Origin of the sequence: Brevibacillus sp. HB1.2 (assembly GCF_013332495.1) — a bacterium.
In the GTDB taxonomy this organism is placed as follows: domain Bacteria; phylum Bacillota; class Bacilli; order Brevibacillales; family Brevibacillaceae; genus Brevibacillus; species Brevibacillus porteri.
This window is the reverse complement of the sequence record NZ_JABMIU010000013.1, coordinates 1-57,671: the sequence shown is the minus strand read 5'-3', so window position 1 is coordinate 57,671 and position 57,671 is coordinate 1. Positions and strand designations below refer to the sequence as shown.

Sequence of the window (57,671 nt, the reverse complement as noted above, 5' to 3'; positions counted from 1 at the left end):
TTTCACAAGGTGAGCCTCCCGTCATTTGCTACTCTTGTTCATACCCAGCTCCTCCTTCCTTCAAACACTTTGATGTGCAAACAAAAAACCGCCAGATACCATCCTGACGGTTCAAACAGACTATGCACGAAACTCCCTGCTACATACTAGACACCGAGCTTCGCGAGCAGTTTATCCTCTATTATATAGTTGTTTTCTTGCAACATGTTTTCAGGTGGATGGTCAAGCCCCCATGCAATCGTACGTCGCATAGACTCCTCTGCGGTGGCTTGTTCCGTATACCCTAGCTCTCGCCTGATTTTTGCTGAATCCAGCTGAACATGCTGCTTCGATTCGATCTGCGGAACCCACTCATTTGGCAACTCAGTAGAAGGCGCTGTAATCACTTTGCCATTCCAACCGTAAACGCTGCCGATTCGTTCAATCCACGCTCGCATCGATAAGCATTGCTCTTCTGCTACATGGTAAATCTGATTTTTTGCTCGATCGTCGGTAGCCACCAGACAAATGGCATGCGCGATGTCTTCTACGTAGCTGCGTGCCCAACGCCAAGAAGCAAAGCTTTCTTCGAGCAAAATAAACGGACGTCCATCACGCATCTGCTGAAGGTACGGATAGACGCGATGCTGGTAATCATGCGGGCCATACACCATCGGCAGGCGCAAAATCGTGCCCGGTAGACTCTGTTGCCCCATCACGGCTCCCTCCACGAGTACCTTGTCATAGTATTCGCGATCTGGTCTGGCCCCTCGGAACGGATAGCGCTTCTCGCAAAGTGGAGACTGCTCCGTAAGCGGCTCAGTCGTAATCGGACCGGACTCGATCTTATTCACCCGTCCGAACGCCTGATACACGTCACAGCTGCTGATCGCTACGACACGACCTGCTATATCCTGAAACGTTTCTATCAGCAGGCGGGCATCTGCTTCTGTGTACGGAAATAGATCAATAACGACATCAGGTGCAAAGGAGCGAAAAGTCTCCCGGTATTCACCCAGGCGGGCACGATCTCCCGTAATAGAGACGACACCTTGTGGTAGAGAGGCTGCGCCGAGGGAAAGCCCCCTATTACATACAGCAACCTCATGACCTGCTTCTGCCAAGCGCTTCACTGCATGTGGACCGATAAAACGCGTTCCCCCCAAAAATAGGATCTTCACCCCGGCACCTCCAGCTCTACAATTTTTCGATCACTTTATCAATCAATCCGTATTCGAGCGCCTCTGCGGCGGTAAGGAAATAGTCGCGGTCTGCATCTTTTTCGATTTGCTCGACTGTCTTTCCCGTGCGCTCCGCGATGATCGTATACAGCATGTTGCGATGTCGCATGATACGGTCTGCTGCGATCTTGATATCGCTCGCCTGTCCTTGACTGCCTCCCCACGGCTGGTGGAGCATGACTTCTGCATTAGGCAGCGCATACCGTTTGCCCGGCGCTCCTGCTACGAGAAGCATCGCGCCCATAGACGCTGCCATCCCCGTGCAGATCGTGGACACCTCAGGTGCTACGAATTTCATGGTATCGATAATCGCCATCCCTGCTGTGACAGAGCCTCCTGGTGAATTGATATAAAGGTGAATGTCTTTTTTCGGGTCTTCTGCTGCCAGGAACAGCAGCTGAGCTACCACTGCATTGGCTACCTGATCATCGATGGCACTGCCGAGAAAAATGATGCGATCCTTTAACAACCGGGAGTAAATGTCATAAGACCTCTCTCCATAACTCGTTTGCTCGACTACTACCGGAATGAGATTCATGAAAAACCCTCCTTCGCTTGTTTACGCTTGAGTTTTTACGCGGCCATACGCATGCTGGTTGCTTGTGGCATTGCCACTGATTTTTTGTTAAATCCAGATGAAACCTGCGTCACCACTGCGGGATTACTCACCGGACCTACTGACCATGTCTGAACAGCTGCTTCTCTTTCGACCGCAACCCCATTTCCGCTTCGGGCTGGCATGACAATAACCTGATCAGCTTGTGGCTGGATACGATTTTCCCAAATGACTACGGGTTTGGACTTGTTAGACTCTGTCACTTGTGCCTTCATGCCTCGTCTCCTCCTTGTTTTGGATAAACCGCGAGAACGACCTGATACGTCTCTTGTCCCTTTTCTTTTGGCTGATACTTTGCCACAAGCTGATTCACCAGCTGGACGTACTCCTCTACAAAAGCACTGCGCTGTTCCGCACTGGCAAGTTGAATACTCGCGTTCAGTGAGGCACTTGGAACCTCCACCTCTTGATCGGAACGCTCCAGCAAGAGCATGGCATCCCGCTTGATCCGTTCTGCTGTCTGGACCAGATGAGACAACGATCCTTGATCCTTCATTTGCTGAATGGTATCGTTGCCCCAGTTCAGTCCTTCCGAGAGCACATACGTCCGCGCAATCGCCAAATAAAGTACCTCGACAAGATTGCGAACTTGTCGACTTCCTACCCGTCTGACCAATCCGACCTTTTCCAAGGCCTTCAAGTGATAATTGACACGCTGCGGGATTTCATTGATACCACGTGCGACTTCTGCTGCTGAAGCAGGCTCTGCCAAACGGCTTAATATCTCGGCACGGAGCGGGTTCAATAAGGCCATCGCCTGTTCCGGCTTCTCGACTACATATGTTTCCAGTTGTTCGTGCGCCACAACAACACCTCATGACATTAATCATTTACGTAAAAATAGTTTATTACGTTCGTTTTTGTTTGTCAAATGATGGATAAGCCTTTTTTTCGACAACGTCAAAAGCCCCGCTATGACCTGCGGAGCTTTTGGTTTTCATCTATATTCAGTTCGCTCATTGAAAAGAGATGGTTTCGCCATCCTGCGGAACATGTACGCGACCAGATAGCTGTTTTTCCTGCAAACATTCATTCAATTCCTGACGGCTGAGCAAGCAATGGTTCCATGTCTCCATGTGGGCAACAAGAATACGGCTGTCAGGCGCAGTATCTGCGACATGGACGATATCCTCCTTCGTCATCGTGATCGGATCTCCCGTCAAAAAACGGGCCGCACCTGCGAAAACGACGATCACGTCAGGACGATACGCTGCAACAGCCTGCTCCACTTCCTCACACCAAATCGTATCACCCGCCACATACAGCGTCGGCTCACCAGCTCGCTCCAGAACGAAGCCAGATACTGGCCCCATCTGCTGCCCAATTTCCCCTGTTCCGTGTTGACCACTTGTCCGATGCAGGTGAACTCCTTGCCATGTATATTCCTCTTCGATGGCAATGACTTGTTCGAAGCCATGCTGCACCAGCTTGTCTCGATCAGGTGGCTGGCAAAATACAGGTAAATGCTTCGGGAGAAGGCGTATGGCCGCTTCATCGAGATGATCGAAATGGGTATGCGTCACCAAGAGGGCGTCCACGCCAGCGAGTATTTCCTCCACGGATATGGGCAATTCTACTCCTGGATTCGGGCGCTGATTCGGCGTATTCGGTACTGCTGGCATTTCGCCTTTAGAGCTAAACATTGGATCGATCAAAAATGTCAGCCCTGTATATTTCACGCGCAAGGTAGCATGTCTTACAAGCTGAATCTCCATGTCATTTCTTCCTTTCCTCGTTATCGATATAATGGATGTACGTTTATTGTATAAGGCCGTGAACGGTTGCCGCGAAACGATTGCTGGCTACCAACTTTCGCCGTGAAAGGAGATACACATGCTCGATCAAACCGATCTCTCCATCCTTGCCTTACTACGCAAAAACAGCCGATTGCAGTGGAAGGACATCGGCGAACAGGTCCATCTAAGTGGTCAAGCCGTCGGAAACCGCATTAGACGAATGGAGGAGCAGGGCATTATTCAAGGCTATACAGCGCTCATTGATGAAGCCAAAATCGCCCCAGTCCTCACTGCTCTGGTCACCATGTTCATGACCACTACCGATCATTCACTCTTCACTCGTTTTATCAAAAGCCGCAGCGAGATCGTCGAAGCCCATCGCACTAGCGGAGAAGGCTGCTATACCATGATGGTACATGTGCCAGATCAAGAGGCCCTCAATCATTTTTTAGATGCCCTGCTTCCTTTTGGGAACTACCGTGTCAACCTATCGATTAACAAATTGAAATAGTTGGCAGTTTGGCAATGTATCCGCTCTCATGAATTTTCGGGGTTGCTCGATATTGTGAACAAGAGTAGAATGATGAATACGAAAGGAGGAGAATCGCCATGGAAGATATGCTATTGCTGCTGTTTTCGCTGGAAGATTTCTTCGCCTTGGTCGCGCTTTTTGTAGGATGCTTCACTTCTGCTTATTGTCTCAGACAGTGCTACCTGCAAAACCGGGCTCTACATCAGAACGTCACGGATACGTACCGACCTTCCATTAACACGTTGTTGGTGGAGACTTATCCAATGGCGGCAAGGCAACCGCAGCGCCTTCGCTTATTCAGGCGCATACAGCATACAGACGGCGAAATGGATACATATGGTTCCTTCGTTTTGGATCGCGTAGCGTAACAAACATCCAAAAGGAGGTTGATCATATGATCGCCAAATATATCGGAGAAGTTTTGTTGTTTGTTGTGGGTCTGCCTATTTTCGCTTATCAAACATTCGAAGGAATGCACGCATTGGCAGATATCTTCGCACAAATGTCCGATTTCACCAATTTCAAATAAGCTTAACGCATATAAAAGCCTGACCGCTTCTTTTGACGGTCAGGCTTTCTTTAATCTGTCTGGATGCGGTCTCCTCTTGTTGTCGGCTGCGAGATCACAAGAAACTCTACATCCTCTGCTCCCTCGTTTTTCATCTGGTGTTTGACTCCCGGTGGCACTTCTACGCCTTCCTGCCTGCCCAACACATGACGCACGCCATCCACTTCCAGCATAGCCTGTCCTGACAGTACGAAGAAAAACTGACGCGACCGCTCGTGATAATGGCGCACTTCTGCGGTATTTCCGGGCATCCGCTCATGAATGACGCTGAGCTCTTGGCCTTTGACCAGATGCCAGCCATCGCATTGATCGCCCCAATGATAATGCTCTGCATTCTCTTTGCTGATTTTCGCCATGCCTGCTCCTCCTCCGGTTTTTTGCTCTATCTTCACACGCTGAGGAGCATTTGTCACCAAGTGTTTACTTTTTCGGCCCAGTATGTTAAAATATTTGTGTATTGTAAGTGAATATTTGATTCGTTACTGGAGGAGCCTGTCATCATAGGGTTCTTTTTGTCTTTTTTAGCCGACAAAAAGAAAGCTGTGATCGCGGGCTCTTTTTTATTTCGTAAAAAGGGGGAAACCACATGCTTATTTTTCAGCTGGCTGTCATTTTGATCGCCTCCAAAATCGCTGGTGACATCAGCGTGCGGCTGGGACAGCCATCCGTTTTGGGGAAACTGCTCATCGGTATCGTTTTAGGTCCTACGGTTCTCGGGCTGGTCACAGACACAGAAATCCTCAAGGAAATTAGCCAAATCGGGGTTATCCTGCTCATGTTTATCGCGGGCTTAGAGACTGATATTGATGAGTTCAAACGCACCGCCAAGTCTTCAACCAGCGTAGGCGTCGCAGGGATTGTCATGCCGCTTGCACTCGGTTATGGTGCCGGGATTGCGATTGGTCTCTCCAACATCGAAGCGATCTTCCTGGGCCTATTGCTCTCTGCTACCAGCGTGAGTATTTCCGTACAAACGTTGAAGGAATTGGGCAAGCTAAAATCAAGAGAAGGTGCAACGATCATGGGAGCCGCTGTTATTGATGACGTTTTGGTTATCTTGGCACTCGCTTTCTTGATGAGCTTTGCTGGCGGCGACGTAAATCTCGGCATGGTGGTTTTGAAAAAGGTCGCGTTTTTTGCCATCGTTATCGTTCTCTCTTGGAAGGTTGTCCCTTGGATTTTGAAAAAATTTGCTCCGTTGCAGGTCACAGAATCAGTCATTTCCGCAGCGCTTATCATCTGTTTCCTGTTCGCATATTTTGCTGAATATACAGGGGTTGCCGCCATCATCGGTTCCTACATCGCCGGTGTTGCCATCAGCTTGACCAATTACAAGCAAGAAGTGACGCACAAGGTTGAGACCATCAGCTACGCGGTTTTCGTGCCAGTATTCTTCACCTCGATCGGGGTAACGGCACAGTTCTCTGGTATCTGGGACAATCTCGGACTGATTGTGCTCCTGAGCGTCATCGCGATTGTTTCCAAGCTCATCGGTGGTGCTTTTGGTGCAAAAATCACAGGCTTCCCGTGGAAAAACTCGATGGCCATTGGTGCAGCGATGGTATCCCGTGGGGAAGTGGCACTCATTATCGCCGCAATTGGTCTGGAGAGCAATTTGCTCACACAAGACATGTTTGCCGTCCTGATTGTCGTCGTACTCTTGACGACCATCGTCACTCCACCGATGATGAAATGGTTCTTCTCGAAAACGGCACAGCCAGAAGAAATAGCATTGAAAAAGAACGCCTAACACAATCAAGACTGTTTCTCGCCTAGACGCGGGGGACAGTCTTTTTTATGATGGAAAAAATACCCTCTTTACTGATAGGAGGAACACTGGCATGAAAATTGTAATCGCTCCGGACTCCTTTAAAGGTAGCCTGACTGCCAAACAAGTAGGCGAAGCCATTCGCTCAGGTATTCGACGCGTACTCCCGCAAAGTGAACTCCTCGTGAAACCGATGGCTGACGGCGGCGAAGGTACCATGCAATGCCTGGTCGATGCCACAGACGGAAGAATACTGACCGCCACCGTAAACAACCCGCTCGGACAGGACATTTCTGCTGAATTCGGCATTTTGGGTGACGGTGTAACCTGTGTGATCGAAATGGCTGCTGCCTCTGGTCTTTACTTAATTTCTGCCGCAGATCGCAACCCGCTTGTCACGACGACCTATGGCTTTGGTCAATTGATTACGGCCGGACTGGATCAAGGCTGCCGCAAGTTCATCCTGGGACTGGGTGGCAGCTCTACCAATGACGGAGGCGCTGGCATGCTCCAAGCTCTCGGATTTTTGCTACTCGATCAAGACGATCAGCCCCTCTCTTTTGGAGGTGGTGAATTATCACGACTGAGCCGTATTGATACGAGTCAGGTTGATATGCGGCTGACTGACTGTCAGTTCGTCATTGCGTGTGATGTCACCAATCCTTTTGTTGGACCCAATGGCGCTTCTCACGTTTTCGGCCCGCAAAAAGGAGCCACACCGGAAATGGTCCTGCAATTAGATGATCATTTGCGCCATTTCGCTGACTTGATCGAAGAGACCCGCGGCATCGCCATTCACGATTTGCCTGGGACAGGTGCTGCGGGCGGTGTCGCTGGTGCCCTTCTTGCTTTTCTGAATGGCCAGCTGCGTTCTGGGATTGAGATTGTGATCGAGACGACCGGACTCGCGGAAGCCATGGACAAAGCCACTCTGGTGATCACAGGTGAGGGACAAGTCGACTTCCAGACGGCCCAAGGAAAGACGCCATGTGGAGTTGCCCAAGTCGCAAAACGATACGGCATTCCCGTCATCGTCCTCGCTGGTTCCATTGGAACTGGCATCGACGCCCTTTATGAAAAAGGCGTTTCTGCCGTTGTCAGCATCACCAACAAACCGATGACGCTGGATCAATCAATGCGCGAAGCTGCCTCGCTCTTGGAGCAGACAGCCGAACAGGTTATGCGGATTTATAGCCTGAAATCCTGATCTGCCACTTCCTTTATTATTGTGCTACTACTCCTCATCAGCATTTTGTTGACCGTATATGAGTGCATCGACAAGCCTTTGATATCCAATATCGGAGAAGAATTCGAAAGTGACTTCGGCGGGATCGTCACTCCCATCGGACTCGTCATCATTTTCGGTACGCAGATCGGCAAGATTTTGGAAATCTCGGGTGCTAAAACAGCTCAACCCAGATCGACTGCCGCTCTCTTCATTACCTTCCCCATTGTCAGGCCCCTCTTGCCGTCGCTCGGGTTGAACGCCAGGCTGGGTACCGTGCTGATCTGGCAAATCTTGATGGCCAGGGCTATCGGCAACGTTGCAATGGTCGTCAGTCATGTTAACGCCACGTATTTCGGGGTTGTATCCCACTTCTCCACCATGAACTTGACTACCGCGTATCGTGTCCAGAAATTGGTCAAACTTGTGGAAGGTATTGTTGTGGTTGCCTTTTTGGAGCTCATCCTGTTGTAAAGCTTTTTCAGACTCGTAAATCTGGTTAAGTCTAGCAGCTGTGGCACTCCAACTAAACTTTTCCAAGGCAATTTGACGAGCTTCTTGCTTCATTTTCAAATACAGGGGCTTATTCATGATCAGCAAACAAATCGCATCGGCGAAGGCTTGCGGATTTTTATATTGTTTGATCAGCAATCCAGAACGGCCATGCTCAATGATTTCTTTTATGCCCCCGTTTTTCGAGGCTACGACTGGCAATCCGGAGGACATCGCTTCGACGTTAACAAGGCCGAACGATTCATGTTTTTGCGAAGGACAAATAAACAGATCGGCTTTTCTAAAAACGCGGTGGATACTACGATGGGGGACCGTACCTAGAAATTCGGCATGTACGCCAAATTTACGAGAGAGCGACTGCAATTGCCTTGCATATTTGCTTGTTGGTGATCCTCCTGCAATCATTACTTTGACAGGCTGGGCTATCTGCCTTTTCACAAGCTTAGCTGCTTGAAGCAATACGGGAATGCCTTTACGTGGAATAAGCCTGCCCGCGAACAATAAGGTGAAGGCACGGGGATGAGAGGTTTTTTGAATAGGGGAAAAGCGAGATGTATCGACTCCAAGCCATGCAACCCGGATTTTTCTCGACATGCTAGGAAAACGAGCAGAAAGCCGACTTTCAAGCGATGAACTGTTGGTGATAATCAAGTCCGCTTTTCGTAATCCGGCCAAGGTCTCTGCCCGGCTGGTATGGGGAGAATTGACAAAAGTCAGCGAGTGAAGATACAAGGACACAGTCGCATTCGGAAACATCGATTTAATCTGCCTGACGAACTCCGGACGGTTATCAATTTGCAAAACGTCAAATCGGCGTTTTATTAGGATTTTTTTCACATGGGTCAAATATTTCGCAGGACTGCCGGTAGGAACGCGATAAATGTGCACCCCATCTATAAAAGAATACTTCGGATAACGAGGATGCGCTCTACTGATAATCGAGACCGAATGCCATTTACTCAATTCCTTGGCAATCGCCAGAATTGTAATCTCGACGGACCCCCCAAGAATGGGGGGGACGGGGATTTGCTCGGGGGCGATGATGACGATTTTCATACCGAACACTCTCCTGTTTAAGAGCTATGACTGGCAGCGTACTCATCAAGTTCCTGCAAAAAAGGGCCGATTCTCCTCTCTGAATCAAGTGCCCATCGTAACCGCTTCATGGTAAACGGGATTCTTTTGAATGGGGACAGTACTAAAAATGTCGAGAACGGAAATCGCAGCCAGGCACCAATCAGTTTATATTCGCTTTTGTTTAGTGTGGTAACCTGACGATAACCATCCAGAATAGCTTTGGCAATGGAAAAATCCCATTGATAATCTTTGCATGAATTATAAATGATGCGATATAAATCATAGGCTCGCAGATCGACATGCAAGGTTTCAAAGTCGATCAAGTAGGTACCTTCATCATTGAGAATAAAATTGCTCGGTCCCCCATCACCATGACATAGGACTCCATGTTTACGCGGATTGCGACGGCAATTGTTATATTCGCTGCTATTCAATAATGCTTCCGCTTGTCTCGAGTAACGCATGATTTCCGCCCGGTGCTGTTTGAGAAAACGGTTAATAGGCAGGCTAAAGCCATTTCTCTTCGCTTTTGCCATCTTGTTTTGTATATATCGGTGCCTGTTACCTAAAGTGGCGTACCATGTCCCAATCTGACTGTAAGCAAAATTCCCAATGAGAGCTGTACGTCCAGCCTCATGAAAACGTGCCAACGCAGCACCGCATCCCCTCATATCCGCTAAATTGCGCGGCGAGGGTTTCCTCCCCAAAATCCAGGGAGTTAGTACAAAAACCTCTCCTTTTCTCGAGAGTTGATAGGTATTGCGGCCCTCTGGCATCTTAGGGTTGCGCCACGCCAAAAGCGATCCTTCCTGCCGGACCCGTATCAGCATCCGGTCAACCCACCGTATTCGAGCCACTCCTTTTGGCATCCGCTTTAAGCTGAACGTCCGGCCCCCTGGCGTTACAATCCGATAGATTCCTCCTCGAATTTTCTTTTGTTGGCGTACCCGAACCCCAAACTGTTTGGCTATACCGGTAATGGCTTGTTTGCTCATTGTCATTCCGCCTTGTTCAGGTTTGTAAACAATGATTGATATTGAAGTGCAATCGAAGACCATTTATATCGTGCGGCAGTTGACTGGGCATTGCGTACTCTATTTTCCGCTAGGTCCGGATTATTCCAAAATGCTTTAACGGCTCGAGCTATCCTGGTGCTATTGACTGTGGAAATAATTTGGGCATTTTGATCGTTTACAAATTCCTTTAATCCTCCCGACAAGGTCGAAATAAGTGGTACACCATTTGCCATCGCTTCCAATGCAACCAAGCAAAACGATTCTTTTTTACTTGGAACAATAACGGCACCGTAAGAAGCGTACATCTGTTGCACGGCTCCGTATTTGCTCTGTTTGACCCAGCGAATTCTCTTTGTAACGCCAACTCGTCTTGTAAGGGCTTTGAGTTTTCTTTGATAGCTGGCATTTCCGCTTCCTACAATGGTCAAATGTACCCGTTTATGTTCTCGTGACAGGAGGCCAATGGCTTTTATTAAGGCATCGATCCCTTTGGAAGGAATCAGTCTACCTACGTACAGCAATTTAGTCGGGGCAGATTTTGACTGCTTGGTTATCGGTTTCACACCGTGCGGGATAACAGAAAATTTATGGATAGTAGTATGAGGATAACGTCTCCTTGTTGCACCTATTTGCCACCTGCTCGGCACAATGATTTGACTTGCACTCCGAATCAATTTTGTCTGGTTTTTCCCAAACGGCGAATAGATACCTTGAGAGGCTAGAGAGTGGCATGAATAGACAACTGGCACATGAAACCGGGCTTTGGCTATTTTGGAAGTATCCGCAAATTCCGTACTATGCACATGAATGATATCAGGTTTGACGAATCCCGCTTTGGACATCGCGTACAAGACGGATTTCGCTTTGAAAGATTGTTTTGTGCGATTAAAGTAACGAGGAGCTTTTGGAAATCGAAGAATGCACAAATTTTCGTTCGGCTTTGATATCGTCAATCGATTGGATTTTCCGGTGCATAGAACCGTTACCTCCACATCATTCCTACTCAACTCTCTAGACAAGTGAGTAGCGACGATCCCTAGCCCTCCGATTATTTTGGGCAGATACTCATTCGTCATGACCAACACTTTCAGCTTGTTTTCGTTCTCCAAATAGTACCCTCCTCGTATACTCGCTTTTATCGCATCGCGCATCCGGGAAGAATTCATCATGACACAAATATATTTTATGTCCGGTTGATAAGAAGGTGTTGGGCAGGGTGCCTATGGTCTTCAGACATTTTTTGAAATCACTTAGTTTCCCTATGAAGGGTATAGCGTTTTAGACGCGGGGAGTATTTTTTCAGTTCTAATCGTTCGGGATGATTCCGCTTGTTTTTGGATGTGATATAGTTGCGGTCTCCGGTTTCAGTGCATTGCAGGGTAACGTTCACGCGCATGGATGTCAGCCTCCTCTTTTTTGGTTACAATGTCGTCTCGATTACAGCATCTGCTGTCGGGAGTGGGTCGGGCAGCTTACTCCAGTCCGCCTCGTATTCCTCATCGTTCAGGAGACATGCATCGAGTTGCTTCACGATTTGCTCCTGGTTCAGATCGATCCCGATAAAGACGAGCTCAATAGTTCGATCCCCATGTACGGGATGCCATGTTTGCTGCCAGTCTGGCTCTTCTACCAGAATGACTTTTTGCTCTTCTGCCGATAACGCTGCTGTCCAATAGCCAGCCGTTCCGATTTCAATGGATGGCCCCGCCTGGCTGAGTGACATCGCCACGTCATTTCGTGTCGCCAACCAGAAAAAGCCTTTGGCACGCACGACCTCCTCAGGCCACTCCTCCAACCACTTTTCTAAACGGGCTGGATGAAACGGCCTGCGACTGCGATAAACGAAGGAGGAAATTCCGTACTCGTCCGTCTCAGGTGTATGCTCTTCCTTTTGCAGCTCAGCAATCCATCCCGCTGATTGACTGGCAGCCTCGAAGTCGAACAGGTTGGTATTCAAAATTTCTTGCGGGTCTACCTGCCCACGAACAGCGCGGATGAAGCGGGCATTTGGCTGTAGCTTGCGCAGAACGGCTTCCAGCTGTATTAAATCGTCTGGAGCGACACGATCGCATTTGTTCAGGATCAACACATCACAGAATTCAATCTGGTCGATTAAAAGATCCGCCACCTCACGGGTATCCTCTTCGCCAACTGCCTGCCCTCTGTCCAAAAGGTTTTCGCCAGACGAAAAGTCATGCCAGAAGCGGTATGCATCCACTACGGTCACCATCGTGTCCAAGCGGCACAGCGACGATAAATTGATGCCATTTTCTTCGTCAACGTATGTGAAAGTCTGGGCGACAGGAACCGGCTCGCCTACTCCCGTCGATTCAATCAATATGTAGTCATACCGTCCTTCCAAAGCCAGACGCTCTACCTCTGTCAGCAAATCCTCTCGCAAGGTGCAGCAAATGCAGCCATTCGAGAGCTCCACTACCTTTTCGTCCACCCGTGAAAGACCACTACCCGAGAGGATCAGAGAGGCGTCTACGTTTACTTCGCTCAAGTCGTTAACGATCACGGCGACTCGTAGCCCGTCCCGATTGTTCAGGACATGGTTCAGTAGCGTCGTTTTGCCCGCTCCCAAGTACCCGCTCAGGACTGTGACGGGGATTTTCGTTTCGTTCATGTTCATGCTGGGTTCTCCTTTTTGTTTTACTCAAAGCGTAATCATTACGATTTGTTTGTTATCATAGCGCATCAAAATATCCGAAGTCAACACAAAACGTAATAATTACGATTTAAATACCGGAGAATAACCTTATTTCTCCTTTCGGAATGACTTTTCACGAATACGCCTGCAAAATGGCTAATGCCTACAAATTTGTATTAAAAAAAATCAGCCAGATTTCACTCTGACTGATTTCCTCCACACCTACTCCATTATTGTTTTTTCGCCTTATTCATCCCAATCGCTTCCCCATAAACCCCAATAACTGGCTGGTACGCCTCACGATCATTTAATTTCCCCTGCTCGACGACTGGCTGCAGGCTATTTTCTTTCCATGTAAGCTGACTGTATACATGACCTGTCGCAGTCGGCATCGTGACGAGGATGTCTTTTACCTGATCGTCATTGCCATTCGTGATGGCGAGCTTCGGAAGAACACCGCTGTCTCGTTTTCCTACAGAGATAAACGTCTGGTGATTATCCTTCCCTCCGCGAACCACGACACGCAGGTTATGGGCCGTCTGATTCATCGATACGCCCATCTTATCGCCTACGAGCAAAATGTGATCCTTAATATTGTCTCCGGTCACATCTGCATACTTCGAATCAAGGACAAAGGTACTATCGTTGCCCAAATTGAAGCCGCTATTGATCGTCACATCTGGCGACGGCATATTGTCCCAGTCTGCTTTTTGAACCGATACCTGTAAAAGCTGCGGCTGTTTATTGACGATGTTCCACACACTGGTCGCCACTGCCAAGCGATCCTCCGTATTCAGCCCCCACAAGGTTTGCTTGCCTATATAACGCAGGTTGCCTTTCGTATCCCGGAATGGCACCAACTCCACCAGCTTTTGCGTATATCCATCGGTTGCCTTTTGCAGCTTTCCATTGGCATGATAAATCCCTTGCCTCACGTACGTAGCCTTATTGTCCGATATATCTACTGTACTCGTCGCTTTCGTTTTTGCATTCGTTACTTTTGCCACAAATCCATCGATAAATTGTATGCTGAACGGGATATTTTGCTCTGGTTGCAATAAAACTACTGGCGCGTACGCTTGCGATTGGATTCCACTCGCTTGAACCGGGTCAGCCCCAACGCCCGAAGCCATGAGAACTGCGCCGCTGCAAAGAACTGCCGCCATCGTTTTGTGCCATGCTTTCATCCTATTCTCCTCCTTCGTATAGATAACATCCAACTCCGATCCTACATTTTTAAACGAAATTGTTAGGTCATTTGTTGCTAGTAATATACTCCCTGTTCTTTCGCACTTTTTTCCTGTATAAGGAAGCTAAGAGCACGTTCGTTCGTTCATGAAAAGCTCGAAAACGGGTTTTTTTACCGTTTTGCAACAATTTTGCTGGATGGGCAAGCTACAATATAGTCAAATGGATGCAGCAACAGAAAGGAACATTTGAAATGAAAAAGGCTTGGCTCGTAACGACAGCACTCTGCGCCTCGCTTGTTAGCGGTTGCGGACTCACAGATACACCCAATGAATTGATGCGCGCCCCGTCAGCAGACGGCGATCAAAAATCGATCAATCAGGCCGTCATGCAATTTTTGCCGGCTGGGTCACAATTATCTGTTCCTCTACATCCCGCAGAAGCTAGTGCCGTCTCCCTACAGGATCTAAACGGAGATGGGATTGCGGAGGTCGTCGCTTTTTACAAAACAGAAAAAACCGACTACGAAATCGGTGTGCTTGTGCTTACCCAAAAGCAAGGAAACTGGGAAAAGCTCTCCTCCTTTACTGGTGTCGGCAGCGAATTGGATTACGTCTCCTTTCAAGATCTCACAGGTGACAAAGTTCCGGATATGCTGATTGGAATGGGTGGCGGCGAAGATTTGAACAAGGAACTCTCCGTTTATTCGCTAGCGAATAATATGACTCAGGAATTGATGAAGCAGCCCTATTCCATTATGGCAGTAGGTGATTTGACAGGAGATGATCACGCGGATCTCGCTCTCGTTGTTCTCGATAAAAATAACTTCACATCCAAAGCCGAGCTGTATGGGGCGGCGAGCGGCACAATCGCTAAAAAGACTGAGTTAGCCCTAGACGGATATGTAAATGGTTACTATCAGGCTATCATCGGAAAAGCATCGCCAACCCGAAACGGACTATTTATTGATGCTGGATTAGGTGCTCACTCTGCTTCTACTGAACTACTCCTCTGGGACAATGGACAACTCTCCAACCCTTTGGCAAAAATAGAAGGAGAGATGGATCTGACCTTCAAGCCATATTCTTTGGAAAGTGAAGATATCAACGGTGACGGCATCATCGAGATCGGCACGAAAATACAACCCGCTGGGACAGAGGATTTGGCCATGGCAGAAATCCCTTGGGTCTCCTCCTACTTCCAATGGGACGGGAAAACGGGCTTGAAACACATCGAGGATCATTATCAAAATTACACACAAGGGTTTGACCTCAAGATTCCGGCAAAATGGGGCGAAAAATACACCATCTCCATCAACCATGATACGAATCCGTTTCTCGTCCGATTCCTTTATTACGGAGCGAATGGAAAAAATAAGGCAGAATTACTAACTCTGCAAAGCATCCCCCAAAACGAATGGGTGAAATTTGAAAACGGATTGAAGCAAAAACAAGTTCCCTACATTTTGCTGAAGGAAGAGGGAAAACAAGTCTTAATCGCCATTTTACCGCAAACGACACCTACCCTTGGAAAGGCTGCTCTCGCGGAATATCGATCGATGCAGCTTACCGCAGAGGAAGTTCGTCAGCTCTACAAACCGATAACGAGCCGGGAATAAAGTGAAATAGTAAATCCTTATCAAGGAGATTTGCCCTATGAAGGTTCTATTACTGGAAGACGAGAAATCCATCCGAGATTTTGTGCGCATTAATCTCAAACGCGAGGGCTATGAGGTAATCGAGGCTGGCACCGGAGAAGAGGCACTTGATCTCGCAGATCAACAATCGGACATCGTCATTGCCATTCTCGACGTCATGCTCCCCGGCATTGATGGCTTCGAAGTATGCGGGCAGCTGCGCAAAAAATATCCGCGTCTCGGGATCATTATGCTGACAGCTAAAAGCCAGGAGCTGGACAAAGTCATGGGTCTCGAATTCGGAGCAGACGATTACGTCTCCAAGCCATTTAGCCCTGCGGAACTGCTAGCCCGTGTCAAAGCGTTGCACCGCAGATTGACACCCATTCCTGAGGCTGAGGACAAAAATGAAATTAACATTGCCCCCTTCACGCTGTTGCTCGATGAACGCAAGCTGATTCGGGTGGAACAAGAAATTGACCTCACGCCAAAAGAATTTGCCATCATCAAACTACTCGCTGAAAATGCGAACAAAGCCATCAGTCGCGACGAGATTTTGACAGCAGTTTGGGGTCAATTTTTTGTCGGGGACTTAAAAATCGTGGATGTGAATATCCGCAGAATCCGGCAAAAAATTGAGGACGATCCAGCTCATCCAGCTTTCTTGGAGACAGTCTGGGGGTATGGCTACCTGTGGCGAAAGGACGTCCCCGATGAAAGGCATTAAGAGTAGGCTGGTTCTTCATTTCGGCCTGATCCTCCTTTTAATCGTACTGCTCTTGGAAGGACTGTTTTACTGGGCCGTTCATACGTATTACATCGGGACTGCGACCGAAGCATTAGTGACCCGCAGCACGACCTTCACCAATTTTATTAACAAGTACGCCACTGGCTATCGGTTAAAAGACAAAGCACGCTACATCTTGGAAAATGTTTCGAATCAGGAATACGCCAAAATTGAGGTCTTGGACCCAGGAGGAAAAGTCATTCTCAACTCCTACGGCTTTCAGACCAGCGAGATCATCAATACCCCTGACGTCATGGATGCCATCAAGGGACAAAGTGGTCTCTACATCGGGAAAAGTCCACAGTCGCGGGAGCGTGTCATCGCGGTGTCCAATCCACTAACGTACAGCGGAGAATTTGTAGGTGTTCTGCGATACACGATCTCCGCTGAACCGCTCTATCAAGCAGTCAATCGCATTGCCTTGTACGGGGCAGGTGTTGGGACAAGCGTAGTCGTCCTCGCTTTTGCGCTCAGCCTACTCATGGCAAAACGAATCGTCGACCCTATCGAAGATTTAACGAATGCGGCTAAACAAATGGCGGAAGGAAATTTCGCTGTCCGCGCGCCAAAACGATTCGATGATGAAGTAGGAACCCTCGCGGACACTTTCAATTACATGGCAGCGGAGATCGGGAAAAACGAAAAGTTGAAAAATGACTTCATCTCCTCTGTCTCCCATGAGTTGCGTACCCCACTTACGTCGATTAAAGGATGGGGCGAAACGCTCATTTCGGGCGGTCTGGAAGAGCCTGAAGAGACGATGCTCGGTCTGGAAGTCATCTCCAAGGAGACAGATCGTTTGATCGGGCTCGTCGAGGAATTGCTCGATTTCTCGAAGTTTCAATCCGGTGAGATGAAATTGTCCCGCGAACGCATGGATGTCCGAGAGCTTCTCAATGATTTGCATCTTCAATTTTCAGTACGTGCCAATGCGAAACAAATCGAGTTGAAGCTAGAGACTCCCCCTACCCCACTCATGGTTTTGGGAGACCCGAATCGGCTGAAGCAAGTTTTTGTGAATCTATTGGACAACGCATTGAAATTCACGCCACAAAATGGCTCGATCGTCATCGCAGCTTCCTTGTCAGGCGATAGGCTCCTTGTCACAGTCACGGATACTGGTGAAGGCATTAACCAGGAAGACCTGCCGCATGTCACAGAAAAGTTTTTCAAGGGACGCTCCAAGCTCTCCGGTAGTGGTTTGGGATTGGCGATCTGCAAAGAGATCATTCAACTCCATGCCGGGCGGTTTTCGGTCAGCAGCGCCCTTGGTCAAGGAACATCGATTATGGTGGATTTACCTTTGTTGGCGAATCAATAAGGCAGGAAGAGCGAATAGCTCTCCTGGAGAAGATTTGACAAAAAAACTCACCCTTGCCGCATTGAATATGAGGCGTGGATGAGTTTTTTGCTGTTGGAACACGATATCGATATTAGAAGCTGTTTTGAATGACCAGTTCGTCCAGGCCAAAACGGGAAGTTGAATAAGCTTGCACGCTTGCTTTCCCCAAAGTCAGCATGAGTGTTGGCAAATAGCGGGATGGGATGTTCAGCTCTTTAATGAGCGCATCGCGGTTGTAGCCACCCATTGGGCACGTGTCGTACCCTTTTGCTTTTGCCGCCAGCATGAGCTGCATCGCTGCATAGGATGAATTACGGATTGCTTCATCACGCGCGATTTCTGGGTTGTTATTGTAAGCCCCTTCGATTTGCGCGATCATAGTCTCACGTACTTGCTCTGTAACGTATCCTTTTGCCAATGCTTCATCATAAACAGAGCGAGCAGACTTATAAGCCTCCAGATCGCCGAGAATGATGATGGTAGCATAAGCATCCACTACCTGCTGCTGATTGTATGCGATTGGGAGCAGTTTTTCTTTGATAGCCGGATCAGTCACGACAAGAAAACGCCAATGCTGCAAATTCCAGGACGATGGCGCACTTGCTGCAAGACGCAGGATTTCGTTTAGCTCGCCTTGTGGAATTTTTTCATTCCGATCGTATTTACGCACGCTGTGACGGGCTTCCATTACCTGTTCAGCGGTAATTTTCAGTTCTGTATTCATGGTTGAATCTCCTCCATACTGTATAGTACGCTGTTAAAAAGATACTACTTACTTTATTATCGTTACGAACATTTTGCAATTACTTTTTTCATTTCGCTTCATACTCTATTGTTTGGAGGCACTCTCGATGAAATACACGGATAACATTGTCATCGTCACTGGCGGTGGCCAAGGCATTGGACGGGCTGTTGCCACCATGTATGCTGCCGAAGGTGCACATGTCGTCATCGCCGAATACAATCGCGCAGCGGGAGAAGAAACGGCCTCGCTAATCAACACGACAGAAGCAGTGAAAGGCACAGCCCACTTCGAGCACATTGACGTCAGCGTGCCAGCGCAGATCGAACAATTGATGAGAACCGTCGATGAACGCTGGGGACGCCTCGATGTTTTGATCAACAACGCGGGCTTGTCCGTATGGGAATCCCCCTATGAACTGACCGTCGAAGCGTGGGACCATATCTTGAACACGAATTTGCGGAGTGTCTTTCTCGCATCGAGAGAAGCAGCCAAAATCATGCGTCGCCATGGTGGAGGCGCTATCCTTAATCTTTGTTCGACGCGGGCGCACATGTCCGAGCCACATTCAGAGGCATACGCGGCTTCCAAAGGAGGCATATTATCCTTAACCCATGCGCTTGGTGTCTCACTCGGCCCCGATGGAATTCGTGTCAATGCGATCTCTCCCGGCTGGATTGAACATCGCGATTATGCCGCTCTTCGCCCCGGGGATCATGCTCAGCATCCGGCAGGTCGCGTAGGTACACCCGATGATATTGCCCGTGCGTGCCTATTTTTGACGCAAAAGGACAACGATTTCATTACGGGTACTGAGCTGATTGTAGATGGCGGAATGACCCGCAAGATGATATATGAGCCATAAGCTAAACCAATGTCCTCCCTCTTGAATATGTTGTGCTAACAAGAGAAAAAGGAGGAGTTGTATGCCATTTGAAGAGGAAGACCTCAGAATTCTCGCCCTATGGCTTTTGGCAATCGGGTATCTGATTCTTGCCTTTACCGAATTGGCAGCGCTAGAGCTTTTTTAAAAAAGAAGGGCCGCTCGCTTCCAAACGGAATGAGCGGCTTTTTCGTACGTATCGTCTTACCAAGTCACAAAAGGCGGCGAGCCTGGTGCCTGGTGCTGAATTTGTTCCAAAATCGGATAACCGTAGGCGAGAATTATCAGGAAGGCAACGAGTCCGATCCATACAGGCCAACGCTCCAAAATTTTTGGAACCTCTTGCGTTGTCTCTGTCTCGGCAATCGGATATTCTGTATTCCCTTTTGGTGCGTAGAAAGTCAGATACAGCAAGATGGCGATCAAGAGAATCGCGGATACGAACAGCAGTCCGCCACCAAACGCCATTACACGTTGATAATCCATCCAGCCCAAAGCTAACGGGTGGTCCATATACGTCGTGTAATCTGTGCGGCGCGGAGCCCCTTGCAAGCCCATTGCGTGCATGGCGAGCGACATCAGGAACATTCCTACTGCCCAGAATACCGTTTGTACCATTCCCATGCGATTCGCAGTCTTGGTCAACTGACGTCCAGTCAATGCAGGTATCAGCCAAAAGCTGACGCCGAAGAAAGTGAGCGCCACCGCAGCTCCTACGGTGATGTGGAAGTGACCCGTAACCCAAATCGTATTGTGTACGACCGCGTTAATCTGGTTACTTGCGTTAATAATTCCCCCAGCTCCGCCAGGAATGAAGAACAGCATCCCAACAAATGGAGCGAAGAAGCGTACATCTGTCCACGGCAGTTTTTTCAACCATCCGAAAAGACCAACACCACCTTTTTTACGTCCGGTCGTTTCAAAAACCGCAAACATCGAAAAGGCTGTCATCAACGACGGGATAACGACGATCAGCGTCAATGTCACGTGTATCATTTTCCATGCTGGCGAAATTCCTGGCTCCATCAATTGATGGTGGAACCCGACTGGGATGGAGAACAAGAGCAAGCTGAGAAAGGCAAGTCGACTGAGCGAATCACTGAAGACATGACCGCCAATGATTCTTGGTAAGCATACATACCACGCCATATAAGCAGGCAGTAGCCAAAAATAAACGAGTGGATGACCGAAAAACCAGAACAGCGTACGGCTGAGCATGACGTTAATCGTTGGAACCAGCCCGAGTGACCACGGGATAAGTTGGAACAGAACCTCAACCGCTACAGGAATTGTCGCTGTAATCCACAAGACATAGGTAGTCACACCCATGAAGACGAACAACGGGGACATTTTCCCTTTATTTTCACGTTTCCATTTACGATAGCTGGCAAAAACCCCGAATCCCGCTAGCCAGCTACCTACTACGAGCAAGGCAGAACCAATGTAAAAGTACGGAGATGCTTTCAGTGGTGCGTAGAACGTATAAAGGACAGAGGCTTCATTCAGCAGAATAGTGACAACAGCCATCAACGTCCCTACCGTCATGAGAATCCAGCCGGCCCATCCAAATTTTAGAGCGGCTCCGTGCAAGGAACCACCTGTTGTGCGGGCGACTCCTGAGAAAATAAATCCGACGATGAAGTACGTGGTAAAAATAAGTGCCATCAATACGCCGTGGGCGGTCAAAATTTGATAGTAATTTGTCCAGCTCGGCAGTTCCATGATTCCACCGCGAACCATGCCCTGTACCATCCCTGCCACAGCTGCCAATCCGAATGCAATATAAGCTACCCACACATAGGCCAAACTAAGTGTTGCCGCAGAACGCTGAACCGGAACATGGGGGAGTGTATCGTCGATCTTCCGTGCGATTACCATAGGATTCACCTACCTTTATTTCACAATAATCGTGGTCGCCATTACCTGATGACCTGCGCCACAGTATTCGTTACAAAGGATCAAATACTCACCTGGCTCGTCAAACGTGTGTGTCGCCGAGCTGATGTGTCCAGGCAGAACCATGAAGTTAATGTTGGTCTCTGGAATCTGGAATCCGTGAATAACGTCTGGACTCGTGACGTGGAAATTCACCGTTGCGCCAACTGGTATTTCCATCTTGGTCGGAGCGAAGCCGAACGCAAATGCTGTCATGTAAGCGTCGTATTCGTTGTCTCCTACCTGTTTCAAGCCTGGTTTATCAAAAGGAGGCGTCTCCGTAACCTTCTCCGGATCAATCATTTCCATATTACTTGGCGGAGCCATCCCCATGGCAAACGCATTGACGCACAACAATACAATAAATAAGGCCAAACCACCTGCGCCAAGCATCAACCAGATTTTTTCATATCGATGCAAATGCATAAGTACCCTCCTTTACTTCCTAATTACGCCCTATCCAGGAAAAGCCCGAATACACCCAACCAACCGACTAGAATAATACCTCCGACGATCAGAACCGCGACAAACGTTCCCTTCAAGTCTTCCTGGTTCGTTTGCAGCTTGCTGGATTTAGATTTCTTGCCTTTCTCCGCCTTGTCAACTTGCGTCTCCATCGCGCTCTTCTCCTTTCCTACGTGCCTCATGGGCGCGGTGTAGTATTCACGCCTTCATTTTACCGCTGGGACCCTTTGAAGTAATTCGGGGAAATCCCCTAAAATGTTCCGGGAAACCCCTGATTTCGACCGTTTTATGACCGTTTTTGGTCACAGGTTCGACACAAAAAAAGACGACCCCTTATTGGGATCGTCTTTGGTTTACTAAATACAAGAGATCGTACTCTACTCAAAATCAAGCCAGCCCTTCTTAATCGCATACCGCACCAAATCAGGGCGTGTACGCAAGTGGAGCTTTTCCATAATATGCGCTTTATGCGATTCTACCGTCTTGACGGAAACAGTGAGCTGCTCCGCAATTTCCTTGTTACTAAAGCCCTTGGCAATCAAGACCAGCACTTCTTTTTCCCGATCAGTCAGGATGTCGTACTTGGCCTGCTCCTCACCGTTCTTGACCATTTGCAGAAATTCCTCGATCAGAGATTTCGTCGCAGATGGATACAAATAGGCCATGCCCTGATTGACCGAACGGATCGCCGCAATCAAATCGAGGTCAGGGGCGCTTTTTAAAATATAGCCAGCAGCACCCGCTTGGAGTACCCGAAACAGGTATTCCTCGTCATCATGCATCGTAAGCACGAGCACCTGAATGTCGGGTGCCGTTTCCTTCAGTCTGGCAGTTGCCGTCAAGCCGTTTTCCCCAGGCGGCATGCTCAAGTCCATCAAAACGACGTCGGGCCGGACTTCCCATGCTTTTTCACATGCCTCTTTTCCGTCAGCTGCATAACCGACGACTTCCATGTCCTCCTGGGCGTTGATCAGCATCCCCAGCCCAGAGCGTACAATCGCATGATCATCAGCGATCAAGACGCGAATGGTCATTCCCTACCCCCTCCTTCGGCACCGGAATTCGGACGATCACCGTCGTTCCTTCCTCGGGTGCGGAGCGAATATCAACGGTACCACCAAGCAGCTGGGCACGCTCCTTCATGCCAAACACACCGAGACCTTTGCCGATGTTCAATGTTTTCTCTACTTCAAACCCTACGCCGTCATCCACAATCGTGACGACAATTTCCTTCTCCCTATTCTCGAACATGATTCCCAGATGGCTCGCCTTTGCGTATTTTGCTGTATTAGTCATGGCTTCCTGTACAATCCGGTATAACGCTGTTTCCATCGCAGCGGAGTATCTGCGTTTCTCCCCCTGAACATGCAGCTCCACCTGGATGTGAAACGTCTTTTCCACCCGTTTCATCAACGAACGTAATGCAGGGAGTAAACCGAGATCATCCAGTGCAGACGGACGCAGCTCCAGCGCCATGCGCTTCACTTCCTCCATCGCCTTGGAAGTCATATTCACCAATTCCGTGACATGCTGCATAACCGGCTCGCTCAATTCTCGTTGTCTGACTACGTTTAGTCCCACTAAAATACTATAAAGCGCCTGCCCTACGCCATCATGCAGCTCCCGGGCGATGCGCTTTCGTTCTTCTTCTTGTGCTTGGATTGCAAAATTCGTCAGCTTGTACTGGTAGCGCTCTTTTTCCACTCGCTGTTGCGCAGACATATCACGCAAAATCATGACCAGCTTCCCCTGCGATTCATCCTCTAGTCTCGCAGAGCTGGCAGCGACAGGGTAATCCACACCCGATTTCGTTCGAAGCCTCATCTCGAATGAAGGCATTTGCACGCGCTTAAAAAAGCAATCCGTGCAGCTCGTTTCTTCCATACACGTTGCCATTCCGAGACACAGCTCGCAAATATGTTTATCTCGAATCAGCTCTTCTTCTGTCCAGCCCGTCATCTGCTCCAACGCAGCATTGGCCTTTACGATTCGTCCCTCATGATCCATTACCAGGATCGCATCGCTAGCGTTGGCAAAGATGGACTGCATCAGGGAGAGCACTTCACTCGACGTACCCATGCGCTCCTCCTTTTGAGACAATCATTCTATCGTTATTGTAAAGTTTCCATAAAAGAAAGTGTATCAGGGAATTCCCTTATCATCATTCGAATTGACATTTTATTAAATTAGAATATTATCTAATTAGATGAATATAAAATATACTGAAAGGAGCTTTTGACATGCCAAGCACTACTCCCTTCCCAGCCCATAGCGCTCGATTGGTGTTTCAGCCCGTCACGGAACACGATTTCCCCGAGCTGCTGACGGTGTACAATTCAAACCCCGATTATATGGAGTTTGCCTTTGGACAACGGGTCGTCACTTTACAGACAATAGCAGATGACCATCAAGATAATCTGGCGTTTGCGGACTCCTACAGCTTTTCGATAAGAGAAGTCCATGGTACCGAGATCATCGGGATCGCCCAGTTCATTTTGTGTAATCCGCGAGATGGCCACCCTTGGCTAGGTCTCATCATGCTGCACAATGCTTACCAAAACCATGGTTACGCTAAAGAATTCCTGAATACGTTAATCGCCTGGTACCGGGAAAACGGCTACACCTCTCTGCATCTGGCCGTTTTGGAGAAGAATAGCCGGGTCGTACCTTTTTACGAGAGATACGGTTTTGTTGTCTACGAGGAAAGAGAGACGGAAAAACTCGGTCGCGTCATCTGTATGAAATACCCGATCTAGTCATGAACGCAAAAAACGGGATAGCAAATGCCATCCCGTTCTTTCTCTTATTCTACTACGATTTTTTCAGCAGTGCCGATAGGCGGCAGGCTCTTTGTCATCATTGGGCCGTAGAAGGCAACTACTTGCATATCTTCTTTCAGATCTGCAGGCGAGAGTACTTTGTTGTCTCGTGCATTGATGATAACCGTTTTCTCGGTAATGTTCAGGTTGATTTTTTCTTGGGAGGTTTCGGTAATACCGCGACCCTCTACGAGCATTTTGTAGTTGCCATCTTTATCAGCAGAGATGCTCGCTACTTTTCCCGCTGTTGCCAGGATGTCCTGAGTCTCCAGGCCGCCCTTTACCGTGATGCTGAGCACACTCGTTTGTGGCGGCATGCTCATCGCCATGAATTTTTCGGTAGTAGCATCTACAGCCATACCCAGCTTCAAGTCTTCTGGCTTCAGTACTTTACCTGCTTCATCCGTGATTTTCGTATCTTCCGTCAGGTGCAGGATGATGCCAGACTCGTAAATGTTCAGTGTAACCGAGTAGCCTTTGTCGGATTTGCTGATGTTAGTAATGGTACCTGTACGCATAGGAGCGATTTCGTCTTCCACTACAGTTACTGCATCATCGGTTACATTCACTTCTGCTTGTAGGATTTCGTCTACGAATTTAACTGGCACATATGTACTGCCATTCAGTACACGCGGCTCCGCTCCCAATGTTTTGTACATTTTTGCGAAAGGATAGCGATCCTCTCCTTCTTTTGCGTAGCTGGTGATCGCGCCTCTTTGCACTTCTGCTGCTTTTTCCTTGTCGTTCCAGCTTACTTTGAAGCCAAGGGCTTCAGCAACGGGACGAAGTGGAACCAGTACGGTTTGTTGACCTTTATCGAAGATCGCATCTTGTGCGATTGCTTGACCGTTAATGTTAACGGAAAGTTCTTTTACTGGTTCGGAGGTTGCAGATACCACGCTAGTTCCCAAAACGGCCAGTGCCGCGATTGTCATCATGCCTGTACGGATTGTTTTCATGTTGTTTACGCCTCCAATGTTCTTGCTTGTTTTTGTGTGTCTCTATTCATTGGACGGCACCATTTCAGAAACGTTTCAATAAATTTTTCATAGATGTGTAAATCGTTCGCGTATAAGCGAAAAACATCACGGCTGGCTTGGGATTTGGTTGTTTCGTGGCATCGGCACATCGGGCTTGCCTGACGGGTTATCGTACAAATAAGTCGGTACCTTGCCGACGATCAGGGCTTCGGAGACCGGGATTTGTGTGGTGACCGTCTGTTGCTTGGTCGCAAACGGGATTATGACCCGCAAATCGACCTCGACGTGAATGTAGACAGTCACCAGCACCATGTTGATCCCGGCTTGCTTCAGGCCTGTTTCCAGCTTCGTTTTGACGGCTCCAATCGGAACGAACGACACCGGGATATCAGGCCCAAAGTGCTCCAGAAAGACGTTTTTGGTAGCCAAGCCTAGTGGTATGGTTGTGCGGACGTGCTCCTGCTCGAATTCCTTCAAGCGATTTTGAATACGGGCTGTCGTTTCTCCCACAATCCGGGAGTACTCTTTGAAATTAAAATTCACCGCTTTGATGCTGCCATTCTCGTCTTTCTCCATAATGACAACTTCGTTGACGTCGAGACCCTGCTGGGACATGCGTTTGGTGACTGCATCGGTAATAGCGAGCTTGGCGACCTGCTCTGCCTTGGCCTGGGCAATCAACATCAACGTCGGCTCTACCCTGCGTTCCACAACGATAAACAAAACGATCAATACCACCATGATCAGCAGGATCCCAGCGAAAATTTTCCTTCTACGTCTTTTCCATCCTCCCCTTCTCAAGCGCACAATGGCTTCCTCTCCCCTTTGGCGGCTCGGTTAGTCAGGACGAACCGTACGCATAGCTGGGCGTTTCTCTTTGCTTGTGCGCTGTCTGCCGCTGGTAAGCACCCCACCGATTCCCGCGACAAACGTAGGAACTCCCGCCGCGACTAAAATTAATGCCCAATCCCGCAGATTCAGATCCGTTGTTTTGAAGATCGGCTGGAGTGTCTCCATGTATACGACACCGATCACGAGCACGATCGACGAAAGTACGGCCCAGACGAGATATTTGTTTTCAAATACATTGCGGTGAAAAACGCTGTATTGACTCCGGCAATCGAAAACGTGAATCAGCTGCGCCATAACCAACGTGACGAAAGCGACAGTTTGGGCATGCACCAAGTCATTCGGATTCTCTTTGAGAGTCAGCCAGAACGCCAAGAGCGTCATGGCCCCGATGAGGAAGCCACGGCTAATAATTTTCCAGCCCAACCCCCGGCTGAATATGTTCTCTGCCTTGTTGCGCGGCTTCTGATACATCGTATCTTTCTCCGCCTGATCGACGCCCAGCGCCATGGCCGGTAAACCATCTGTCACGAGATTGACCCACAAGATCTGGATCGGAACCAAAGGTAAAGGAAGCCCGAGGAGCATTGCAAAAAACATAACGAGAATTTCGCCTACGTTGGACGCCAGCAAATAACGGATGAATTTTCGAATGTTGTCATAGATGTTACGCCCTTCCTCGACGGCGGCGACAATCGTGGCGAAGTTATCGTCGCGGAGCACGAGGTCGGCCGCTTCCTTCGTCACATCTGTACCGGTAATCCCCATCGCGATCCCAATGTCTGAGGTCTTGATCGCAGGAGCATCATTGACACCATCTCCGGTCATGGCAACAACATGGCCTTGGCTTTGCAGCGCACGGACGATCCGCAGCTTATGCTCAGGGGATACACGGGCATAGACAGTCACTCGCTCCGCATACTCTGCGAGCTGCTCATCTGACATGTTGTCCAGTTCACGTCCCTCCAGCACCTCTCCGTAGCCACGCATCAAGCCAATCTGCCGGGCGATTGCCTCTGCTGTTACCTTGTGGTCGCCTGTAATCATGACCGTCTTGATTCCTGCTTGATGGCACAGATTGATCGCTGGACGCACCTCTTCACGTGGTGGATCGATCATCCCGGCCAATCCGACAAAGACGAGATTGTTTTCCAGGGTGCCGATCGGCTGTCCCGGGCGATAGCCTTGCAGTGTCTTATACGCGAAGCCCAGTACACGCAGCGCTTTGCCTGCCATCCTTTCCGTTTGCTCCAGTACTTGGTGGCGAAGCGTCGCAGAGAGTGGAATGAGCTCTCCCTTCCACAAAACGTGTGTCGATCTCGCCAGCAATGCCTCCGCTGCGCCTTTGGTCAGCAGGGAATACACACCGTCCGTCCCCTTTTCAACGACCGACATCATTTTGCGGTCAGAATCAAAGGGGAGCTCCTCCACACGCTGTCCCTGATTCTTCTGGTTGCTACGCTCTGTATTGCCGCCCAATGCCTTCGCGGAAAGCACCTTGAGAGCACCTTCTGTCGGGTCGCCTACGACTTGCCAAAAGCGTGACGTCTTGCCCATTCCAAGCAAATTGCGCGTGCTTTGCTCCTCGCATGTCAATCGGGCGTTGTTGCATCGGTCTGCGATTCGGATCATTTGCGAGAGCGCTCCGTCACGGGCGGGAGATACCATCTTCCCTAGATAGTGAAAGGCTCCCTCTGGTGCGTAGCCGCTACCGCTCACTTCATACGTGGAATCGCTGTGCCACACTTGCGTAACGGTCATTTTATTTTGAGTCAGGGTGCCTGTTTTATCAGAGCAAATGACAGAGGCGCAGCCCAATGTCTCGACTGATGGGAGCTTGCGTACGATCGCATTGCGCCGGATCATACGCTGGACGCCAAGCGCTAGCGCGACAGTCACAATTGCTGGCAAGCCTTCCGGAATCGCCGCCACTGCGAGACTCACCCCGGCGAGGAACATCGTAAATAGCTCATGACCATGCCAGACACCAGCAGCGATGACCACAATGGTCAACAGCAGTGCAACGACCACGAGAATTTTGCCCATTTGCTCCAATCGTAGCTGCAAAGGGGTTTCTGCTTCTTCCGCTGTATTCATCAAGTGCGCGATTTTCCCAATTTCCGTGCTCATCCCTGTCGCTACAACGAGGCCGCTCCCTGTTCCTCCGGTCACCATCGTGCCCATGAACGCGAGATTTTTTTGGTCGCCAAGCGGTACAGTAGATGCCTGGGCTGTCTCCAGTCTTTTCACGTTTTTACCGACGGGGACAGACTCCCCTGTCAACGCAGACTCCTCCACCTCTAGCCGATTGGCCGAAAGCAAACGCAAATCTGCGGGAACACGATCCCCGGCCTCCAATTGCACCAGATCACCAGGTACCAGCCGCGAAGCCGGTATCATGGAAATATGCCCGCCCCGGATAACGCGCGCCATCGGGGATGCCAGCTCCTTCAGCGCTTGCAAGGATCGCTCAGCCTTGGCCTCCTGAATAAAACCGAGGATACCGTTAATGAGGATGATCGCGATAATCGCAATCGCATCCAGGTACTCTCCGAGGAAGTATGAGATCAGTGTTGCGATGAACAGGATGAGTACCATAAAATCCTTGAACTGATCAACAAAGACCGAGTAGAGAGGCTTTCGCTTTTGTTCAGCCAACTGGTTGGCACCTTGTTTAGCCAGTCGCCGCTCCGCCTCCTGCTGAGTCAACCCTTGCGCAGCATCACTATGAAGGGCTTCGGTCACGTCGGCCGCCGCCAGCGTGTACCATTTTCGAATTGGCTGTGTATCCACCTACATCTCCTCCATCCACATCTCACTCCTTTTCATGTGTATGCAGACGAGCTAGAAAATAAAACAACCCGTCCATTTATCTGGACGGGTTTGTGATTGGTTTGTCGGTTATTTCAAGCTTTTGGCTACACCAATGCAAATCAACAAAATCGGCGGCAGCCAGGTGAGTCGCGTCAACCAGCTGGCTTTTCCTGCGCGCCTGCCGAGGGCAATTCCTACCACAAGAAGCAAGGCACTCATCACCGCGATACAGAGAGCGACGAGCAGTGGCGAGTATCCCAAAAACGTAAGGCTGATGCCTGCCCCGAAAGCATCCAAAGACAGGGCAAGCCCCAACATGACGGCCTCCCAGCCCATAATATGCCCAGAGCGGTCAGCGTCGGCTTTGGAGGGGTCTTTTAAAATCTGAATCATGACACCAAAAATGCGGAACTGCGACAATAATACGATGGGTTCCTGCTCTTCCTGTTTTTCTGCGGCTACAACGGCACCGCTGCTCGCAGCAGTAGACTCCTGAGCCTCTGTCCCCGAACGTGTCGCAATGAGCCGCCACAGTGTAAACAAACCCATGAGGATCAAGACCGCGGCACCAATATACTTGCCGATCTCGGGGGTTAACCATTCGGTGAGGGATGAGCCTACAAGCATGACACCATATACAACAGCAAACGAACAACCGGAAACGACGACGAGCGACAAAAAGGGCATTCTCATGTTCCGTAAACCATACGTCAATCCTACACTGACACTGTCCATGCTGATGGCCAGGGAAACGAGCAGGAGTGCGAGCCATCCGCTCATATGTGGTCACCTCTTTCCCATTGCCTATTAGGTATACGCGAAAAGCTCCGCTGATGTGCCAAGAAATCATTGTCTTCTCAGTTGGAAAGTGATACTATTCAATTAAACAATGTTTAAAACATCGTTTAACACAAACGTTTTGCTTCCAATAAAAAGGAGGTTGGTCATGTCACAGGTAGATAAAAACAGCGAAACGAAAGCGAAAATTTTGCAGTCGACACTGGATTTGATCAAGATGGAGGGCTTAGAGAGTGTGACGGTGCGGAAAATCGCAGCCGACTCTGGTACTAACGTAGCTTTGGTTAACTACTATTTCGGTTCCAAGGATAAGCTCATTAATGAAGCCCTCAGTGCATTTTTAGGAAGCTTTACAGCCACATTTGATATCTTGGAAAACACATCTCTGCTTCCCCAAGAACGACTCAAGCAGTTTTTCATGAGCTACGTGCAGATCATCCAGCAATATCCCGAGCTGGTTTCCCGAATCTTTTCGCTGGGCGGAGCTGTATTTACCTCGCAATATGAGTACGGCCAATTCCTAAAAAGCATCGGGTTTGTGAAGATTGAGGGAGTTTTGAAGGAAATGACCCACGAAGAAAACCACGAAGTTCTCATGATGATGATCATGCAGCTGTTTGGAGCGATTTTTCTGCCAGCCTTGCTCAAGTCGATATTGTCTACTGGCGCTGGCATCGAGGTCGCTTCCGTAGAACAACAGATTGATTTGTTATTCGCACGCTATTTTCATGAAAAATAGGAAATAGGGGGAGAGACAGATGGACTTTTTGCGAAAATATTGGTCTGATCTCGGTCTGTTAGTGGCAATTGGCGTTGGTCTGTATTTGATGATTCAATGGAGCACCATTCCTGCTATTGAGCGGCTGTTGTGGCTAAGCTTCATCGCCATCCTTGTGCATCAGTATGAAGAGTACCGTTGGCCGGGATATTTTGCCGGACTGTTTAATAGTTTGATTTTCAAAAGCAGCCATCCAGAACGATACCCGCTGAATCCACAGTCTGCGATGATCATCAACCTCGTCATTGCCTATATCTTTTATCTAGTTCCCCTCTTCTTCCCGATGGTCGTCTGGCTCGGCTTGGCACCGATTCTCATGGGCTTCTTCCAGTTTATCTGGCATGGCGTTTTTGCGAATTTAAAAGCGAAAACGCTCTACAATCCGGGCTTGTTCGCCGTTATCTTCTTCCACATCCCGATCGGGGTATGGTATATCCGGCATATCATCTCTACTGGCATGGTAACCACGTCAGACTGGGTCATCGGAACGGGCTACTTCATCGTTGCGGTGTACATTCTTATTGTGAAGGGGAATATGTGGCTGAAGGACGAAAATTCGCGTTATACCTTTACTCGTCAGCAGTTGGGGCCTTACGTACACAAATCATAAAAACCAGCTCCTGTGATGAAAAAGAAGAGGCCACTGTCGGCCTCTTCTTTTTCTTTGAACTATTTGATTTCAAAAGGTACTTCCCACTTCACGTCATGTTCCACCATATAGGTAGCGTAGGATACCGTGAGCTTTTTCGGTTCTTGCTTCAAGCGTGGGATGGTGATCTTGCCTTTGATCTGTACCCGTCCGTCCTTGTCTCTGGTGCTTTCCGTACTCACTCCCGCAGAGTAAGCCTTCCCATTTTCATCCTTTACAAACCAATCGTGGTTCTCAACTATGCCTTTTCCTAATGTACCCTCTATGGTCATTACGGCCTCACCTAGATCTTCGCCGTTACCTGGCTCCCATGCAAAAGAAGAGAATGTAAAGGTACTGCCTGTTGTCTCATCCTTGAAAGTCGCAGCTTTCTTGTCTAGTTCTGTTGGAACCAGATCAAATTTAGGCGATGCCAGTTTTTTCTCATAAATCTTCTGAAGCTCAAGCTTTAATTTTTGTTCTCCCTGTATCGGGCCAAATGTATGCCACCAATTCAAGACATCGCCTTCTGGTCCTTCTTCCGCTTCTTCTTCTGTTCTCGGTGTGAAAAGAACATTCTCCTTGTTATCAAGCCCATCATCCAATGATTTCATATCCCAAGCTGCTACCACTTCCCCTTTTTCATTGGTGATTTCGTACATCATATTCTCTCCCGAAAAAGCAGGATCACGCTCTTTTTCTGTGATAATGGAGCCTCGCGGATTTTTCTGATCGTACAGGATCGACGTTCGTTCAACGTCCAAATAAGCTGATTTTGGGAAAGTGGTATCCAGCATGACCCGTGTCGCACTCGGGGAAAATTCGATATTTTTCAGCTCAATCCCGAGCCCTTGCGGCGATTTAAAAACAGTATCCTTGAAGGCAACCGTTTTCGTCGCTTCCTTGGCTTTCTTCATATCGATCGGAATTTCCAATGACCATTTTCCTGTCTTACCTGCGATTTCTGTCTGTTCTAAATGTAAGGTCAGTTTGTCGGGAATAGCCTCAGATGATTCGAAGATTTCATTCAAATATCGCTCTGTGATGAAAAACTCTCCATGACTTCCCCAATTATCTCCTTCATCATCCTCGAACCAATTCTTCCCGTTCTGATCCATCAGCTTCGCATTCAAAATATGGTTTTCTATCTTCTTGCCGCTCTGGTCGTATACATCATAGATGACTGCGATCCTCATCGAGTCAGCCAACAGCTCTTTTAACTCGACAGTAATTCCTTGATCGGTTGCCTTTTGCTCCAGCTTTTGAACAAGACCTTTATGGACGGCGTTTATCATACCGCTATCCGCATCCTTCTCAATCTGGAACAAGCTATTCACATAATTCGCAAATGTCGGTGATACAACGGTTCCTGTTACCACCAATGCCGTAAGTCCTGCTACTACCAATCCCGTCTTCTTCACAATATCCCAACCCCTTTGTCTTCTGGTTCGGGAGGAGCACTTTCTCCTAAAACGTGCAGGAACTGCATCAGACAGCTTATCCATGACCTCATCTGTAAACGTATCGGGTACAGGAGCCTCCAAAACGGTGGAAAAATCCTCATCCTGCATGCCTTCTCCCCATTCTTGCAGGTTCTTCTGGCATTGTGGACAATTTTCCACATGTTGCTCCAATCCTTTGCTCTCGGCAGGGGCAAGCTCATCGTTTACGTATAGCTTCCATTGATTAAACATGAAGCATTTCATAAATAGCTCCCCCTCCCATCGTTTTCGTCAAGCTGTCCTTCATCTTTTTGCGGGCGCGGAATAAACGCATCTGAACGGAGCTCTCCGAGTAGGACAGTCGCTCGCTGATTTCCCGATACGACAGTCGCTGTAGGTAAAACAGGACGAATACCTCCCGATACTCCTCATCCAGCAGCATGATGCTGCGCTCCAGTTCGGCGTCCCGCTCCTTTTTCAACAAAGTCGTCTCAGGCGTGTCTGGGTCAATTAGCTGCTCCTCATCGATTTCTACCTGCTCTGTTCGTTTGCGTTTTCGCATTTCATCGAAACAATGATTGCTCGCAATTCGATACAGCCATGAAGAAAACCTATACTCAGGCCGATAGTCGTGCAAACGATAAAAGGTTTTGATAAACACGTCTTGAGCCAAATCCTGTGCGTCTTGCATGTTGCCGATCATCCTGTACAAATAGCCGACAATCTTGCCCTTGTATCTGTCGACAATTTGTCTGTACTGCTCATGATCGCCAGCCAGGATTTGCTCGATTAGTTCCTGATCGTCCGGCATTTTGCTACTCCTCCATCTATCACAGATCAAGCCAGCGGGGAATGCTGCGCAGCTTCCGTTTTGGTTGAATCATAAGCTAATACGGTATAAATAGGAAAACCTTTCTCTACTTTTAAAAAATTCTAGAATCAGTTATTCAAATAAAAAAAGAAGAGGCCTCTGTCAGCCCTCTTCCCCTGTCTGTCTTTCATCTATTTGATTTCAATCGGTACTTCCCAATTCACGTCGTGTTCCACCGTATATTCAGTAAAAGATACAGAGAGATTTTTCGGTTGTTGCTCCATGCGCGGAATCTCCAACGTGCCTTTAAAGTGTACGCGTCCGTCTTTGTCTCTATTGTATTCTGCATCCAAGTCCGCTTGGTAGGAGCTCCCATGTTCATCCTTTGCAGACCAAAAGTTGGTTTCGACTACGTCTTTTCCTAACGTACCCTCTACTGTCACCACAGCTTTACCTGGTTCCACGTCTTTACCGGGCTCCCATGCAAAAGAAGAAAACGTAAAGGTACTGCCTGACTCATCCTTGAATGTGGCTGCTTTCTTGTTTCGTTCTGTTGGAACCAGATCGAATTTAGACGAAGCCAGTTTTTGCTCGTATATTTTTTTGAGCTGAAGCTTTAATTTTTGTTCACCCTGTATCGGGGCAAATGTATGCCACCACTTCATAACATCGCCTTCTTCTTTGCCGAAAGTTCCAGATACCGGAAGTATATTTTTTACTTCCCTAAGTCCTTCATTCAATAAGTTCATATCCCAAGCTGCTACAACCTCACCTTTTTCGTTGGTAACTTCGTACGCAATACCCTCTCCCGAAAAAGCAGGTTCACGTCTTTTTTGCGTGGTATTAATGCCTTTCGAATGATCCTTATCGTATTGAATCACTGTCCGTTGACTCTCTACATAAGCTGATTCTGGGATGGTTGTATCTAGCATGACCCGCGTAGCACTTGGGGAAAATTCGACTTTTTTCATTTCAATATTGAGTCCCAGTGGTGATCGAAATACGGTATCCTTGAAAGCAACTGTTTTGGTCGCTTCCTTGGCTTTCTTCATATCAATGGGAATTTCCAATGCCCATTTTCCTGGTTTTTCTGCGAGCTCTACCTGTTTTAATTGTAAAGTCAGTTGGTCCGGAGTAGCCTCAACAGATTCAAAAATATTGTTCAAAAGAAGCTCTGTGATGAAAAACTGTCCATGCTTACTTTCTCGATCCCTCTTTCCGACCTTTTCCAACCAATCCTTTCCGGTTGAATCAATCAATTGAACCTCCATAATATGGTCTTCTTCATCAATCTGTTTGCCGGACTGGTCGTACACATCATAGATGACCGCAATCCGCATCGAGTCAGCCATCAGCTCTTTTGCTTCGAAAGTAATTCCTTGATCCGTTACCTTTTGCTCCAGCTTTTGGACAAGGCCTTTATGGACGGCATTTTTCATGCCACTATCCGCATCCTTTTCAATCTGGAACAAGCTATTCACATAATTCGCAAACGTCGGTGATACAACGGTTCCTGTCACTACTAACGCCGTAAGTCCTGCTACTACCAATCCTGTCTTCTTCACAATATCCCAGCCCCTTTGTCTTCTGGTTCGGGAGGAGTGCTTCCGTGCCGTACGTGTGGGAATCGCTTCGAACAGTTTACTCATGACCTCGTTCGTAAACGTATCGGGTACAGGAACTTCCGGATAGGTGGAAAATTCCTCTTCCAGCATGTGATCTACCCACTCTTGCAGCTTTCTTTGGCATTGTGGGCATTGTTCTGCGTGCTGCTCTAATCCTTTGCTTTCGGAAGGGGAGAGCTCGCCATTTTCATAGAGCTTCCATTGATTAAACATGAAGCATGTCATAAACATCTCCCCCTCCCATTGTTTTCGTCAGGCTTTTCTTCAGCTCTTTACGGGCACGGAACAAGCGCATTTGAACAGCGCTCTCCGTAAGAGACAATCGCTTGCTGATTTCCCGATACGACAGACGCTGTAAGTAGTGCAGGACAAATACCTCGCGATACTCCTCATCCAGTTGCATGATACTTCGTTCCAGATGGGCGTCCCGTTCCTTTTTTAACAGGGCGGTCTCTGGTGTCTCTGGATCAATGATCTGTTCCTCCACGATTGCCGTCTGCTCTGTCCTTTTGCGTCTTCTCATTTCATCGAGACAGTGATTGCTCGCGATTCGATACAGCCATGAAGAAAACTTGTGCTCAGGCCGATAGTCTTTCAATTGGTAAAAGGTTTTGGTAAACACGTCTTGAGCCAAATCCTGTGCATCCGGCATGTTACCGATCATTTTGTACAAGTAAGTAACGATCTTACCCTTGTACCTGTCGATAATCTGACTGTACAACTGATGATGGCCAGCCTGGATTTGCTCGATCAATTCCCGATCGTCCGGCATTTTTACTACTCCTCCATCTATAACCGATCAGCCTTTGGGGAATGCTGCGCAGCTTCCGTTTTGGGTGATTCACCACTAATACGAATTTGCTGGAAAATCCTTTCTCCTCTTTTTAAAAAAATCTTATTTTCCTGTCAAAAGAGGTACTTCAACGTTCACATCGCGATGCTCCTTCAACATACTGTCAAAGGTGATCGTCATTTGCTTCGGCAAGGATTTCATCTCCTCGATTTCCAAATTCCCGCTTACTTTCATCCTTCCATTTTGATTGGCGGATTCCTCGACATGGTATACCGCACTGTACTTTTTGCCCTTTTCGTCCGTCACGTACCATGTATCAAACGGGAAGATCCCCACAACTCCTTCCGCTAGCGTCCCCTCAAACTCGATGTTGTGGCGATCCTCTCTGCTTCCCTTAGATACCTTGTGAAACGTGAAGCGAGTCCCATTCTTTTCTGCCGTAACTGGTTTTGCTCCCACACTGGCAGGGTCCAGTTTTACGCTGAATCCTGGCTCTTCCTCTGTATAAACAGCTTGCAGCTTAAAGGTTAGACCATTCGATTCTTTCAGGTCGTGGAAGTAATGAAATTGTCGCAGCCCTTTTTCCACTGGAGCAGACTCGCGCCATTTCATCGTATTGATTACGTTTTTCTGAATGCTCTCATCATGGATAGCAACTGCAGAGTCCCATGCGCCAAGGACGACTCCCTTTTCATTGACAAGCTGATAGCTGAAGTCCTTGTTATTCGAATCAATCACCACTTCTGTTCCACTCGGTGCAAAGGTAATCTCTCGCAAATCGAACTGAAATCCTTGGGCAGAGGTATAGGACTGATTGACAGCCACTGTTTTCGTCGCAGCCTTTGCTTTTTTCAAGTTCACGGGTACCGACAGCTGCCAGTTGCCTTTGGTACTGCCCATCTTTTTCATGTGGAACTCTACGACCAGCTCGTTCGGCAGCTTGTTCCCATCGTCAAAATAGCTTCTGAGCTCATGTTCAAACAGGATGTAATTTCCTATCTGGTTTGTTTTCCACGACACTTGATTAGGGGATGAGCTATGTAAAACCTTGCCCGCTTTATCCTTGATCGTGATTTCTTGATATTCATGGGTGGGGGCGTGGAAATTATCCCAATACACATCTGTTGTCTTGCCGTCTTTGTCTTTTACCCCGGCGATGATACTGATGCGCAGCGGGTCTGCTAGAACCTCTTTTGCTTCCAAGGTAAAGCCTTGATCGGTCACTTTCAGATCAAGCGGCTGGGCAAATCCATTTTGAGCGGCTTGCAAAATTCCAGGATCTCCAGCCTTTTGCGAGACAAACAAGCTAGTATTCACAGACGGTGCTGCATTCACCACTGTTGCCTGACTATTTGTGAAAAGCGCCGGGGACACGAGGATTCCCGTTGATACAACGACTGCCAATGCTGCCACACTTAATGCCATCTTTTTCATAACTGCTCCACTCCTTGTTTTCCTAGATTCACTCTATATTCACGAGAAACAATCGTTCGGTTCACGAGGAGCACGCAAAAAAAGAGCCCGACAGCCTGAACGAATCAGGATTACCGAGCTCACTTGCTATCGAATTTATTTCATGGATGGGAGTACTTTAAACACGTGCAGCTAGTACCCGGACGAGCAACTCTACCAGTCTCCGCGCATACTCGCCTGTGGTATCCCTTGCCCCTGAGAATTCCGTTACTTCCATACTTGTCACGCGTGAATCTCGTAAGACAGTTGCCAGCAATGCCTCCACTTCCGACAGGGACAATCCAATCTCACTTGGCGAATAGGCAGCCGCCATCGCGTCTTTGTGCATGATATCTACGTCGAAATGAACGAGGATTTTCGCATCAGGCGGAATCGATTGGAGCAGATGAGAAACTCGTTCCACGATGCTTCCTTCATTGAGCTGGGCCAAGGTCATGACCTCTACGCCAAATGTCTCTCCAGGCATCTGCTGACAGCCGACAAGGCGGATTCGCTCTGCATCCCAGCCGCTTGGTTCGATCCATTGTCCGTGATCCTGAAGCAAAAACCACAATCCCATTCCTGCCGCCCCAATACAGCGGGAAGCCGATGGCACTACTGCATCCAGATGACCGTCAAGCACCAGCAGATACGCTTTCTCTTGATGAATAGCCCGATGAGCCTGCGCCGTTGCAACGACCAAACTGCAATCGCCGCCGAGCATCAAGACAAAGTCGTCTGTATCGAGCCACTCTTGCGCGTCCTTTTGCAGCACATCCCAAAGCATACGAGGAGCCGGCCAATTACGAACCGGTGGAATATTATGGCGCGGCAAATCATCGGGAAGATGCAGATTACCTACATCCTGCACATCCAAGCCACGCTGCTGCAACTGCTCGATCAATCCTGCTGTACGAAGCGCGTCCGGAGCTAATTCTGTACCAGAGACATATGCTCCTGTGAAATGCGGGATACCAGCTACTTTTACGTTTATAAACAGTCCCTCCCAAGGAAATTCATCGTATGAACATCCCTAAAAGTATATCACAGCTTCGTTTGCAATAATTGGATGAGATCACTGACAGACGGCTGTAACCAACGATCTGGCATGGATGCTTTTTCCCCGCGTAGCAATTGGCAAGCAAGCGCATTCGGATGGACATCTGCACTTAAGAAATACACTTGGTTTACAGGTTGCGGGAGTGCGTCCATGACTTCTACATATTTGTTGACATACACTTGCAACGCATCCCGATAGGCTGGAGTGGTTAGTGCCGCGCCACACCACACGTCAATTCCGGTCAACGCCTTGGCATGGGCTGCATCCAAGCTTTTTGCGAGCGAGCAGACAACGAACAACAGCTTCTCTGGCGCCAGCTTGAATCGCTTCTGATACTGTTTGGCAAAACGGGCAAGTGTCGCATTCCAAGACGGCGTATCGTAGCTGCCGAGATCAGGGATGCATTTGAGTGCTCCTACCAGTTGTTCGTCTTTTTTCATAAACAACAGACCGTCAATCACTTGAAACGAAAGCCCGGCTAATTGCCCAGACAAAAACTCACCCACCCGCTCATGCATGACGCGAGAGATTCGCTGTGAGGATTTGCGCTTTAGTTTTTGCCGTATGCGCACCTCTTCTTCCTCCAGGTAGACCCGTATCAGCCTGGAAAACAAATCTGCCTCCCTAGTTGACTCTAGTATCAGGCACTCCAAACGGCTATAGGCGTCTGCCACGCTTTGGTCCCATTGCCCTTCTTTTTCTGTGCCCATCATTAACCTCCCTCACATCATATCGGGTGCGTGATCGGCCACGACCAGCACATCCATGTGTCGGACCTCCCGCAATAATCGCTGGATGACCGAACCCTCGAGAATTTCTTTCCAGCGAGTCCGCGCCGACTGCCCGATGACGACCTGTGTCGTTCCTTTTTCGTTCATATGCAAGACCAGCTTGGTGAAAACCTTACGTCGGGAAGGGGCTTCGTATCGTTCGAAACGACCTCCGAGCCGCTCTGTTAGTGCTTTCAGCTTCGCCAGCTGTGTCTCTTCCTCTTCTGTCAGCGACGGATGATCCTGCACGTAAGCGACATCCCAGGACGCCTTCAGCCGATAGGCAATGCGGAACCCTCGGCGAATCAATCGTTCACTGTCTGCGCGCAAATTCACACAGACAAAAATGACTTCCTGCTGCCGCCAAGGCCCGCGCAACGTTCGTCGCTCCCACGCCTCCAAGCGTTCATCGACATCGTCAGCCACTTCACGCAAGGCCAGCTCTCTTAATGCGATCAAATTCCCTGTTTTGAAAAAGTTGGTCAGCGACTGCTCCACCTTTTCCATCGCGTAAATATTGCCCTCCCGCATCCGCTGACGCAGTGCTTTCGGTGAAATATCAATCAGCTCTACCTCATCTGCCTGATGCAGAATATGGTCCGGCACCGTCTCTCGCACGCGGATTCCCGTGATTTGCTCGACGCTGTCGTTCAAGCTCTCGAGGTGCTGAATATTCATCGTGGATATGACGGAAATACCCGCAGCCAAAATCTTCTCGACATCGTGGTATCGCTTCTCATAGGCACTCCCCGGCACATTCGTATGTGCCAGCTCATCTACCAATACGACCTCCGGATTTCGCCGAATAATTTCGTCCGTGTCCATTTCTTCGAGCGTCACATTTTTGTATGGAATGCGCTTGCGCGGGATAAGAGGAAGTCCCCCTACCTGCTCAATGGTTTCTTTTCGTCCATGCGTTTCCAAAAGCCCAATCACCACGTCAATGCCATTTTCGGCGAGCTCGTTTCCTTCTCTCAGCATTGTGTACGTCTTGCCGACACCAGGTGCGGCTCCTACATATACTTTTAGCGTCCCACGCTTGATTTTCCCGATTTCCTCCTGCATCTCCTCATCGGAGAGGCGTCGGTACGGATTGGCCGTTACCGCTTGTTCTCGCTTGGTCGGCATGACGCGCTCACCGTCCCGCTCAGAACGATCTGCCACGATCAAGATATCGATATTTTTCGTTTGCCGAAGAATCTTATGAACGATGGAGCCATACCATATCTCTTCCCAGCGCGTACGCTTGGACTGCCCCATGACGATTCGGGTCACATTATTCTCCATCGCATAGGCGACGAGCTCGTTTGCTACGTCTTTTTCACGTGCAAGCATCTGCTCTTCAAAGGTACCTCCGACTTTGTCCACGAGCTTTCCGATGGATCTCTTAAAAGTCGCTTCTTCCTTCGTCAACTTCTTAGATAAAGGGAGAAAACAGACGACCAAGAGCTCTCCGCCGAGTCTCTTGGCAACCTGTTGTCCGCGCCGAACCAATATCGAGCCGTTCCAATGATACTGGGCAGAAACCAGCACCTTCTCTGTGGCTCCTGAAGCCCCCACCATGCCGTGCTTCTCCCGATAATCCTCCAAATCCTCGTTTACGCCCGTAGCAACAAAACGCAGCGCGAGTTCCCGCAGCATATGCAGATTGTCTCTGCGAAACAACGGATGCTTGGTTCGAGTCGGGTTGCGATCGTCTTCTTGCAGCCGTTTCAGGATGGCTTCTGGCGTGACGTCAAGCAGCTTCACCTCGTCTGCCATGGCAAGCGTATCTTCTGGGACACACTGGTCGATCCGCACTTCTGCCTTCGTCAGTCGCTCTGCCATCTCTTTCATCCCGGCCAACTCGTAAATGTTGACCGTCGCAATCACACTTATATTGTGGTTCAGCAAATACTGAACATCGTCCAAGCTGGTTGGTCGCGGGGCATCTGGACGATTGCGATGAGCCAAACCGTCTACGAGCACGACTTCCGGATCTCGTTCGATAATCGCTGCAACGTCCAGATCATGTCTCGCTTCCCCGAGAGAATACCAGATGATTGGCTGGATTTGCTCCAAGCCCTCCCGCTTTTGCGCCAGCTTGGGATGAGTGGACTCACCTGAGCCAGCTACAACCACATCAATCCCTTTTTTCTTAAGCGTCTGCCCTTCCATTAACAGATGATAGGTTTTCCCTGAACCACTGACTGCCCCCAGAATGATTTTCAGCCTGCCCCGGTGCATTCTGGAGATGGACTGCAAGATTTCCTCCGGGGACTTTCGCCGAAACTGCTCTACCATCTCGCAGCCCTCCTTCTATCTTTACTTCTTCAATTCGTCCAAGGCCAAATTCAGCTTCACCACATTGACACGCGGCTCCCCGAAAACACCCAAGCTTCTTCCGTCTGTATTGGCTTCAATCAGTGCCTGTAGTTGTACCGGTTCGAGATTGCGCGCCTTGGCTACACGCGCTACTTGTATCTGGGCAGCTTTTGGCGAGATATGCGGGTCCAAACCGGAAGCGGAATTGGTCAGCAAATCAGCCGGGATGTCTTCCTGCTTCACGCCAGGATTCGCTGCTAGAAATGCGGCGATATCCTTTTGCGTACGTTCGATCAGAGCCGGGTTGGATGGCGCGTAGTTGTTCGAGCCAGAGCCTGCCGCATTATTATCAATAGAAGAAATGCGTCCCCAGAAGTACTTCGGATCGGTGAAGGTCTGCCCAATCAGCTCGGAGCCGACCACCTTGCCGCTCGCATCGGTGATGAGACTACCACTTGCTTGCGCAGGCATGATAACCTGTGCAACCCCTGTCATCGCCAGCGGGTAGGCAATGCCGCAAATCAGCAGCAAAACGAGGCTGAGACGCAAATTTTTCAATATCATATCGGTTCACCTGAGCTTTCTTTTTTCAATATGAGTTACACCAGATTCAATCCAACCAAAATCAAGTCAATCAGCTTGATGCCCACGAACGGAACGATAATTCCTCCCAAGCCATAGATCACCAGGTTGCGGCTAAGCAGCTTTGTCGCGCTCATTGGCGTGTATTTCACGCCTTTCATCGCCAACGGAATCAGGATCGGGATGATGATCGCATTGAAGATCAACGCGGACAGAATCGCACTTTGCGGTGTAGCCAGACCCATGATGTTGAGCGCACTCATTTGTGGGATCGCCAGCATGAACATCGCAGGAATGATCGCGAAGTATTTCGCTACGTCATTGGCGATACTGAACGTCGTCAATGCACCGCGTGTCATCAAAAGCTGCTTGCCAATCGCCACAACCTCGATGATCTTAGTCGGGTCAGAATCCAGATCGACCATGTTCGCTGCTTCCTTCGCTGCTACCGTACCCGTGTTCATCGCCAAACCGACATCGGCTTGTGCGAGAGCTGGCGCGTCATTCGTACCGTCACCTGTCATGGCGACCAGTTTGCCTGCCGCTTGTTCTTTGCGGATCAGTGCAATCTTATCTTCCGGCTTGGCTTCGGCTACGAAATCGTCCACACCTGCTTCGCGGGCAATCGTCGCTGCTGTCAGCGGGTTATCCCCCGTGCACATGACTGTACGAATTCCCATGCGGCGCAGCTCTTCAAAGCGTTCGCGCATGCCTGGCTTTACGGTATCTTTCAAGTAAATCAATCCGAGAATCGTATTGCCTTCTGCTACAGCCAATGGCGTGCCGCCCGCCGTCGCAATCCGGTTTGCTTTTTCATCCAAGTCAGCAGGGATGTTGCCCCCTTGCTCTGTTACATATTTTTTGATGGCATCGACTGCCCCTTTGCGAATGAGGACGCCGCTTGCTAGATTCGTCCCGCTCATTCTTGTTTCAGCGCGGAACTCCACACCCTCGGAACCAGGCAATACCAGTTCAGCCGGTGCCAGACCTTGTTTTTTCGCCAGCTCTACAACAGAGCGTCCTTCCGGTGTTTCGTCATGGATGGAGCTTTGTGCAGCTACACGGTTCAATTCTGTGCTTTTGCTGTCGCCTACAGTGACAAACTCAGCAGCCATCCGGTTACCATGCGTGATCGTTCCCGTTTTATCTAAAATAATCGTGTTGATGTCACCGGATGCCTCTACGGCTTTACCAGACATGGCGATGACGTTAAACTGTGTGACCCGGTCCATACCCGCAATCCCAATCGCTGACAAGAGTCCGCCAATCGTGGTCGGAATCAAGCAAACGAGCAACGCAATCAGTGTCGCAACTGGAATGGCTGCATTCACATAGTTCGCAATAGGCTGCAAGGTCGTGCAGACGATCAGGAAAATCAACGTCAAGCTAACCAACAGCGTATTCAACGCGATTTCATTCGGGGTCTTCTGTCTCTTCGCGCCCTCTACCAACGAAATCATGCGATCCAAAAACGATTCGCCGGGATCCGTCGTCACGCGGACGCGGATGCGGTCACTGACGACACGTGTACCTCCCGTGACGGAGCTGAAATCGCCACCTGCTTCTTTAATGACCGGAGCAGATTCACCCGTAATCGCAGATTCGTCCACAGAGGCGACACCCTCGACGATTTCCCCGTCGGATGGAATCAGCTCGCCTGCTTCCACTATGACCAGATCGCCTTTTCGCAGTTCTGTGGAACTGACGACTTGAATGCGTCCATCTTTCCCCACTTTTTTTGCTTGCGTGTCCTGCTTCGTTTTTTTCAAGCTCTCTGCCTGTGCTTTGCCACGACCTTCTGCCAAGGCTTCTGCGAAGTTGGCGAACAAAATCGTCACGAACAGGATAAAGCTGACAACGCCGTTGAAAAACGGGTCCGAAGCCCCCCCAAACAAATTGGGTGCAAACGTCAAGAGGAGCGTAATGAAGAATCCGATCTCTACCACGAACATGACAGGATTTTTCATCATCACACGCGGGTCCAATTTTTTGAAAGACTCGACAAAGGCCCGCTGGTACAAATCTTTAGGAAGCGCAACCGTGCGCGTTCTACTCATGGAAAATTACTCCTTTGCCTCTAGTATGGATATTTGTTCAAAAAGTCGGCTTTTCAGCACCGAGAAAGTGGCGAGAACCTGAAGAAGGAGGAGCGGAGTGTAGGGGACCTACATGAGCACCGGACTTCGAAGGTGAACGCTACTTTCGATGCCGAATTTGCTTTCACGATTACATCGTGATCAAAAGTCGACTTTTTGAACTTCCTCTAATTAACGGATCGTGAGCCACTCGGCGATTGGGCCAAGAGCAAGCACAGGCAGGAATGTCAGTGCGCCTACGATTACCACAGTCGCAATCAAAATCACCGTGAATACACTATTGTCTGTGCGCAGTGTACCCATCGTTTCTGGTACCGGCGTTTTTGCGAGCAAGGAGCCTGCTACCGCCAGCATCGTAATGATCGAAACATATCGACCGAACAGCATGACGAGTCCCGTAGAAATGTTCCAGAAAGGTGTGTTGTCGCCCAATCCTTCAAAACCGGAACCGTTGTTGGCTGCCGAAGAAGTGTACTCGTACAGCACTTGTGAAATGCCGTGGAAGCCTGGGTTCGACACTGCGGATGATCCCATTTCTGTCGCCAATGCAATAGCGGTTGGCGCCAAAATGATCAGGGGATGAACGAGAATCGCGATGGCGATCAGCTTCATCTCTTTACCTTCGATCTTGCGGCCGAGGAATTCAGGCGTACGCCCTACCATCAAGCCCGCCAAGAATACAGCCAAAATCGCATACATCAAAATGTTAATCGTTCCGACGCCATCTCCGCCGAATACGCAGTTGAGCATCATTTCACCGAGCGGAACCAAACCGCCAAGTGGCGTCAGTGTATCGTGCATGTTGTTCACGGTTCCTGTCGTTGCCGCTGTTGTCACGGCAGTGAACAAGGCGCTTTGTGCGATACCAAAACGGACTTCTTTTCCTTCCATGCTGCCCATTACTTGTGACAGGCCAGCCCGTTCCAGCGCCGGGTTACCGTTTACTTCATTGGCATACGCCGTGACCAGAAACGCCAGGAACATCGCGAACATCGCTCCAAAAATAACCCAGCCTTGCTTGCGGCTCTTCGCCATGAAGCCGAATGTGAATGGCAGTGACGCTGGGATCAAAAACATCGACATAATTTCGATCACGTTTGTTAGCGGTGTCGGGTTTTCAAATGGATGCGCGGAGTTTACCCCGAAGAATCCGCCTCCGTTTGTTCCTAAATGCTTAATGGATACGAGTGAAGCGACCGGACCGCGAGCGATTTGTTGCTCCGTTCCGCTAATAGTTGTCGCTGTTGCCGTCGGCTCCATCGTCTGCGGCACGCCTTGGGACACCAAGAGCAATGTCACGACAATCGCCAGCGGAATCAACACACGTGTATGAGCACGTACTAGGTCTACGTAGTAGTTACCGATGCTGTGCTGCCCTGTCAGCCCGCGCATGAAGGCCATCACGACCGCGATCCCTGTTGCTGGCGTCGTAAACATCAGGTAAATAATGACCAGCATTTGCGACAGGTACGACAATCCGCTCTCCCCGCTGTAATGCTGAAGATTCGTATTCGTCAAAAAGCTAATGGCCGTGTTAAAGGAAAGCAACGGCTCCATTGCCGTAATTCCACTTGGGTTTCCCGGCAGCATCCCTTGCAAACGAAGCAAGAGATAGGCAATGGCTACCATCGAAATGTTGCTGACCAGAACAGCCATTGCGTACTGCTTCCAGGTCATATCTGCTACACGAATGCCAGACAGCTTGTATATCGCTTTTTCCACCCCGCCAAAAACACGGTCCAATCGGGTCGTCTCCAGCGAAAAGGAGCGTGCCAAATATTTTCCCATCGGTATGGCGAGCACGAAAAGCACCACCAAAACCAACGCTATTTGTAAAAAGTCCACGACAGTTCCTCCTACTCCCTCTAAAAAATGGTTCCAAATAGACGAATGATTCTAACCCCTAGTATTTTTCCGGGTAAATCAATGCGTGGCACAGGTACATCGCAAGCCCTGCCACAATCAGCAGCAACCAGATCATTTCTCTTTCCCTCCCTGTTCTCTTACCACGGCGTCACAAAACTTGATGAGTGCAAAAAATACACCGAATGAAAGCGCCAAGAGCAGTATGGAAACCACGTCCATGCAATGTCCCTCCTTTTTTGCCGTACTAACTATTCCGTGAAGTCTGGCCGACTCGTCTCTCTCGCTTCCCCCTGCACAGGCTTCCTTTTTTGAAAAGACCTGCCATTTGGGAAAAAAATAGACCAATGCTTACGATTTCCCCGAAAGACCGCCGCATTTGACCGAACTGAAGATGGACAGACGAACGAAGTCGCCCGCATCCCGCGGCAAATAATACGATCCTTTGTATCGGAGAAAAAGTACTCATTGGTCTACCTAACGCCCAGCCGACTTGAAGTTGCCTTCTTTGCGTTTTGTCTCCCGTTTCCTTTTTCCGAAAACAGTTATTTACTTGTAAGTAACAACGGTCATTGACCGTTTTTGAGCAAAACGAAAAGACCTGCATTACGTTTCGAGTCAACCCTTGTCGTCCCTCAATGGATAACAAAAAGGCCTCCTCAAACAGGCGGTCTTTAGACCTCCCTCGCTTTAGCCGACGAAGTTAGCTGACGGGTAGGATGGCGAAAGAGTTTCTCATCCCTCCCACGATTCATGCGTGGGATTAACCCCTACTGATTGGGTCCTCCGTTCCCGAGTGCCTCGGGATTTGGCCATATTTGCAATTGTTGGTTACGAGTCTCATTATACGTCCGGCATAATCGGATGTTAATGTCCTATTTCAGTCTTTTTCACACGATTTTTGCGTTCTTTATCCGTGTAAGCGATTTAAACCTATCAGGCCTCATCCGATCATGATATTTCATCGTTTCTCTCCTTTTTTCATTTATTTTCCCCATACTGCAAGAGCAGTCGTGCCTGATTGTTGCATCCATTCTTCCAATTGCTCCGCAGGTAATGGCTTACTACAGTAGTAGCCCTGCATTTCATCACACTGCTGCTCACGCAAAAAGGTTAGCTGAACTTCGTTTTCCACCCCCTCCGCCAGTACGTTCATTTGCAAGCTGTGCGCCATGGCAATGATCGACTTGGCGATGACGGCATCTTCGTTTTCTGTAATATCATTCACAAACGACCGATCGATCTTTAAGCGGTTAATGGGAAAATCGCGCAAGTAGCTTAGCGAGGAGTAGCCTGTCCCAAAATCGTCGATGGACAGCCATATCCCCAGATTTTTCAGCTCATGCAGGATTCCAATGAACCGCGTGGCGTTTTGCATGACGGCACTTTCTGTAATCTCTAGCTCCAGAAATTGCGGTTGCATCTGCGTTTCTTGGAGCACCTGTTTGATCATGCCAACCAAATTCTCCTGCTGAAATTGGCGGGCTGATAGATTCACCGCTATGCGCAGGGAAGGATAGCCTGCTTCTGCCCATGCTTTGTTTTGCTGACAAGCCGTTCGAAGCACCCATTCCCCAATGGGCACAATCAAGCCAGTCTCTTCCGCCAAGGGGATAAATTCGGCTGGCGAGACCATACCCCATTCAGGATGCCGCCACCTGAGCAGTGCCTCCACCCCGACCACCTGATTTGTTTTGCAATCGAGCTGCGGCTGATAATGTAGTCTAAACTCATTGCGCTCCAACGCCTTGCGCAGCTCCTGCTCGACTGCCAGCCGTTCCGCCGCATGAAGGCTCATCGTAGACGAGTACAGGTTGTACCGATTCCTGCCCTTTTCTTTGGCACTGTACATGGCGGCATCTGCATGCTTCATGAGGGTTTGCGTATCCTCTCCATCTCTCGGGAAAATACTGATCCCGATACTTGTCGTGACAATGCATTCCCGATCCTCCACCTGAAGCGGCGATTGCAAGGACGCAATGATCCGATCTGCCAACGCAATCACCTCTGTCTCGTCAGAAATTGCAGGGAAGATCATCGTAAACTCATCTCCGCCCATGCGAGCCAATATGCCTGCCGATCCGACATTTTCCTTTAATCGATGAGAGAGCGACTGGAGCAAGCAGTCCCCGAAATAATGCCCCAAGGAGTCGTTGATGTATTTAAAACGATCCAAATCAAAAAACAGGATTGCCATCATCTGTCCTTGCTGCTTCGCCTGGGATAGCGCAATCGTCAGCTCCGCCTCGAAAAGTCGACGGTTCGGGAGATCAGTCAACGCATCGTGGTACGCCATGTGATTGATTGTCTGCTCTGCCTGCCTGCGATCCGTCACGTCGCGGATAATCCCGCGCAGCCCGGTGACACCGCCCGATTTTTCACTAATTTTCACAATGGAGCCCTCCACTAAGCGCCTCTGACCGTCACGCTGGACAAACGCCCAGTCAATTTGCTGGACAGGCGTCCCGGTATGCGACACCCACCGAAACGCGTGCTTTAGCTTCAGGGCATCTTGCTTGCCCACATACTCCTGATAGCTTGCTCCCAGCAACTCATGCGCAGGTGCTCCAAGTATTTCAGAGAGTGCAGGATTCACAGCGAGAAACCGACCTCGCTCGTCCAATTCGTAATAACCGTCTTTGATGCTCTCCAATATCGAGTGAATCTTCCTTTCCTCGTTCTCCCAATACGTTTGTTCCAGCTGATGCGTATCACAGGCGTACCTCAGAGCCATGCGATAGCAGATAGCCGTGATGATCAAGATAGGCACTAACCCAGCCAGCCATACACCTCCTCGCGTTTCCTCCGTCAAGAAGAGCAGCAACAAGACGATGACAAGCACGAGCGCGGCAACCGCAGCAGCCAGCTTTAGCGCCGTTTGTTTTTGCCTCTCGATCCGTTGCTGCTCTAGCCATAGTCCCATACCCATCACCTATGTCTTGAATCTGCGAATCAAACTTTTTTGCTGGTGAGCCAGCTTGCTGAGTGAATCAAGGCACTCACGAAACGCCTCCACCGCACTGTTTTGCTGATAGGCCGCTTGTGCCACTTGATCAGCCCGCTCAGACGCCGCCTTCGCGATATGTGCAAGCTGACCCATTTGGGCTGTCACTGTCACCGTTTTGCCCGCGGTATGATCCAGACCTGTCGCGACTTGGTTCATGTGCATGGATACTTGCTGGACCGCCAGACTAATTTTTGCAAACGCATCCCCTGCTTCCTTTACGACCGTCACGCCAGAAGCGACCTCTGTATTTCCTCCTTCGATAGACCCTACTGCCCGGGCAACGTCCTGTCGCATCTGTTCGAGCATGTCAGCGATCTGCTCCGCCGCTTGCCTGGATTGATCTGCGAGCTTTCTCACCTCACCGGCTACGACGGCGAAGCCTTTGCCTGACGCTCCCGCTCGTGCCGCTTCAATCGCAGCATTGATCGCCAAAAGATTTGTCTGATTCGCCATCGCCTTAATGATAGCCACACACGCTTCAATCTCCCTTGATCGCGTGCCCAGCTGCATCACAGCTTTCTCTGTTGTGGTAAAAGCAGCCGCAATGTCTGCCATCTGCTGCACGGTGTTTGAGATGACTTCCATTCCTGTTTCGGCCGCCGCAGAGGCACTTTTGGCTGATCCGAAGACATGCTGCGCGTACTCCTCCATTTGTTTCACAGCTTCTTCTACGTGTTCCATCGAATCGACGGTTTGATCGGAGCCTTTCATTTGCTCCCCAGCGCCATCCACCAGCTCTAGCATCGCTGCGACAACCGATCGGCTGTTTTCCGTTGCTTGCAAGGCATTCGTCGCCAGCTCCTCAGAAGCATTCGCAACATGATCCGCTCCCGTACTGATTTGCCCGATCAAATTGCGTAAATTCCGCGCCATCTGGTTAATCGCTTGGGCTACCTGCCCCACCTCATCCTGCGTGGCGATCTGAATCTCTGCTCCTGTCAAATCTCCTGCTGCCATTGTTTCTGTCGCATCGGCAATGACACGAATGGATCGGCTAATTTTTCCAGAGATGATCCAGCCCAATCCGATGATCAAAACAAACATCCCAACACTCGTCACATAAATGTAGGAAAGCTCCTCAAGCACACTCTTTTCTACTTGCCTGATTGCTTCTTCTCCAAGTCCCAAACTGGCATCATAGCGCGCATTGATTTCAACCAGCTTTGTGTAATAGAGCTGCCCCAGCACTCCGATTAGCAGGGCCGTAGCGACAAAGCCGCACATGATTTTGGAACGCAACGATACGTTCACGTGAGTACACCTCCGTATGTCATTCATAGCTGTTTGGTTACCAGAACAGTTGCAGTCCCATATCAATCAGCTTGATTCCGATGAACGGAAAAATGATTCCTCCTACGCCGTAAATCAACAAGTTCCGGACGAGAAGCTGGTTCGCATTCATGGGCACATAGCGCACTCCCCGCAATGCCAGCGGGATTAAGAGTGGGATAATAATCGCATTGAATAAAAGTGCGGATAGAACAGCACTGGACGGAGACTGCAGGTTCATGATGTTCAAAAGCTGCATCTCGGGTACTTGCTCGACCAGCATCGCAGGGATGATCGCAAAATACTTGGAAAAGTCGTTCGCGATACTAAAGGTCGTCAATGCGCCGCGGGTCATGAGAAGCTGCTTCCCGATGGAAATGACCTGCAAAATCTTCGTCGGGTCTGAATCGAGATCGACCATGTTGGCCGCTTCCTTCGCAGCCGTTGTCCCGCTGTTCATCGCGATGCCTACATCGGCTTGGGCCAGCGCTGGCGCATCATTCGTGCCATCTCCGGTCATCGCAACCATTTTCCCTTGTGCCTGCTCTTCCCGGACGATTCTGATTTTGTCCTCGGGCTTGCTCTCGGCGATAAAATCGTCGACCCCAGCTTCTTTGGCGATGGTGGCCGCTGTCAGTGGATTGTCGCCTGTGCACATGACGGTCCTAATGCCCATTTTCCGCAATTCTTCAAAACGCTCACGAATCCCGGGCTTCACCGTATCCTTCAAGTAAATCAGGCCAAGAACCTGACTGTCCTTGCATACAGCGAGTGGAGTACCACCTTGCAGCGAGATTCGCGCGCTTTTTTCTTCAAGATCTGGTGGCACCATGCCCCCCCGCTCCCTGACATAGGCACTAATGGCGCTAACTGCTCCTTTTCGATAGTGGACGCCTTTGTAATTCAAACCGCTCATGCGCTCCTCAGCAGTAAACGGGATAATCTCTCCTTCGTACGCTTTGACATCGCAGACAACCTGATTTGCTTGGGCGAGCATCATGACGGAGCTTCCCTCTGGCGTATCATCGAACAGCGAAGTGAGCACTGCGACTTCCATCAGCTCCCTCTGGTCGACTCCTGCTACAGGAACGAATTCTGCCGCCAGTCGGTTACCATACGTGATCGTGCCTGTCTTGTCCAAAATGATCGTGTTGACATCACCAGCCGCTTCTACTGCCTTACCCGACATCGCGATGACACCAAAGCGGGTGACACGATCCATCCCCGCAATGCCAATGGCCGATAACAAGCCGCCAATCGTGGTCGGAATGAGACAAACGAGCAAAACGACCAAGACGGAGATATCCAGCTCGATACCCACATACGAAGCAATCGGAACCAGGGTGACGACGACAATCAAAAAAATAAGCGTAAAGACGATAAGAACTGTATTCAAGGCAATTTCATTCGGTGCTTTTTGACGCTTGGCCCCTTCAATGAGCATAATCATCCGATCCAAAAAAGAGTCCCCGGGGTTCGTCGTAATTTTCACGATAATAGAGTCACTAATGACACGTGTCCCGCCCGTTACAGACGTCTGGTCGCTGCCCGCCCTTTTGATGACCGGAGCCGACTCGCCCGTGATCGCAGATTCATCAATGGAGGCCAAGCCATCGATAATGTCACCATCTCCTGGGATGATATCTCCTGTTTCGACCAAGACGTGATCACCTTTACGCAGTTCGCCAGATGAAATAACCTGCACACTGCCATCGGCTTTGAGTCGCTTGGCTTCCGTATCCCGCTTGGCCCTTCGCAATGTATCTGCTTGTGCTTTCCCGCGTCCTTCTGCCAATGCCTCAGCAAAATTCGCGAACAACACCGTGAATAATAAAACGGAAAAAACGACTGTATTCCACCCTACCTGATCCTCCGTACCAAAATACTTCGGAAACAACAGCATCAGCAAAATCAGAACCGTCCCGAGCTCTACGACAAACAGCACGGGATTCGATTTCATGACCAACGGGTTCAGCTTGCGAAAACTATCAAGTAGAGCCTTTCCTATCAATTGTTTCATAGCTCCTCCACATGCAATAACGCATAGATCAAATAGAGAAAAATACCAACAGCAAAAATGGAGACGATCACCACAGGAATGTCTCCCCCCTCTTTTTTCGTAGGTTGACAGCCCCAAGACGGCTGAGTAATATTAGGCACAATGATAAATTATGGGAGGTATGGCGTTTGGCCATCTCTAACAAAAAAAAGCTGGAAGCCGAAATCAGCGAAGCATTCATAAAATTTCAGCGCGATCTGATTGGACGAGGTCCACAGGAAGCGAAGACCTACATCGTCGGTGATATGGTCATCGTCAGATTTAAAGGTGTTCTCACCGTCGAAGAAAAGCATCTGTCCAGTCACGATAAAGGTCGCCGCATCGTCAAAGAAATGCGCGAGGTTCTCCGTGAGATGTACAGCGAAGAATCGGAAGAAATCGTAGAAAAGCTGACAAGCTGCAAGGTACTATCCAGCCATAGTGATATCAGCACGAAAATGGGTGAACGGATCGAGGTTTATGTATTGGACAAGGACCTCGAAAAAATATTGGGCTAATTTTACAAAGCGCGGCTCCGCCTTCATTTGCAGGCGGAGCCTTTTCTATTCCTCTCTTACCCACTCATCTGTTCGGCCAACCAGCCGTAGCCTTTATACCCGGGCTGGCTCACAATGACGTGATTCGCCCCGAGCGCCTTGTATAACATCGCGTTCCGATGTTCCTGCGTCATCACAAAAATCCGGCAGGTGCCAAGCTGCTTGAACAGTGTAATGAAGTCGCGTCCCTCCGCCCAGTCATCGGGAAAGATGTAGACGGAATGGTAGAGCAGCAAGGATTCCTGATCGCGGTAGCACTCGTCAAATGAGATGGGCAAAAAACGCTGAATCGTCTTGTCGCAAGGCCCCGCTGTCAATGAAAAGGCACCGGGATTCCTTCCCCAAAAAGCAGGCAAACTGTCACAGCTTAGTGTCTGGACAAAAGAAGTGAAAGCTTCCCCCTTGCCCATTACGAGATAATGCTTCATAGCAGCGCCTCCCTTCCTTATTGGAGATCCTCAATGGACGAGATGTTCATGTACGAAGGAACCACGAGTCCTATTTTGGTTCCGTCGAGATTCGGACCCAAATCCTCGAATTGCCCACCAAACTTTTTCAAATAGCTCGTATCTGTAGACGGCAGCCAAGCCGCAACCATCCCATCTACATCCCCAATGGCCACTCCTGCCCACATCGGTCCAGTCTGCACCTGACTCAATTCGACTTCATACCCCAGCTTCTGCTCCAGCACATGCTCTACAACGTGCGAGCTGGCAATCTCGGAATCCCATGCTACATAAGCGAGAGTCAGCTTCTCTTTTTGGACAGGCTGGATGCCCTCCACCCATTTCGCTACTTTGGCTTCGTTGTTTTTTACCCATTCCGCAGCGGCCACTTCCGGATCTTTTCCGTCAATCATTTGGACCATGACTGACTCCATATCGGCTGGCTCCCACCAGAACTTATCCAGAAATTGATAGGCAGCAGGCTGATCCTCTTTCAGCCCTTTGCGCACGATGGTATGGATTTGTTCCGCTCCGCCAAAGCCGTTCTTCGGGTCCTCCAAATATTTCAAATCCATCTTTTTAAACATCCAATGCGGCGTCCAGCCCGTAATGATAATCGGTTCCTTCGCTTCGTACGCCTTGATCAAAGCTGCTGTCATCGCTGCATCGGAGCCTTCAACAAGCTGCCATTTATCCAAGCCATACAAGTTCATGACTTCCTCTGTCTTCACCATCGAGCCTGCTCCTGCGTCGATTCCGATGATTTTGTAGTCGAGCTTTTCTCCTAGCGCGTTGTCCGACGTCTCAGAAGGAATAGGACCGACTACCGTTGCTGTCGGTATTTGTGTGTTTGTGTTTTGACTGGAGCAGCCTGCGAGCCAAGCTGTCGCTCCCATCATCACTGCCAGTAAAGCTGGAACCGCTTTGTTCATCATATGTTTCTCTCCTTTTTTCCTGCATGTTGAGTAAGCCGATCCAAGACGATAGCGATGATCACGATGGATAGCCCCGCCTCGAATCCTCTTCCTATATCCACTTGCGATACGGCGCGATATACGTCTGCACCCAAGCCTTTCGCCCCGATCATAGCCGCTATGACCACCATCGACAGGGCGAGCATGATACACTGATTGACCCCCGCCAAGATCGTCGATTTCGCATACGGCAGTTGCACTTTCACGAGCTTTTGCCACCCAGTTGCGCCAAAGGCATCCGCTGCTTCCTCCATTTCCGCTGGCACCTGACGTATGCCTAAGTTCGTGAGACGCACGATTGGCGGCAAAGCAAAAATAACGGAGGCAATGACTCCCGGCACTTCACCCAAGCCAAAGAAAAAGATTGCGGGAATCAAGTAAACAAACGCTGGCATCGTCTGCATCAAATCCAGTATTGGCGTGACCAGATTGCGAAACGTATCGTATCTCGCGCAAAGAATGCCCACCGGAATCCCGATGGCGATCGAAATCATGGTGGCAGTGAGGACGAGTCCCAATGTCTCCATCGTTTCATCCCAGTACCCCAGGTTGTGAATGAGAGAAAGTCCGACAACCGTAAAGACCATAGACGCTCTCCCTGCAAAAACCCACGCAGCGGCCCCCAGCAGCAAGATGAGAATCAGCGAAGGTATCTCTGCCAAAACCGTGGAACAGTAAGTCACCATCGTAGAGATGACGATAGACACTGGATCAAACAATACCCCTTTGTACTGACCCAGCACCTCCACGAACCCTTCCATCCATTCGCCAATCGGCAGCTTAGGCACGACGTCCATCACTCATCACCTCTGCTCTCTGGTGTTCTTGGACATTGACTTTGCCTACCAGCCCGCCTAGCACCGCTCCTTTTACGATGACACCCAACAAACGCTGCTGCTCACCCACTACCGCAATCGGGACGTGCAGGTCTGCCATCATCGGGAACAAGCTGTGCAGACGTGCGTCAGGTGAAACGGTAGGGAGGTCGGTTTTCATAATCGTCTCCAGTGAATCCCCCGTACCGATCGCGAGTGATACGTCATACGCCGTAATCAAGCCGAGCAGTGTGCGCTTTTTGTCCACGACGTACAAGCTGGACACGCCGTTATCCATCATGAGTTGCAGCGCTACTCGCGCCCCTTTGTCAGGCGTGATTGCTTCTGCCCGTTTCATCACATTTTCAGCAACGAGCACTCTGGACAGGTCGGCATCCTCGACGAACTTCCGCACGAATTCATCCGCTGGGTCTGCCATGATTTCTTCCGGGCGGCCGATCTGAATGATCTGTCCGTCTTTCATAAAGGCAATCCGATCACCCAGCCTCAACGCCTCGTGCAAGTCATGTGTAATGAACAGGATCGTCTTTTTCATCGTCATCTGAAGCTCCAGTAGCTCATCCTGCATGTCTTTTCGAATGAGCGGGTCCAGTGCACTGAACGCTTCGTCCATCAAGAGAATATCTGGATTATTAGCCAACGCCCGCGCCAATCCGACTCGCTGGCGCATCCCTCCGCTCAATTGATCCGGGTACGCATTTTCCCACTCGGTTAATCCAACGAGCGCAAGCGCTTCCCGTGCTTTTTCTTGCCGGAGTCCTGGTGGTACTTGTTGAATCTCCAAACCGAACTCGACGTTTTCTCGTACCGTCCGCTGCGGAAACAGGGCGAAGTTTTGGAAAACCATCCCGAGCTTCTTCCTCCTCACCTCGCGCAAAGCCGATGCCTTCATGTCCACGATCTCTTCCCCGTCGATCTCGATGCTTCCACTCGTTGGATCAATCAGTCGATTACACAGTCGGATTAAGGTTGACTTGCCGCTGCCGGACAGGCCCATGATCACGAAGATTTCACCTTCCTCGACTTCAAAGCTGACCTGATTCACCCCGATAGACTGGCCCGTTTGCTTGTAAATTTGTTCTTTCGTACGTCCTTCTGCCAGTAGCTTCAAGGCCAGCTCGGGCTGCTTGCCGAACACTTTTGTCAGTTGATGAACCTTCATTTTGGGCATGGTATCCCTCATCCTTCGTTTTTTCGTAAATGCAAAAAGCCTGCGAAGTTTCCACACTCCAGCAAAACCAAGCAGGCACGCTTGATTTATACTCGTGTAAAAAATCCGCAGGCTTACATAATACCTGGCATCCCTTTTCAGGACTCCCTGTACTCTGTCTTCCTGATTTCGATTGTCAGCGGTTTATGTCGCACCGACTGCCTCCCAGCGATCCACACGTTTTTCGATAACGTCTGTATGGCGTAAGCTGCTCATCGGTATTTCCATAAAAAATAGGCCGATCCATCCTTTTTCTCCAGAACAAAGGTCCCAAAGAAAAAGCCTGCATCGGCCTATCACACGCCCGCAAGGAATCCCCTTGTTGCGTATTATATGCCTAGACTTTATCCATCCATGACCTTCCCTGCTTTGGCCGACGAGGTTAGCTGACGGGTAGGATGGCAGAGAAGACTTTTCCTCATCCCTCCTGATCACTCAGGATTAACCCCAAAAGATTGGTTCCCCCGCTTCCGAGAATCTCGGAACTAGGCCGTATGTGTTGTTTCTTGATTAAGCTTGATTGTGATTTGATTATACGCTCGCTTCCAGTTATTGTGAACGTTCGTTTAGCACGGTTTTAACCGGACTTTGTCTTTCTTTATGAATCGGATTGGATTAGCTCTCGGTTACTCATTCGATTAAAGGAATCGTGCGTTATTCTCTCTCGCATGTGGGGTGGGGAGGAAACAGGAGAAAACGCTCAGCTTCTTGGAACACCTGCGAGGGAGCTTGGGTGCCCGGCTCCGTGAAAAAAGCGAAACCGCGTCCAAAGTAGTCCATCAGGATGTGGCTCAGAGGTGGACGCTCAAGGCAGTTTCTCTTTTTTTCACTGCGCCTCGGTAGGTGTGTCCAAAGATCTTCGCTTATTTCTCCTGTTTCCTCTACGAGCTGTTGGGAGTCTACATGCATTTAATGAAGCACCCCCTTGAATGCTGCTTTCAAGATGTAAACAATAGTCGCTTGGGAAG

55 protein-coding genes and 2 riboswitches (1 of these 57 running past the window's edge) are annotated in these 57,671 nt (G+C 49.4%); of the genes, 13 read left to right on the top strand and 42 right to left on the bottom strand.

Annotation, left to right across the window (positions count from 1 at the left end; genetic code table 11):
- The 6 genes from HPY28_RS30980 to HPY28_RS23645 all read right to left on the bottom strand — a co-directional run.
- Positions 1–6: the start of a methyl-accepting chemotaxis protein gene (locus tag HPY28_RS30980; RefSeq protein WP_174231536.1), read on the bottom strand. It extends 1,680 nt beyond the left edge of the window; only the first 6 of its 1,686 coding nucleotides appear in the window; the start codon lies at positions 4–6; its stop codon lies beyond the left edge, outside the window.
- Between the two features lie 140 nt (positions 7–146).
- On the bottom strand, positions 147–1,160 hold the full coding sequence (locus HPY28_RS23665) for an NAD-dependent epimerase/dehydratase family protein (RefSeq protein WP_017247223.1): 1,014 nt from the start codon (positions 1,158–1,160) through the stop codon (positions 147–149).
- Positions 1,161–1,176: 16 nt separating this feature from the next.
- Positions 1,177–1,758 carry an ATP-dependent Clp endopeptidase proteolytic subunit ClpP gene (gene clpP, locus HPY28_RS23660; RefSeq protein WP_017247222.1) on the bottom strand — a complete coding sequence of 194 codons (582 nt, stop codon included), beginning with the start codon at positions 1,756–1,758 and terminating at the stop codon, positions 1,177–1,179.
- A gap of 35 nt (positions 1,759–1,793) precedes the next feature.
- Complete coding sequence (locus HPY28_RS23655; protein WP_017247221.1) at positions 1,794–2,051, bottom strand: hypothetical protein; 258 nt, start codon at positions 2,049–2,051, stop codon at positions 1,794–1,796.
- Complete coding sequence (locus tag HPY28_RS23650) at positions 2,048–2,641, bottom strand: winged helix-turn-helix domain-containing protein (RefSeq protein ID WP_017247220.1); 594 nt, start codon at positions 2,639–2,641, stop codon at positions 2,048–2,050. The genes HPY28_RS23655 and HPY28_RS23650 overlap by 4 nt, the downstream gene beginning before the upstream one ends.
- A 151-nt stretch (positions 2,642–2,792) precedes the next feature.
- Positions 2,793–3,551 carry an MBL fold metallo-hydrolase gene (locus HPY28_RS23645; protein WP_174231535.1) on the bottom strand — a complete coding sequence of 253 codons (759 nt, stop codon included), beginning with the start codon at positions 3,549–3,551 and terminating at the stop codon, positions 2,793–2,795.
- A gap of 118 nt (positions 3,552–3,669) precedes the next feature.
- Between HPY28_RS23645 and HPY28_RS23640 the strand changes: the two genes are divergently transcribed.
- The 3 genes from HPY28_RS23640 (at position 3,670) to HPY28_RS30780 (ending at position 4,633) form a co-directional block, all read left to right on the top strand.
- A complete protein-coding gene (locus tag HPY28_RS23640) occupies positions 3,670–4,083 on the top strand; it encodes an Lrp/AsnC family transcriptional regulator (protein WP_017247218.1) in 414 nt (137 codons plus the stop codon).
- Positions 4,084–4,181: 98 nt separating this feature from the next.
- Positions 4,182–4,472, top strand: a complete 291-nt coding sequence (locus HPY28_RS23635) for a hypothetical protein (RefSeq protein ID WP_017247217.1) — start codon at positions 4,182–4,184, stop codon at positions 4,470–4,472.
- 26 nt (positions 4,473–4,498) lie between these two features.
- On the top strand, positions 4,499–4,633 hold the full coding sequence (locus HPY28_RS30780; protein WP_017247216.1) for a hypothetical protein: 135 nt from the start codon (positions 4,499–4,501) through the stop codon (positions 4,631–4,633).
- Between the two features lie 50 nt (positions 4,634–4,683).
- Here the strand turns inward: HPY28_RS30780 and HPY28_RS23630 are convergent, their stop codons facing one another.
- Positions 4,684–5,028, bottom strand: coding sequence for a cupin domain-containing protein (locus HPY28_RS23630; protein WP_017247215.1), 345 nt, complete (start codon positions 5,026–5,028; stop codon positions 4,684–4,686).
- Between the two features lie 230 nt (positions 5,029–5,258).
- On the opposite strand from HPY28_RS23630, the gene HPY28_RS23625 reads away from it, so the two are divergent.
- Both HPY28_RS23625 and HPY28_RS23620 read left to right on the top strand, forming a co-directional pair.
- Positions 5,259–6,422: a cation:proton antiporter gene (locus tag HPY28_RS23625; RefSeq protein WP_017247214.1), complete on the top strand. Its 1,164-nt coding sequence runs from the start codon at positions 5,259–5,261 to the stop codon at positions 6,420–6,422.
- A gap of 91 nt (positions 6,423–6,513) precedes the next feature.
- Positions 6,514–7,647, top strand: a complete 1,134-nt coding sequence (locus HPY28_RS23620) for a glycerate kinase (RefSeq protein WP_173624120.1) — start codon at positions 6,514–6,516, stop codon at positions 7,645–7,647.
- A 27-nt stretch (positions 7,648–7,674) separates the two neighbouring features.
- Here HPY28_RS23620 and HPY28_RS23615 read toward each other — a convergent pair whose 3' ends face one another.
- The 6 genes from HPY28_RS23615 to HPY28_RS23590 form a co-directional block, all read right to left on the bottom strand.
- On the bottom strand, positions 7,675–9,234 hold the full coding sequence (locus HPY28_RS23615) for a glycosyltransferase family 4 protein (protein ID WP_173624121.1): 1,560 nt from the start codon (positions 9,232–9,234) through the stop codon (positions 7,675–7,677).
- 17 nt (positions 9,235–9,251) lie between these two features.
- Complete coding sequence (locus HPY28_RS23610) at positions 9,252–10,250, bottom strand: phosphotransferase (RefSeq protein ID WP_017247211.1); 999 nt, start codon at positions 10,248–10,250, stop codon at positions 9,252–9,254.
- Between the two features lie 2 nt (positions 10,251–10,252).
- A complete protein-coding gene (locus HPY28_RS23605) occupies positions 10,253–11,380 on the bottom strand; it encodes a glycosyltransferase family 4 protein (protein WP_017247210.1) in 1,128 nt (375 codons plus the stop codon).
- Between the two features lie 137 nt (positions 11,381–11,517).
- Positions 11,518–11,667, bottom strand: a complete 150-nt coding sequence (rpmG, locus tag HPY28_RS23600; protein ID WP_007726139.1) for a 50S ribosomal protein L33 — start codon at positions 11,665–11,667, stop codon at positions 11,518–11,520.
- Positions 11,668–11,691: 24 nt separating this feature from the next.
- A complete protein-coding gene (locus HPY28_RS23595; protein WP_174226252.1) occupies positions 11,692–12,906 on the bottom strand; it encodes a GTP-binding protein in 1,215 nt (404 codons plus the stop codon).
- 248 nt (positions 12,907–13,154) lie between these two features.
- On the bottom strand, positions 13,155–14,111 hold the full coding sequence (locus HPY28_RS23590; protein ID WP_017247208.1) for a hypothetical protein: 957 nt from the start codon (positions 14,109–14,111) through the stop codon (positions 13,155–13,157).
- Between the two features lie 254 nt (positions 14,112–14,365).
- Here HPY28_RS23590 and HPY28_RS23585 point away from each other — a divergent pair, with 254 nt between their 5' ends.
- From HPY28_RS23585 to HPY28_RS23575, 3 genes are read left to right on the top strand one after another with little or no spacing between them, the layout of a single operon-like run.
- The gene (locus HPY28_RS23585; RefSeq protein ID WP_026042946.1) at positions 14,366–15,730 is read left to right on the top strand and encodes a VCBS repeat-containing protein; all 1,365 of its coding nucleotides are present in this window, start codon (positions 14,366–14,368) and stop codon (positions 15,728–15,730) included.
- Between the two features lie 37 nt (positions 15,731–15,767).
- Positions 15,768–16,475: a response regulator transcription factor gene (locus tag HPY28_RS23580; protein ID WP_017247206.1), complete on the top strand. Its 708-nt coding sequence runs from the start codon at positions 15,768–15,770 to the stop codon at positions 16,473–16,475.
- Complete coding sequence (locus HPY28_RS23575) at positions 16,462–17,856, top strand: ATP-binding protein (protein WP_254613182.1); 1,395 nt, start codon at positions 16,462–16,464, stop codon at positions 17,854–17,856. Before HPY28_RS23580 ends, HPY28_RS23575 begins: the two co-directional genes overlap by 14 nt.
- 112 nt (positions 17,857–17,968) lie before the next feature.
- On the opposite strand, the gene HPY28_RS23570 is transcribed toward HPY28_RS23575, so the two are convergent.
- Positions 17,969–18,601 carry a nitroreductase family protein gene (locus tag HPY28_RS23570; RefSeq protein WP_174231533.1) on the bottom strand — a complete coding sequence of 211 codons (633 nt, stop codon included), beginning with the start codon at positions 18,599–18,601 and terminating at the stop codon, positions 17,969–17,971.
- Between the two features lie 127 nt (positions 18,602–18,728).
- Here HPY28_RS23570 and HPY28_RS23565 point away from each other — a divergent pair, with 127 nt between their 5' ends.
- Complete coding sequence (locus HPY28_RS23565; protein WP_173624125.1) at positions 18,729–19,484, top strand: SDR family NAD(P)-dependent oxidoreductase; 756 nt, start codon at positions 18,729–18,731, stop codon at positions 19,482–19,484.
- 222 nt (positions 19,485–19,706) lie between these two features.
- Here the strand turns inward: HPY28_RS23565 and HPY28_RS23560 are convergent, their stop codons facing one another.
- The 5 genes from HPY28_RS23560 to HPY28_RS23540 form a co-directional block, all read right to left on the bottom strand.
- A complete protein-coding gene (locus tag HPY28_RS23560; protein WP_173624126.1) occupies positions 19,707–21,380 on the bottom strand; it encodes a b(o/a)3-type cytochrome-c oxidase subunit 1 in 1,674 nt (557 codons plus the stop codon).
- 15 nt (positions 21,381–21,395) lie between these two features.
- Entirely contained in the window at positions 21,396–21,863 is a 468-nt protein-coding gene (locus HPY28_RS23555; protein ID WP_007726119.1) for a cytochrome c oxidase subunit II, read from the bottom strand.
- Positions 21,864–21,886: 23 nt separating this feature from the next.
- Entirely contained in the window at positions 21,887–22,054 is a 168-nt protein-coding gene (locus HPY28_RS23550) for a hypothetical protein (protein WP_017247199.1), read from the bottom strand.
- A gap of 225 nt (positions 22,055–22,279) precedes the next feature.
- Complete coding sequence (locus HPY28_RS23545; protein WP_017247198.1) at positions 22,280–22,936, bottom strand: response regulator; 657 nt, start codon at positions 22,934–22,936, stop codon at positions 22,280–22,282.
- On the bottom strand, positions 22,911–23,981 hold the full coding sequence (locus HPY28_RS23540) for a PAS domain-containing sensor histidine kinase (protein WP_026042944.1): 1,071 nt from the start codon (positions 23,979–23,981) through the stop codon (positions 22,911–22,913). The genes HPY28_RS23545 and HPY28_RS23540 overlap by 26 nt, the downstream gene beginning before the upstream one ends.
- A gap of 161 nt (positions 23,982–24,142) precedes the next feature.
- On the opposite strand from HPY28_RS23540, the gene HPY28_RS23535 reads away from it, so the two are divergent.
- Positions 24,143–24,658: a GNAT family N-acetyltransferase gene (locus HPY28_RS23535; RefSeq protein ID WP_017247197.1), complete on the top strand. Its 516-nt coding sequence runs from the start codon at positions 24,143–24,145 to the stop codon at positions 24,656–24,658.
- A 47-nt stretch (positions 24,659–24,705) separates the two neighbouring features.
- Here the strand turns inward: HPY28_RS23535 and HPY28_RS23530 are convergent, their stop codons facing one another.
- From HPY28_RS23530 to ytaF, 4 genes are all read right to left on the bottom strand, one after another.
- Positions 24,706–25,680 carry a copper amine oxidase N-terminal domain-containing protein gene (locus tag HPY28_RS23530; protein WP_017247196.1) on the bottom strand — a complete coding sequence of 325 codons (975 nt, stop codon included), beginning with the start codon at positions 25,678–25,680 and terminating at the stop codon, positions 24,706–24,708.
- Between the two features lie 126 nt (positions 25,681–25,806).
- Entirely contained in the window at positions 25,807–26,508 is a 702-nt protein-coding gene (gene yunB / locus HPY28_RS23525; protein WP_017247195.1) for a sporulation protein YunB, read from the bottom strand.
- Positions 26,509–26,538: 30 nt separating this feature from the next.
- Positions 26,539–29,343, bottom strand: a complete 2,805-nt coding sequence (locus HPY28_RS23520) for a calcium-translocating P-type ATPase, SERCA-type (protein WP_017247194.1) — start codon at positions 29,341–29,343, stop codon at positions 26,539–26,541.
- 108 nt (positions 29,344–29,451) lie between these two features.
- Positions 29,452–30,144 carry a sporulation membrane protein YtaF gene (gene ytaF / locus HPY28_RS23515; protein ID WP_017247193.1) on the bottom strand — a complete coding sequence of 231 codons (693 nt, stop codon included), beginning with the start codon at positions 30,142–30,144 and terminating at the stop codon, positions 29,452–29,454.
- 166 nt (positions 30,145–30,310) lie between these two features.
- Between ytaF and HPY28_RS23510 the strand changes: the two genes are divergently transcribed.
- Both HPY28_RS23510 and HPY28_RS23505 read left to right on the top strand, forming a co-directional pair.
- On the top strand, positions 30,311–30,901 hold the full coding sequence (locus HPY28_RS23510) for a TetR/AcrR family transcriptional regulator (RefSeq protein WP_174231532.1): 591 nt from the start codon (positions 30,311–30,313) through the stop codon (positions 30,899–30,901).
- Positions 30,902–30,920: 19 nt separating this feature from the next.
- A complete protein-coding gene (locus tag HPY28_RS23505) occupies positions 30,921–31,550 on the top strand; it encodes an HXXEE domain-containing protein (RefSeq protein ID WP_174231531.1) in 630 nt (209 codons plus the stop codon).
- 59 nt (positions 31,551–31,609) lie between these two features.
- Here HPY28_RS23505 and HPY28_RS23500 read toward each other — a convergent pair whose 3' ends face one another.
- From HPY28_RS23500 to kdpB (HPY28_RS23430), 15 genes are all read right to left on the bottom strand, one after another.
- Positions 31,610–33,274: a DUF4179 domain-containing protein gene (locus tag HPY28_RS23500; protein WP_174231530.1), complete on the bottom strand. Its 1,665-nt coding sequence runs from the start codon at positions 33,272–33,274 to the stop codon at positions 31,610–31,612.
- Positions 33,255–33,821 (bottom strand): RNA polymerase sigma factor, encoded by a 567-nt coding sequence (locus tag HPY28_RS23495; protein ID WP_017247189.1) that lies wholly within the window; start codon positions 33,819–33,821, stop codon positions 33,255–33,257. The genes HPY28_RS23500 and HPY28_RS23495 overlap by 20 nt, the downstream gene beginning before the upstream one ends.
- 191 nt (positions 33,822–34,012) lie before the next feature.
- The gene (locus HPY28_RS23490) at positions 34,013–35,671 is read right to left on the bottom strand and encodes a DUF4179 domain-containing protein (RefSeq protein ID WP_174231529.1); all 1,659 of its coding nucleotides are present in this window, start codon (positions 35,669–35,671) and stop codon (positions 34,013–34,015) included.
- Positions 35,652–36,218 carry an RNA polymerase sigma factor gene (locus tag HPY28_RS23485; RefSeq protein WP_174231528.1) on the bottom strand — a complete coding sequence of 189 codons (567 nt, stop codon included), beginning with the start codon at positions 36,216–36,218 and terminating at the stop codon, positions 35,652–35,654. The genes HPY28_RS23490 and HPY28_RS23485 overlap by 20 nt, the downstream gene beginning before the upstream one ends.
- A 123-nt stretch (positions 36,219–36,341) precedes the next feature.
- Positions 36,342–37,673: a DUF4179 domain-containing protein gene (locus HPY28_RS23480; RefSeq protein WP_174231527.1), complete on the bottom strand. Its 1,332-nt coding sequence runs from the start codon at positions 37,671–37,673 to the stop codon at positions 36,342–36,344.
- Positions 37,674–37,830: 157 nt separating this feature from the next.
- Positions 37,831–38,685: an arginase family protein gene (locus HPY28_RS23475; RefSeq protein ID WP_174231561.1), complete on the bottom strand. Its 855-nt coding sequence runs from the start codon at positions 38,683–38,685 to the stop codon at positions 37,831–37,833.
- 50 nt (positions 38,686–38,735) lie between these two features.
- Positions 38,736–39,461, bottom strand: coding sequence for a hypothetical protein (locus HPY28_RS23470; protein WP_174226296.1), 726 nt, complete (start codon positions 39,459–39,461; stop codon positions 38,736–38,738).
- Positions 39,462–39,473: 12 nt separating this feature from the next.
- Complete coding sequence (locus tag HPY28_RS23465; protein ID WP_174231526.1) at positions 39,474–41,804, bottom strand: universal stress protein; 2,331 nt, start codon at positions 41,802–41,804, stop codon at positions 39,474–39,476.
- A gap of 21 nt (positions 41,805–41,825) precedes the next feature.
- Positions 41,826–42,389 carry a potassium-transporting ATPase subunit KdpC gene (gene kdpC / locus HPY28_RS23460; RefSeq protein WP_174231525.1) on the bottom strand — a complete coding sequence of 188 codons (564 nt, stop codon included), beginning with the start codon at positions 42,387–42,389 and terminating at the stop codon, positions 41,826–41,828.
- Positions 42,390–42,424: 35 nt separating this feature from the next.
- A complete protein-coding gene (gene kdpB / locus HPY28_RS23455; RefSeq protein ID WP_017247181.1) occupies positions 42,425–44,464 on the bottom strand; it encodes a potassium-transporting ATPase subunit KdpB in 2,040 nt (679 codons plus the stop codon).
- Between the two features lie 210 nt (positions 44,465–44,674).
- Complete coding sequence (kdpA, locus tag HPY28_RS23450; protein ID WP_174231524.1) at positions 44,675–46,348, bottom strand: potassium-transporting ATPase subunit KdpA; 1,674 nt, start codon at positions 46,346–46,348, stop codon at positions 44,675–44,677.
- Positions 46,349–46,406: 58 nt separating this feature from the next.
- Positions 46,407–46,484 carry a K(+)-transporting ATPase subunit F gene (gene kdpF, locus HPY28_RS30975; protein ID WP_111914364.1) on the bottom strand — a complete coding sequence of 26 codons (78 nt, stop codon included), beginning with the start codon at positions 46,482–46,484 and terminating at the stop codon, positions 46,407–46,409.
- Between the two features lie 559 nt (positions 46,485–47,043).
- Positions 47,044–47,190, bottom strand: a riboswitch (cyclic di-AMP (ydaO/yuaA leader).
- Between the two features lie 161 nt (positions 47,191–47,351).
- Positions 47,352–49,289 carry a putative bifunctional diguanylate cyclase/phosphodiesterase gene (locus HPY28_RS23440; RefSeq protein ID WP_174231523.1) on the bottom strand — a complete coding sequence of 646 codons (1,938 nt, stop codon included), beginning with the start codon at positions 49,287–49,289 and terminating at the stop codon, positions 47,352–47,354.
- A 9-nt stretch (positions 49,290–49,298) separates the two neighbouring features.
- Positions 49,299–50,624: a methyl-accepting chemotaxis protein gene (locus tag HPY28_RS23435; RefSeq protein WP_173624134.1), complete on the bottom strand. Its 1,326-nt coding sequence runs from the start codon at positions 50,622–50,624 to the stop codon at positions 49,299–49,301.
- Positions 50,625–50,661: 37 nt separating this feature from the next.
- Positions 50,662–52,662, bottom strand: coding sequence for a potassium-transporting ATPase subunit KdpB (kdpB, locus tag HPY28_RS23430; protein ID WP_069851937.1), 2,001 nt, complete (start codon positions 52,660–52,662; stop codon positions 50,662–50,664).
- A gap of 167 nt (positions 52,663–52,829) precedes the next feature.
- Between kdpB (HPY28_RS23430) and HPY28_RS23425 the strand changes: the two genes are divergently transcribed.
- Complete coding sequence (locus HPY28_RS23425) at positions 52,830–53,198, top strand: Na-translocating system protein MpsC family protein (RefSeq protein WP_017247174.1); 369 nt, start codon at positions 52,830–52,832, stop codon at positions 53,196–53,198.
- A 56-nt stretch (positions 53,199–53,254) separates the two neighbouring features.
- On the opposite strand, the gene HPY28_RS23420 is transcribed toward HPY28_RS23425, so the two are convergent.
- The 4 genes from HPY28_RS23420 to HPY28_RS23405 are packed head-to-tail and all read right to left on the bottom strand — an operon-like array spanning position 53,255 to position 56,664.
- A complete protein-coding gene (locus tag HPY28_RS23420; RefSeq protein ID WP_174231522.1) occupies positions 53,255–53,665 on the bottom strand; it encodes a hypothetical protein in 411 nt (136 codons plus the stop codon).
- Positions 53,666–53,682: 17 nt separating this feature from the next.
- The gene (locus HPY28_RS23415) at positions 53,683–54,618 is read right to left on the bottom strand and encodes a glycine betaine ABC transporter substrate-binding protein (protein ID WP_173624135.1); all 936 of its coding nucleotides are present in this window, start codon (positions 54,616–54,618) and stop codon (positions 53,683–53,685) included.
- Positions 54,615–55,454, bottom strand: a complete 840-nt coding sequence (locus tag HPY28_RS23410; RefSeq protein WP_069851933.1) for an ABC transporter permease — start codon at positions 55,452–55,454, stop codon at positions 54,615–54,617. The genes HPY28_RS23415 and HPY28_RS23410 overlap by 4 nt, the downstream gene beginning before the upstream one ends.
- Entirely contained in the window at positions 55,438–56,664 is a 1,227-nt protein-coding gene (locus HPY28_RS23405) for a quaternary amine ABC transporter ATP-binding protein (RefSeq protein ID WP_017247170.1), read from the bottom strand. Before HPY28_RS23405 ends, HPY28_RS23410 begins: the two co-directional genes overlap by 17 nt.
- A 394-nt stretch (positions 56,665–57,058) precedes the next feature.
- Positions 57,059–57,205: riboswitch (cyclic di-AMP (ydaO/yuaA leader) on the bottom strand.
- Positions 57,206–57,671: the final 466 nt, after the last annotated feature.

Bases quoted from the DNA above. Each gene is read 5' to 3' on its own strand.
- clpP (WP_017247222.1), bottom strand. From the start codon at position 1,758: ATGAATCTCATTCCGGTAGTAGTCGAGCAAACGAGTTATGGAGAGAGG.
- HPY28_RS23655 (WP_017247221.1), bottom strand. From the start codon at position 2,051: ATGAAGGCACAAGTGACAGAGTCTAACAAGTCCAAACCCGTAGTCATT.
- HPY28_RS23645 (WP_174231535.1), bottom strand. From the start codon at position 3,551: ATGGAGATTCAGCTTGTAAGACATGCTACCTTGCGCGTGAAATATACA.
- HPY28_RS23640 (WP_017247218.1), top strand. From the start codon at position 3,670: ATGCTCGATCAAACCGATCTCTCCATCCTTGCCTTACTACGCAAAAAC.
- HPY28_RS23635 (WP_017247217.1), top strand. From the start codon at position 4,182: ATGGAAGATATGCTATTGCTGCTGTTTTCGCTGGAAGATTTCTTCGCC.
- HPY28_RS30780 (WP_017247216.1), top strand. From the start codon at position 4,499: ATGATCGCCAAATATATCGGAGAAGTTTTGTTGTTTGTTGTGGGTCTG.
- HPY28_RS23630 (WP_017247215.1), bottom strand. From the start codon at position 5,028: ATGGCGAAAATCAGCAAAGAGAATGCAGAGCATTATCATTGGGGCGAT.
- HPY28_RS23625 (WP_017247214.1), top strand. From the start codon at position 5,259: ATGCTTATTTTTCAGCTGGCTGTCATTTTGATCGCCTCCAAAATCGCT.
- HPY28_RS23620 (WP_173624120.1), top strand. From the start codon at position 6,514: ATGAAAATTGTAATCGCTCCGGACTCCTTTAAAGGTAGCCTGACTGCC.
- HPY28_RS23615 (WP_173624121.1), bottom strand. From the start codon at position 9,234: ATGAAAATCGTCATCATCGCCCCCGAGCAAATCCCCGTCCCCCCCATT.
- HPY28_RS23610 (WP_017247211.1), bottom strand. From the start codon at position 10,250: ATGAGCAAACAAGCCATTACCGGTATAGCCAAACAGTTTGGGGTTCGG.
- rpmG (WP_007726139.1), bottom strand. From the start codon at position 11,667: ATGCGCGTGAACGTTACCCTGCAATGCACTGAAACCGGAGACCGCAAC.
- HPY28_RS23595 (WP_174226252.1), bottom strand. From the start codon at position 12,906: ATGAACATGAACGAAACGAAAATCCCCGTCACAGTCCTGAGCGGGTAC.
- HPY28_RS23590 (WP_017247208.1), bottom strand. From the start codon at position 14,111: ATGAAAGCATGGCACAAAACGATGGCGGCAGTTCTTTGCAGCGGCGCA.
- HPY28_RS23585 (WP_026042946.1), top strand. From the start codon at position 14,366: ATGAAAAAGGCTTGGCTCGTAACGACAGCACTCTGCGCCTCGCTTGTT.
- HPY28_RS23580 (WP_017247206.1), top strand. From the start codon at position 15,768: ATGAAGGTTCTATTACTGGAAGACGAGAAATCCATCCGAGATTTTGTG.
- HPY28_RS23575 (WP_254613182.1), top strand. From the start codon at position 16,462: ATGAAAGGCATTAAGAGTAGGCTGGTTCTTCATTTCGGCCTGATCCTC.
- HPY28_RS23570 (WP_174231533.1), bottom strand. From the start codon at position 18,601: ATGAATACAGAACTGAAAATTACCGCTGAACAGGTAATGGAAGCCCGT.
- HPY28_RS23565 (WP_173624125.1), top strand. From the start codon at position 18,729: ATGAAATACACGGATAACATTGTCATCGTCACTGGCGGTGGCCAAGGC.
- HPY28_RS23560 (WP_173624126.1), bottom strand. From the start codon at position 21,380: ATGGTAATCGCACGGAAGATCGACGATACACTCCCCCATGTTCCGGTT.
- HPY28_RS23555 (WP_007726119.1), bottom strand. From the start codon at position 21,863: ATGCATTTGCATCGATATGAAAAAATCTGGTTGATGCTTGGCGCAGGT.
- HPY28_RS23550 (WP_017247199.1), bottom strand. From the start codon at position 22,054: ATGGAGACGCAAGTTGACAAGGCGGAGAAAGGCAAGAAATCTAAATCC.
- HPY28_RS23545 (WP_017247198.1), bottom strand. From the start codon at position 22,936: ATGACCATTCGCGTCTTGATCGCTGATGATCATGCGATTGTACGCTCT.
- HPY28_RS23540 (WP_026042944.1), bottom strand. From the start codon at position 23,981: ATGGGTACGTCGAGTGAAGTGCTCTCCCTGATGCAGTCCATCTTTGCC.
- HPY28_RS23535 (WP_017247197.1), top strand. From the start codon at position 24,143: ATGCCAAGCACTACTCCCTTCCCAGCCCATAGCGCTCGATTGGTGTTT.
- HPY28_RS23530 (WP_017247196.1), bottom strand. From the start codon at position 25,680: ATGAAAACAATCCGTACAGGCATGATGACAATCGCGGCACTGGCCGTT.
- ytaF (WP_017247193.1), bottom strand. From the start codon at position 30,144: ATGAGCGGATGGCTCGCACTCCTGCTCGTTTCCCTGGCCATCAGCATG.
- HPY28_RS23510 (WP_174231532.1), top strand. From the start codon at position 30,311: ATGTCACAGGTAGATAAAAACAGCGAAACGAAAGCGAAAATTTTGCAG.
- HPY28_RS23505 (WP_174231531.1), top strand. From the start codon at position 30,921: ATGGACTTTTTGCGAAAATATTGGTCTGATCTCGGTCTGTTAGTGGCA.
- HPY28_RS23500 (WP_174231530.1), bottom strand. From the start codon at position 33,274: ATGAAATGCTTCATGTTTAATCAATGGAAGCTATACGTAAACGATGAG.
- HPY28_RS23495 (WP_017247189.1), bottom strand. From the start codon at position 33,821: ATGCCGGACGATCAGGAACTAATCGAGCAAATCCTGGCTGGCGATCAT.
- HPY28_RS23490 (WP_174231529.1), bottom strand. From the start codon at position 35,671: ATGACATGCTTCATGTTTAATCAATGGAAGCTCTATGAAAATGGCGAG.
- HPY28_RS23485 (WP_174231528.1), bottom strand. From the start codon at position 36,218: ATGCCGGACGATCGGGAATTGATCGAGCAAATCCAGGCTGGCCATCAT.
- HPY28_RS23480 (WP_174231527.1), bottom strand. From the start codon at position 37,673: ATGAAAAAGATGGCATTAAGTGTGGCAGCATTGGCAGTCGTTGTATCA.
- HPY28_RS23470 (WP_174226296.1), bottom strand. From the start codon at position 39,461: ATGGGCACAGAAAAAGAAGGGCAATGGGACCAAAGCGTGGCAGACGCC.
- HPY28_RS23465 (WP_174231526.1), bottom strand. From the start codon at position 41,804: ATGGTAGAGCAGTTTCGGCGAAAGTCCCCGGAGGAAATCTTGCAGTCC.
- kdpC (WP_174231525.1), bottom strand. From the start codon at position 42,389: ATGATATTGAAAAATTTGCGTCTCAGCCTCGTTTTGCTGCTGATTTGC.
- kdpB (WP_017247181.1), bottom strand. From the start codon at position 44,464: ATGAGTAGAACGCGCACGGTTGCGCTTCCTAAAGATTTGTACCAGCGG.
- kdpF (WP_111914364.1), bottom strand. From the start codon at position 46,484: ATGATCTGGTTGCTGCTGATTGTGGCAGGGCTTGCGATGTACCTGTGC.
- HPY28_RS23440 (WP_174231523.1), bottom strand. From the start codon at position 49,289: ATGGGACTATGGCTAGAGCAGCAACGGATCGAGAGGCAAAAACAAACG.
- kdpB (WP_069851937.1), bottom strand. From the start codon at position 52,662: ATGAAACAATTGATAGGAAAGGCTCTACTTGATAGTTTTCGCAAGCTG.
- HPY28_RS23420 (WP_174231522.1), bottom strand. From the start codon at position 53,665: ATGAAGCATTATCTCGTAATGGGCAAGGGGGAAGCTTTCACTTCTTTT.
- HPY28_RS23415 (WP_173624135.1), bottom strand. From the start codon at position 54,618: ATGATGAACAAAGCGGTTCCAGCTTTACTGGCAGTGATGATGGGAGCG.
- HPY28_RS23410 (WP_069851933.1), bottom strand. From the start codon at position 55,454: ATGGACGTCGTGCCTAAGCTGCCGATTGGCGAATGGATGGAAGGGTTC.
- HPY28_RS23405 (WP_017247170.1), bottom strand. From the start codon at position 56,664: ATGCCCAAAATGAAGGTTCATCAACTGACAAAAGTGTTCGGCAAGCAG.